The following is a 48,264-nucleotide window of genomic DNA, read 5'->3' as shown; positions in this document are numbered from 1 at the left end:
GTTCTTTTAGTTGTTGATTTCATAACACTCTCCAATTTTGGGGGGTGGAAAGTGTCAACCTTATTTAGGACGGCACAGAGTACAAATAAAAAGGGTTAGCATCAATGCTAACCCTTTTTAATATTTAAGACTTAACGTTTTACTTTAGTTTTTCAAGATCCGCTTCGATCTCTGCGATCTTGCTCGAAACGACTTTTTCTAAATGACGAAGGTCTGAAAGAATTTTCTCTTTTACATCAACCTCAGGTTGTTTCGTTGGCTTAGTGATTTTATTCAGTTCATCAATGACTAATGTGAGGTTACGGTTGATTTCCGTTACTTCTTTATATTTGTGACTGCCACTGTCCACAAGAACATTTTTGATTTGGCGCGGGTATTTGAATTTAACGCTTTTAGCGAACAGTTCGCCTTTTTGCTTGTGGAAATAGATCTTGAGTACGTCTTTGTGTGCTTCTTGGCGTAGGGAATAACGTTCAATCTGCTTAGGGTCGTGAATACCCAAACCAGTGAGGTGGGGATACATAGGCTACCTCTATTACATCGAATTGATATTGATATAACTGTAGCAGCCTATGTATGAGCTAGATAGCTGATATTTAGCCAAAATGCTTAACTTGTGGGCAAGATCGCTCTCGCCCTGAACCGAAAAGGTTGGCAGGTTTGATCTAAGCTGCGACCTCATCAGATAACTTTTCGATCAATCTCTCTCTTAGCTCATCTTGCTGTTCTTCACTTAACCTCCCCCCAGCATCACTGGTTAAAATAAACAAGTCTTCTGCTCGCTCACCAATGGTGGTGATTTTTGCACCGTGAAGGTTGATATTTAAATCAGCAAACGTACGGCCTACTTTGGCCAACAGCCCTGGTGTGTCTAGCGCGACAAACTCCATTAAAGTGTGTTTTTTACCTTTGGTTGGTAAGAAGTCGACTTTGGTTTTCACGTTAAAGTGCTGAAGTTTGTTCGGAGTACGGCGCGTTTTAATCTTGGTTGGTCGGCCCGCCTCCAGTACATGGGTGAGGTGTTTAATCACCGCCGCGTGACGAGACTCATCGATCGCTTCGCCATGTTGATCGAGTACCATAAAGGTATCAATCACGTGCCCATCTTTGCTGGTCATGATTTGCGCGTCGTGTACATTAAAATTACGCCTATCTAACTCCGCCACGACCGTCGCAAATAAAGCAGGCTGGTCTTTCGTATATACAAACACCTCAGTGCCGCCACGAGTGGCTTTTTTACTGATCAATACCAAAGGCTTAGTCGGATCTTCCATGCGAAGTAAGTGTTCACAGTGCCACGCGATTTGCGTATGAGTATGACGAAGGAAGTAGTCAGCTTTAAAGCGTTGCCACAATACTTCAATTTCGCGCGCGGCAAACCCCTCTTTGCGCAGCATTGCGGAGGCCATTTGTTGATTGTGGCGAATTCGCTCACGCACATCGACAGGGTTCTCTAGGCCTCTACGTAAAGCACGTTGTGTGGAGTAATACAGCTCCGCAAGTAAAGTTCGTTTCCAAGCATTCCAAAGTTCTGGGTTGGTTGCACAAATATCTGCAACTGTCAGGCATACAAGATAATCGAGAGATTCTTCGTCTCTGACTTTTTTGGCAAACTCGGTAATGACATCAGGATCATAAATATCTCGGCGCTGTGCGGTGACAGACATTAATAGATGATGTCTTACCAACCAAGCGACAAGTTTCGCTTCGGGCTTCGATAAACCATGCTCAATGCAGAAGTCGTACGCTTCTCCTTCACCGATAATTGAGTGATCGCCGCCACGACCTTTCCCGATATCGTGGAAAATAGCGGCAATAATCAGCAGCTCTTTCTTTTGCATCCGAGGGTAGACGTCACAGCAAATTGGGTGCTTCGCATGATTTTCTGGGTCACTAAAAGTGTTGATGTGTTTAAGTAAGCGAATACTGTGTTCATCAACTGTGTAGGCATGGAATAAGTCAAACTGCATTTGACCAACAATCTGACTCCATTGCGGTAAATAGGCCGCCATAACCCCTAATCGGTGCATGAGACTGAATGCTTTGTGCAGAGCATTAGGGTGACGACATAACGCCATGAACTTTTCACGCGCAGCAGGAATGGTGTGCAAAAACTTGTTGAGCCGACGCCGAGCGGTGCGCAGTTGACGCAGCGTTGGTGGGCTCACCCCTTCAATAGTTGAGTCGTTAGCAATATGTAAGAACATATCCAGAATAGTTTCTGGGCGAGCTTGGAACAATGCGGGTTTCCGCGCTTCAATTAAAGAACCGCGACGTTGAAAGTCCGTATCGAGAATCTCGGCACTTTCTGTCGCCCCACCATTAATGATCGCTTGGTCAAAGAGTTTGAGTAGCATTTTATTGAGCTCTGCCACACGACGAAGCGTGCGGTAGAACTCTTTCATCATCATTTCTACGCCTCGATTGCCTTCTCCGACGTAGCCTAGATTTTCCGCAACTTGTGCTTGATGGGCAAAGGTCAAGCGGTTGTCATAGCGGCGAAGCTCCATGTGCAGAGCGAAACGTACTCGCCAAAGGAAGTCCTGACATTCAACCAATTCTCGGTATTCTGCGTCAGTTAAAAATCCGTATCGGCTCATTTCTAACAATGAAGTCGCACCAAAGTGACGTCGAGCGACCCAGCTTAATGTATGAATATCGCGTAGCCCGCCAGGGGTTGATTTAATGTCCGGTTCTAAGTTGTAGGTCGTGTCGTGGTAACGTGCATGGCGTTCGCGCTGCTCTTGAATTTTAGCGCGGTAAAACGTCTCACTTGGCCAGAAGGAGTCTGATAACACGACTTTCTTCAGTGCCTGAAAGGTGTCCTCGCTTCCACACAGCAGTCGCGCTTCTTGCAGGTTTGTCGCGACCGTTAGATCGGCTTTACCAATTTCAGCACATTCAGTAACGGTGCGAACAGCGTGTCCGACCTCGAGTTTTAAATCCCACAACAGCGTAATGAATTCGCTGATTTTTGCTTCTAACGCGGTTGGCAGTTTATTGTTCGACAGAATCAAAATATCGATATCGGAGAGCGGATGCAGCTCGCCTCGTCCGTAGCCACCAACGGCAACTAGGGAAATGTTGTAAATATCCTTGAAACCAAAATGTTGCCACAAACGATTGAGAAGCAGATCCATATATTCAGCTCTGGCTAAAACCAAGCTTGTTACCGGATGATGATTGAGAAACTCTTGGTTTTGATTAGAGCTAAACTTCTCTAATTCTTGTTTGAGTTCACCGATATTGATTTGTTCATCGGAAAAGGTAAGAGGGGACTGAAGTGTCATATTTGCCATCCGTGCAAGCTAATCTAATAACAATCTAACAAATTTGCGGCAGATAAAAAATATCCCCGCCGAAGCAGGGATATAGTAAACAACGAGTGGTCGTCAGCTTTACGCGTTTTTCATTAGGCGAGGAATCGTATCGTCGCTACGAAGCGTCAGTACTTCACAACCTTCTTTTGTTACAACAATGGTATGTTCCCATTGCGCAGAGTTCTTGCCGTCGCCCGTGTAAACAGTCCAGTCATCTTGTGCATCAACAGAGCAACCAAATTTACCTGCGTTAATCATCGGCTCAATAGTAAAGCACATGCCTTCTTTTAATACGCGGCGGTCTTTGTTCTTGTAATGAACCACTTGTGGTTCTTCATGGAACTCATCGCCGATACCGTGGCCACAGAAGTCTTTCACAATAGAAAACTTGTTGCGAGGATTGTTCTTGTTGTTCTCTTTGATGTACTTCTCGATAGCTGTACCGATGTCACCAACCGTTGAACCTGGCTTAACGGTACGCATACCAACATACAGTGCTTCTTGAGCTACCATGCACAGACGTTTGTTTGCAGGCGAAACATCACCGACTAGGAACATCTTAGAAGTGTCACCATGGTACCCCTGAGGACGCACGCTCAGATCGGCATTCTCATCATTTGGAACGATTACGGTAATATCAACGTTTAAGATGTCACCATCTTTTAGTACCGCCGGCTTCATTTGGCCGTTGCTACCGATTTCGTCTTTTTCCGCTGGAATACCGTGGCATACGATATGGTTGATTGAAGTACAGATCGACTTAGGGAAACCATGGTAATCAAGCGGAGCAGAGTATGCACCTTTTTCTAGAGCGTACTCATGACAGATTTTGTTTAACTCTTCTGTCGTCACACCAACTTTGATGTGTGGTTCGATCATTTCTAGAATCTCTGCGGCTAGCTTGCCCGCAATGCGCATGCGTTCTATTTCTTCAGCAGTTTTAATCTTGATTGACATTGGCTTTCTCTACTTATTCCTAAGCACGTAAACGTGCGAATGGCCGCATTCTATCAGACATCGGGGCGTTAACCCAAGTTAGATAGGAATATGCATCATTCTTAATTCGATCATATGTTTAAAGTTTTGCTTATAAATAGGAGAAAGTGGCTCGGTGAAGAAATAATTTTTACTAGCCACAGTGAGCTAAAATATGGTATAAAGCGCGCCGGAATAGAGGACTGTTCTCTTCGTTTAGCAAAGTTAAGCGGCGAAGCAAGCTTCATCCGAATAACCTTTTATCTTTAAATCACACACATTCCGTCACATATTCCGGGGTGCTGAGCAGAAGCTTGGTCGGAGTTATGGGGAATGTGGAGGCCTAACCCCATAGAGGATTTTAAAATGGCAACTGTATCAATGCGCGATATGCTAAAAGCTGGTGTTCACTTCGGTCACCAGACTCGTTACTGGAACCCAAAAATGAAGCCATTCATCTTTGGCGCTCGTAACAAAGTTCATATCATCAACCTAGAAAAAACTGTACCAATGTTCAACGACGCTCTAGCTGAACTAGCTAAAGTTGGCGAGAAGAAAGGTAAGGTTCTATTCGTAGGTACTAAGCGCGCTGCATCTGAAGCTGTTAAAGAAGCTGCAATCGCAAGCAACCAGTTTTACGTAAACAACCGCTGGTTAGGCGGTATGCTTACAAACTACAAAACAGTTCGTCAGTCTATCAAGCGTCTAAAAGAACTAGAGACTCAATCTCAAGACGGTACTTTTGACAAACTAACTAAGAAAGAAGCTCTAATGCGTACTCGCGAAATGGAGAAGCTAGAGAAATCTCTTGGTGGTATCAAAGACATGGGCGGCCTACCAGACGCTCTATTCGTAATCGACGCTGATCACGAACACATTGCAATTAAAGAAGCTAACAACCTAGGTATTCCAGTATACGCTGTGGTAGATACTAACTCTAACCCAGACGGCGTTGACTACGTAATCCCAGGTAACGACGACGCGATCCGCGCTGTACAGCTATACCTGAACGCTGCTGCTTCAGCAGTATCTGAAGGTCGTAACAAAGACGTAGCTGCAGTTGCTGAAAAAGACGGTTTCGTAGAAGCTGAATAATAGCGGCTCTGTGTCACACTTGGTCTATGTGAAACCTTTGTGTAGCATAAACTAAGTTATAGTTAGCAATGGGGGCCGACAATGTTAGGCCCCTGTTTTTTACCTTATTTCGAATCAAACGAGGAAGACAGAATGGCAACTGTAACTGCTGCTCTAGTTAAAGAACTTCGCGAGCGTACTGGCGCTGGCATGATGGAATGTAAGAAAGCGCTTGTAGAAGCAAACGCTGACATCGAACTAGCAATTGAAAACATGCGTAAATCTGGCGCAGCGAAAGCAGCTAAGAAAGCTGGTAACGTTGCAGCTGAAGGCGCAATCATCATCAAAGAAGAAAACGGCGTTGCTGTTCTTCTTGAAGTTAACTGCCAAACTGACTTCGTTGCTAAAGACGGTAACTTCACTGCATTCGCAGAAGAAGTTGCAGCTGCAGCTCTAGCTTCAAAAGCTTCTGTTGAAGAACTACAAGCACAATTCGAAGACGCACGTGTAGCTCTAGTAGCTAAAATCGGTGAAAACATCACTATCCGTCGCGTAGAATACGTTCAAGGCACTGCAATCGCTTCTTACCGTCACGGTGAGAAAATCGGTGTTGTTGTTGCTGGTGAAGGCGACGCAGAAACTCTTAAGCACGTTGCAATGCACGTTGCTGCTTCTAAGCCAGAGTTCGTTAACCCAGAAGACGTACCAGCTGACGTAGTAGAAAAAGAGAAAGCGGTTCAAGTTGAAATCGCAATGAACGAAGGCAAGCCTGCTGAAATCGCTGAGAAGATGGTTGTTGGCCGCATGAAGAAATTCACTGGCGAGATCTCTCTAACAGGTCAAGCTTTCATCATGGAGCCTAAGAAAACTGTAGGCGAAATGCTGAAAGAAAAAGGCGCTTCAGTTTCTACGTTCGTTCGCCTAGAAGTAGGTGAAGGTATCGAGAAGAAAGAAGAAATGAGCTTCGCTGAAGAAGTTGCAGCAGCTCAAAAAGGTTAATCCTTAGAGACTGTATAAAGATTAGACCGTAGCCAAGGCTGCGGTCTTTTTATGAGCAGTGAACGATTAGCCGTGATGAATAGCCATAACTGAAGTTGTGTCTATTCATGACTGTTAATCAACAACTCTCTTTGGAAGGTAAACTCCATGACTACGAACCCTAAACCAGCGTATCAACGTATTCTATTAAAACTGAGTGGTGAAGCTCTTCAAGGTGAAGACGGTTTTGGTATTGATCCTGCGGTCCTTGATCGTATGGCACAAGAAGTTAAAGAACTGGTTGAACTGGGTGTTCAGGTTGGTGTAGTTATCGGTGGCGGTAACTTGTTCCGTGGTGCAGGCCTAGCTGAAGCTGGTATGAACCGCGTAGTTGGTGACCACATGGGTATGCTTGCTACAGTAATGAATGGCCTAGCGATGCGTGATGCTCTTCACCGTGCATACGTAAATGCGCGCGTTATGTCTGCAATCCCTCTAAAAGGCGTATGTGACGACTATAATTGGGCTGATGCGATCCGTGAGCTTCGCCAAGGCCGAGTTGTCATCTTCTCTGCTGGTACTGGTAACCCGTTCTTTACAACGGATTCTGCTGCTTGTTTACGTGGTATCGAAATTGAAGCGGATGTCGTACTAAAAGCGACGAAAGTTGATGGTGTATTTACTGCTGACCCTGTAGCAAACCCAGACGCAGAGCTGTATGATAAGCTATCTTATGCAGAAGTTCTGGATAAAGAGCTGAAAGTTATGGACTTGGCGGCGTTTACGCTAGCTCGTGACCACAAAATGCCAATCCGCGTATTTAATATGAACAAGCCAGGCGCACTACGTCGCGTGGTAATGGGCGAAGCAGAAGGCACGCTCATCAACGAATAAGCTTGGCTTAAGGTGCCACTCCAAAGCGTTAGGGTGGTGCTTGCTTTGCTCAACCGTTTTAGGCTTTCTTCAGGAAAGATGACATTTTTAAGGTGAAACTGTGATTAACGAAATCAAAAAAGACGCGCAAGAGCGCATGGATAAAAGCGTTGAAGCGCTTAAGAACAACCTTTCTAAAATTCGTACAGGTCGTGCACACCCAAGCCTACTATCTGGTATTTCTGTAGAATACTACGGTGCAGCAACACCTCTAAACCAAGTAGCAAACGTTGTTGCTGAAGATGCACGTACACTTGCAATCACGGTTTTTGATAAAGAGCTGACGCCGAAAGTAGAAAAAGCGATCATGACGTCTGACCTTGGTCTAAACCCTATGTCAGCTGGCACTATCATCCGCGTTCCACTTCCACCGCTAACGGAAGAGCGTCGTAAAGACCTAGTTAAGATCGTCCGTGGTGAAGCTGAAGGTGGTCGTGTTGCTGTTCGTAACATCCGTCGTGACGCAAACAACGATCTTAAAGCGCTTCTAAAAGATAAAGAAATCTCTGAAGATGAAGACCGTAAAGCACAAGACGAAATTCAAAAGCTAACTGACGTTGCAGTTAAGAAGATCGATGAAGTTCTTGCTGCAAAAGAAAAAGAGTTGATGGAAGTTTAATACTCCCACACACATCACTGTTGGAAAACGCTGTGCTCACAGCTCAGCGTTTTTTTATGTTAGTCTATCCAACTGATGGAACTCAATTAACTCCCTATGCAAAATTCTCAAGCCTTCTCTGATTCCCTTCCTAAGCATATTGCCATCATTATGGACGGTAATGGCCGTTGGGCTAAGTCCAAAGGAAAACCTCGCGTATTTGGTCATAAAAAAGGCGTTAGTGCCGTTCGTAAGACCGTGGCTGCTGCTTCAAAACTAGGCATTAGAGCCATGACGCTGTTTGCTTTTAGTAGTGAAAACTGGCGTCGTCCGGAGGAAGAAGTGGGTCTTTTGATGGAACTGTTTATCACGGTCCTGTCTAGTGAAGTAAAAAAACTACACAAAAATAACTTACGGTTGCGCGTGATCGGTGATACCAGTCGATTTAGTGAGCGTCTACAAAAGAAAATTGTAGAAGCAGAAAACCTAACGGCAGATAACACGGGTATGGTGATCAACATTGCAGCCAACTATGGCGGTAAATGGGACATCACAGAAGCTGCTAAAACGTTAGCGCTAAAAGCACGTAACGGTGAAATTCGTGTAGAGGATATCAATGAGCAGCTAATCACTGAGCATTTGACCATGGCAGACCTACCGGAAGTGGATCTTTTAATTCGCACCAGTGGAGAGTGCCGCATCAGCAACTTTATGTTGTGGCAAATGGCTTATGCAGAAATGTACTTTACACCAGAGTACTGGCCAGAATTCGATGAAGACAGTTTGGTAGAAGCTGTAACTTGGTTTATCAACCGAGAACGTCGTTTTGGCTGTACAGGTGAACAAATAAAGGCATTGATGGCAGCTCAATAAGGACTAGTTAGTTTGAAACAGAGAATAATAACAGCACTAATTTTAGCTCCCCTGGTTATTTTAGGCATTTTTAAATTACCGCTAATGGGCTTTATTGCCGCTTTAACTGCAATAACGCTATTAGGTTTTTGGGAGTGGACTCAGTTTACAGGAAGCAACTCTCGCATTGCTGCCCTTGTGCCGGCAATCATTATTACCGGACTTAGTTTTCTATACATCTCGCCTGATGCATATAGCCTCAATCACTTAACGACACCTCATTATGTCGTCTTGGGTATTGGTTTTGTTTGGTGGATTATTGCTAGCTTAATGGCGATTACTTACCCCAAAACGACGAAATCTTGGCAAAGTAATTTTGTTTTACGTCATGTATTTGGTTTTCTGACATTAATCCCATTCCTTTGGAGTGTGATTATTCTCAGAGCGTATGACATCACTGTAGATCCATACCACGGCGCAAAGCTTGTGTTGTACGTTTGTTTCTTGGTATGGGCTGCAGATAGCGGCGCCTACTTTGCAGGCAAAAGCTTAGGCAAACGTAAGATGGCTCCTCATGTAAGCCCCAATAAAACCATTGAAGGGCTAATTGGTGGCATTATCACGGCATTAATCGTAGCGTGGGCATTTGCTGATTGGTTCGATATCCAGTTCACTAGCCCTGTCCATATGGTGCTGATTACGCTGGTTACTGTCGTTATTTCAGTGCTTGGTGATCTGGTTGAAAGTATGTTCAAACGTGTCTCAGGCATTAAAGACAGCAGTAACATTATCCCAGGGCACGGTGGTGTGCTAGATCGTATCGACAGCCTAACCGCAGCATTCCCAGTTTTTGCTCTTCTTTACTACGTATTCTAATTTATCAGGAGCGGCGTCGTCGCTCCTGAGCTTTCTAACGGTCTTACAACATGCAAAAGTTAACGATTCTTGGTGCTACTGGATCAATTGGTGCAAGCACGCTTAAAGTGGTCGAACAAAACCCAGATCTGTTTTCTGTCGTTGCCTTAGCGGCAAGCACTAACGTTGAAAAGATGATCGGTCTATGTCGTCAGTGGCAACCTAAATATGCGGTCATGGCAGATAAAGCTGCGGCGTCTCAACTTCAAGCTGAGCTACACTCGGTTTCGCCAGGTACCGAAGTGCTAGGTGGTACTGATGCGCTATGTCATATAGCTTCGCTGGACCAGGTCGACAGTGTAATGGCTGCTATTGTAGGAGCCGCTGGCTTATTGCCTACCATGGCTGCCGTGAAAGCAGGTAAGCGAGTCTTGTTGGCAAATAAAGAAGCACTTGTAATGTCAGGCCAGCTATTTATTGATGCTGTAGAAGAATTTAGCGCAGAGCTACTTCCCGTCGACAGTGAACACAACGCCATTTTCCAATGTTTACCACAGCAAGTACAAACTAATCTAGGTCGTTGCAATTTACAAGAACATGGCATTTCTCATATTTTGTTGACTGGATCTGGTGGTCCTTTCCGTTACACTGACATCGCAGAACTGGAGCAGGTGACACCCGCTCAGGCGATCGCTCATCCAAACTGGTCGATGGGGCCAAAAATTTCTGTTGATTCTGCCACGATGATGAATAAAGGCCTTGAGTATATCGAAGCTAAGTGGCTATTTAATGCTGCTCGCGAACAACTGAAGGTGGTTATTCATCCTCAATCTGTGATTCATTCTATGGTTCAGTATCGTGATGGTTCGGTCTTGGCACAAATGGGAGAAGCGGATATGGCGACGCCAATTGCGCTCACCATGTCATACCCGTCAAGAGTAGAAGCTGGGGTTAAGCCGCTAGACTTCACGAAAGTTGGTGAGCTGACGTTTTTGCAGCCTGACTTTGCTCGTTACCCATGTTTAAAACTCGCAATTGATGCTTGTTATGAAGGTCAACACGCAACAACGGCATTGAATGCAGCTAATGAAGTCGCTGTTGATGCATTTTTAAATAACAGACTAGGTTTTACCGATATTGCTCGCATCAATGAGTCTGTGTTGAATAAAATCAACGCAAGCTGCAAAGCTGAGAATGCGAATAGCTTGGAAAGCTTGCTCGAGCTAGATAGAATGGCACGAACTATTGCCCTAGAAACCATACGCGAGCGTAGCTGATGACTGGTATATTGTGGAATCTCATTTCTTTTATCGTCGCACTGGGCATTCTTGTTGCCGTGCACGAATTTGGGCACTTTTGGGTTGCTCGCCGTTGCGGCGTTAAAGTTGAAAAGTTTTCAATCGGTTTCGGCAAGTCTATTTGGAGTAAAGTAGGCAAAGACGGAACGGAGTACAGCATCTCAATGATCCCTCTCGGCGGCTATGTGAAAATGGTTGATAGCCGTGTCGATGAGGTGCCAGAACATGAGAAGCACTTAGCGTTTGATAAGAAGCCGTTATGGAAGCGAACCTCTATTGTTGCGGCTGGCCCCATCTTTAATTTTCTTTTCGCAATTTTTGCCTATTGGCTGGTATTTCTAATTGGCATCCCTGCTGTTAAGCCTGTAATTGGTGAAGTTACGCCCAATTCGATTGTTGCGGAAGCTGGAATTGAATCTGGAATGGAACTTAAATCGATATCTGGTATCAAAACTCCGGATTGGGAATCAGTAAATATGGGATTGATTTCTCATATTGGCGATGATTTGATGACGGTAACACTAACGTCAGCGAATGAAGTTGGTTCAGAAGTAACGAAAACGCTCGATTTACGTGAGTGGAAGTTCGACCCAGAAACTCAGTCAGCGATGCAGTCGTTAGGTTTTGCTCCGTATACACCGGAGGTGTATCGAGTTATCGAGCAGGTCTCGCAAGGTGGAGCGGCGGAAAAAGCCGGTGTGCTTCCAGGTGATGAGGTTGTCGCAATTGGTCAACAACGCGTGACCGAATGGAAGCAAGTGGTTGAAGCGGTTCGTTCTAATCCTGATACACCGCTTGAATTGACGGTGTTACGTCAGGGTTATGAGCAAACATTGACGCTGACGCCCGGTAGCCGTGAGCTAGCTAACAAAGAAGTCGTTGGTTTTGCAGGTATTGCACCTAAAGTCGCAGAATGGCCAGAAAGTTATCGCTTCGATCTTCAGTTTGGTGTATTCGAGTCAATAGGTAAAGCAGTAGACAAAACTGGCCAAGTCATTGGTTTGACAATCAGCATGCTTAAGAAGCTTATTGTTGGAGACGTTGGTCTGAATAATCTGAGTGGACCAATATCAATAGCCAAAGGCGCAGGCGCGACAGCAGATTATGGTTTGGTCTACTTTTTAGGTTTTCTCGCTCTAATTAGTGTTAACCTAGGTATTATTAACCTCGTTCCTTTACCAATGTTGGATGGCGGTCATTTGTTGTTTTTTGCAATTGAAGCAGTCATTCGACGTCCTGTTCCTGAGAAAGTGCAGGAAATGGGCTTTAGAATTGGTGGTGCGATTATCTTCTCGCTCATGGCGTTAGCGCTATTTAATGATTTTACTCGTCTGTGATAGTTCAGAGACAAAAGCAGTAGCAAGGAATAATTAGAACAAGTATGGCGATTAAGCGAATTCTATTTGCAAGTTTACTGGCGACCAGTGTATCTGCAAATGGAGCAGAGAACTTCGTAGTTCAAGATATTGAAATCGATGGATTGCAACGTGTAGCACTGGGTGCTGCATTGTTGAAAATGCCTGTACGTGTCGGTGATACCATTGGCCAAGGCGATGTTGCAGAAATTATCCGCGCCCTGTATGCATCTGGTAACTTTGAAGATGTGAAAGTGTTGCGTGACGGTGGTGTTCTGATGGTTCAAGTCAAAGAACGTCCTACCATTGCAAGCATCTCTTTTTCAGGTAACAAAGCAATCAAGGACGAGCAGCTACAAGAAAACCTGAACGCGTCTGGCGTTCGTGAAGGTGAAGCGCTTGACCGCACCACGCTAAGCAACATTGAAAAAGGCTTAGAAGACTTTTACTACAGCGTAGGTAAATACAACGCAACAGTAAAAGCGGTGGTGACTCCACTACCACGTAATCGTTCTGATCTTAAGTTTGTCTTTACTGAAGGTGTGTCGGCAAAAATTCAGCAAATCAACTTTATCGGTAATGAAGTGTTCAGTGATGAAGAACTGCTTTCGCGCTTTAACTTAAATGTTGATGTGCCGTGGTGGAATTTCCTTTCTGATGAAAAGTATCAAAAGCAAGTTCTTGCAGGCGATATTGAAGCACTCAAATCATTCTACCTGGATCGTGGTTACTTAAAATTTAACGTTGATTCGACACAAGTTGCAATCTCTCCTGACAAGAAAGGGGTATACATTACTCTTGGTCTAGAAGAGGGCGAGGTTTACACCGTTAAGGACGTGAAGTTCCGTGGTGATTTGATTGGCGAGGAAGCGACGTTCGAAAGACTTGTGCCATTTGAAGACAATGAGACATACAACGGCTCGTTGGTTACTTCAATGGAAGAAGGGATTAAGCGTGTGCTTGGTGAGTCCGGTTATGCTTATCCTCAAGTGAATACCATTCCAGAGTTTGACGACGAGAATCAAGAAGTTTCTTTGGTCGTTAACGTAGACCCGGGTAACCGAATTTATGTTCGTGATATTCGCTTCACGGGTAATAACTCAACCAAAGATGAAGTCCTTCGTCGTGAAATGCGTCAGATGGAAGGCAGTTGGTTGAACTCGAAATCGATTGAAACGGGTAAAACTCGTCTAAATCGTTTGGGCTACTTTGAAAATGTTGAAGTACAGACGGTTCGAGTTCCTGGTAGTGATGATCAAGTTGACCTAGTTTACTCTGTCAAAGAAGCGAACTCTGGTAGCGTTAACTTCGGTGTTGGCTACGGTACAGAATCGGGTGTGAGCTTCCAGGTTGGCCTGCAACAAGATAACTTTATTGGTAGCGGTAACCGTGTTGGTATCAACGCGATGATGAATGACTACCAGAAAAACATCAGTCTAGATTACCGTGATCCGTACTGGAACTTAGACGGTGTAAGCTTAGGTGGTAAGGTTTTCTATAACGAATTTGAAGCTAAAGAAGCCAATATCGTTGACTATACCAACGAAAGCTATGGCGCGAGCTTAACGTGGGGCTTCCCATTCGATGAGTTGAACCGTTTTGAATTCGGTGTCGGTTATACGCACAACAAGATCGGTAACTTATCGCCTTACTTGCAGGTAGAGCAGTTCTTACGAGCACAAGCAGACAACATTGATTCTAGTGGAGCGTTGAACACAAACGACTTCGACTTCAATATCTCTTGGACACGTAATAACTTAAACCGTGGTTACTTCCCAACGGCAGGTAACCATCAGCGAGCATTCTATAAAATGACCGTACCTGGCTCTGACGTTCAATACTTCAAAATGCAGTACGATGTTCGCCAGTATGTGCCATTGACTAAAAAGCACGAGTTTACCCTCTTGTTCCGTGGCCGCTTAGGTTACGGTAATGGTTACGGTCAAACGGATGGTAACGATAACTTGTTCCCATTCTACGAAAACTACTACGCAGGTGGCTTTACATCGCTTCGTGGCTTTGGCTCAAACTCTGTTGGTCCTAAAGCGGTTTACCGTGATACATCTGGTTCAAACAATGGCGCAGATACAGCAACAGATGACTCTGTTGGTGGTAACGCCGTAGCGCTAGCAAGTGTTGAGTTGATTGTCCCAACACCATTTGCATCAGAAGAAGTACAAAACCAAATTCGTACCAGTATCTTCTTTGATATGGCAAGTGTTTGGGATACGGAGTTTGACTACCGCGATTCAGGTGCGGAATATGGTGACCGTTACTACTACGATTACTCAGATCCAACCAACTACCGCTCTTCTTACGGTGCGGCGTTGCAGTGGATGTCTCCAATGGGGCCACTAGTATTCTCACTAGCGAAACCAATTAAGAAATTTGATGGCGATGATGAAGAGTTCTTCACATTCACTATCGGTAGAACTTTCTAAAGAGGAAAATATTTTGAATAAAATGATCAAAGCGGCTGGGATTGGCCTTCTTGTACTGAGCTCTTCAATGTTTGCAAATGCGGCAGAAGCTGCACAGAAAATTGCTTACGTAAATACAGCTCAAGTTTTTCAAGCTCTTCCTCAACGTGAAGTTGTACTACAAAAAATGCAGAAAGACTTCAAAAGCAAAGCTGATGAACTAAAGTCAATCCAAGCACAAGCTAAAACAAAGATTGAGAAGCTACAACGTGACGGCGAGCTTTTGGGTCAAGACGAAGTTGAAAAGCTACGTATCGATATCGCGAAGCTCGACAGCGAGTACAAAGTGAAAGCACAAGCACTTGAAAAAGCAAGTGCGCGTCGTGAAGCTGAAGAAAAAGCGAAGCTTTTCAAAACGATTCAAGATGCAGTTAAGAAAGTCGCAGACAAAAATGGTTACGATCTTGTGATTGATATCTCTGCTTTGCAGTACGGCAAGCCAGAATACAATATCTCTGAAGACGTAATTAAAGCTCTAAAATAAGAAGTTATGAAGACATTAACATTAGCCGAATTGGCGACAATTACCGGGGGTGAGCTGTTTGGTGACGAGTCTCTCGTTGTAAGCCGTGTTGCTCCAATGGATAAAGCACAAGAAGGTGACGTAACCTTCTTGTCTAACCCAAAATACGCAAAACACCTTTCTGAGTGCCAAGCTACCGTTGTTATGGTAAAGGCTGAGCATAAAGATCAATGCGTTGGAAATGCGCTAGTGGTTTCAGACCCTTATGTCGCATTTGCTCGTGTGGTCCAAGCGATGGATACCACACCAAAACCGGCAGACGATATTGCACCAAGTGCTGTGATTGCCGCTGACGTTAAGATGGGTGAGAACGTTACAATCGGCGCTAACGCTGTGATTGAAACGGGCGTGGAACTCGGCGACAACGTAAGTGTTGGTGCTGGTTGTTTTATCGGTAAGAACGCCAAGCTAGGGAATAACACCAAGCTTTGGGCTAATGTCACTATCTACCATGAAGTGTCATTGGGTGATGACTGTCTCGTTCAATCGGGTACCGTCATTGGCTCTGATGGCTTCGGTTACGCGAATGACAAAGGCGAGTGGATTAAAATTCCTCAGCTTGGTTCAGTGCGTATCGGTAACCGCGTTGAGATTGGTGCTTGTACTACGATTGACCGCGGTGCACTCGAAGATACTATCATTGAAGACAATGTCATTCTGGATAACCAACTTCAAATCGCGCACAACGTGCAGATCGGATATGGTACCGTGATGCCTGGTGGTACTATTGTCGCGGGCAGTACAAAAATTGGTAAGTACTGCCAGATTGGCGGCGCGTCTGTTCTGAATGGCCATATCACTATCGCAGATGGTGTGGCGATTACAGGTATGGGCATGGTAATGCGCAGTATCGAAGAAAAAGGCCTTTACTCATCAGGTATTCCACTACAAACGAACAGAGAGTGGCGTAAAACTGCAACTCGAGTTCACCGTATTGATGAGATGAATAAGCGCCTGAAAGCGGTTGAAAAACAGCTGGAACAGAAAGAAGAAATTTAGAACAAGTTATCTTTCGCTCTGTATTTAACGTGAAAGCTAACAGGCTCTAGTTCCATATTCTGTACGAAGACTCGCGAAATGCGGGTCTTTTTCTTCTATAATGACGCGCTCTAAGTAGATTTAACTCCAAGATGGTGCGTATTTTGCTAGTATATTGCAAAGCGATTCGGCTTTACGACCTGTTGCCACGTTTGCCATCTTGGCGGCAAAAAATTGATATAGGAAGACGACTTTGACTACTGAAAAGAAAACGATGAACATCTCTGAAATTCAAGAGCTACTACCTCATCGCTACCCATTCTTATTGATCGACCGAGTGATAGACTTCCAAGAAGAGAAGTACCTTCACGCGATTAAAAACGTGTCGGTTAACGAACCTCAGTTCACAGGTCACTTTCCTCAACTACCAGTATTCCCAGGTGTTTTGATTTTAGAAGCAATGGCTCAGGCAACAGGCTTACTTGCATTTAAATCATTTGGTGCACCAACAGAAAATGAACTGTACTACTTTGCAAGCGTAGACGGCGCGAAATTCCGTAAACCAGTGGTTCCGGGCGACCAATTGGTTATTGAGGTAGAATTTCTGAAAGAACGTCGCGGCATTGCTGCATTTAGCGGTGTAGCAAAAGTTGACGGCGAAGTGGTATGTTCTGCAGAACTGAAGTGTGCTCGTCGAGAGTTTTAATATGATTCATGAAACCGCTAAAATCCACCCGGCAGCGGTGGTAGAAGAGGGCGCCAAAATTGGTGCTAACGTAACAGTAGGTCCTTTTACGTACATCACCTCTACGGTTGAAATTGGTGAAGGCACAGAAGTGATGTCTCACGTTGTGATCAAAGGTCACACAACTATTGGCAAAGATAACCGTATTTTCCCACATGCTGTCATTGGTGAAGAAAACCAAGACAAAAAATACGGTGGTGAAGACACAACTGTGGTTATCGGTGACCGTAACGTCATTCGTGAAGCGGTCCAAGTTCACCGCGGCACAGTGCAAGACAAAGCAACCACGATCATTGGTGATGACAACTTATTGTGTGTGAATGCACACGTTGCGCATGATGTTGTTATTGGTAACCACACTCATATCGGTAATAACTCGATTCTTGGTGGTCACGTTACTGTTGATGACTATGCCGGTGTGATGGCACTGTCTGCGATTCATCCGTTTTGTACAGTGGGCGCTTACGCATACATTGGCGGCTGTTCAGCTGTGGTGCAAGATGTCCCAGCTTATGTACTCGCGCAAGGTAACCACGCTACTCCATTCGGCTTGAACCTTGTTGGCTTGAAGCGTAATGGCTTTGAGAAACCAGAGATTCGTGCGCTACAAAAAGCGTATAAAGAAATCTACCGTTCAGGTAAGACGCTAGAAGAAGTGAAGCCTATTCTGGCTGAAATGGCTCAAGAGTGGCCGGCTGTGAAGCGTTTCTCAGATATTCTGGAAACGACGGAACGTGGCATTATTCGTTAATTGGCGAATGAACCAATAAATAAAAAGATCGTGACCAAATTTGAGGTTACGATCTTTTTGTGTTTTATGGATAAGGCAAACCGTTATCCATAGCGCACAGGAAAAATAGCGAAGTAGATATGGAAAGACCATTACGTATTGGCATCATTGCCGGAGAATTGTCTGGCGATACGCTAGGTGAAGGCTTTATCAAAGCAGTAAAGCAACAATATCCAGACGCAGAGTTCGTAGGCATTGGTGGTCCGAAAATGATAGCCCAAGGTTGCGAGTCTCTGTTTGATATGGAAGAGCTTGCGGTGATGGGATTAGTCGAGGTTTTAGGCCGCTTACCGAGACTTCTTAAAGTGAAAGCTGAGCTCGTTCAGTATTTTACTCAGAATCCGCCTGATGTTTTCATCGGGATCGATGCTCCTGACTTCAACTTACGCCTGGAGCTTGACCTCAAGCAAGCGGGCATTAAAACCGTTCATTACGTGAGTCCGTCTGTTTGGGCTTGGCGTCAGAAGCGCATCTTTAAAATAGAAGCGGCAACGAACTTGGTGCTAGCATTTCTTCCGTTTGAGAAAGCGTTCTACGACAAATTTAATGTACCTTGCGAGTTCATTGGTCATACCTTGGCTGATGCCATCCCACTAGAATCAGAACAAGCGCCTGCACGTGAGTTGCTTGGTTTAGAACAAGATAAAAAGTGGCTTGCTGTCCTGCCAGGCAGTCGTGGTAGCGAGTTAAAAATGCTCTCAGAGCCATTTATTGAAACCTGCAAGTTACTCCATAAAAAATTTCCAGAACTGGGGTTTGTTGTCGCGCTTGTTAATCAAAAACGCCGTGAGCAGTTTGAACAAGCATGGAAAGAGCTAGCGCCAGAGTTGGACTTCAAGTTAGTTGATGACACCGCACGCAACGTCATCACCGCATCCGATGCCGTGATGTTGGCCTCCGGTACCGTAGCGTTGGAGTGTATGCTTCTCAAGCGTCCAATGGTGGTGGGTTATCGTGTGAATGCATTTACTGCTTTCTTAGCTAAACGTCTATTGAAAACGAAGTATGTGTCATTGCCGAATATCTTGGCGGATGATGAGCTCGTCAAAGAATATCTACAAGATGAGTGCACACCAGACAATTTGTTTACTGAGGTTTCTCGCTTATTGGAAAGCGACAATAAACCGATGTTAGATAAGTTTACGGAAATGCATCATTGGATCCGTAAAGATGCGGATCAACAAGCCGCAAACGCGGTTCTAAAACTGATTGAAAAATAGAGATTTATCATGGCTGTTAAACCAAAAGCGACCAAAACCAAAGTTGAACTCCCTCCGTTTGAATATCCGCAAGGTTACCAGCTTGTGGCCGGAGTCGACGAGGTAGGACGTGGCCCTTTGGTGGGAGACGTCGTCACCGCTGCGGTTATCCTTGATCCTCACAATCCTATTGAAGGGTTGAACGATTCGAAAAAATTGACCGAAAAGAAACGCATGGCGTTGCTTCCTGAAATCAAAGAAAAAGCATTGGCGTGGGCGGTCGGGCGTTGTTCTCCTGAAGAAATCGATCAACTGAATATTTTGCAGGCGACTATGGTTGCGATGCAGCGTGCAGTGGCGGGGTTACAGGTTCAACCTGATTTGGTGTTGATTGATGGTAACCGTTGTCCGGAGCTGCCAATGGATGCTCAAGCTGTAGTAAAAGGCGATCTACGTGTTGCCGAAATCAGTGCGGCGTCAATTATTGCCAAAGTCGTGCGTGACCAAGAGATGGAAGAGTTGGATAAACTTCATCCACAATTTGGCTTCGCGAAGCACAAAGGTTACCCAACTAAAGCGCACTTTGAAGCGATTGAGCAACACGGAGTGATCAGTGAACACCGCAAGAGTTTCAAGCCAGTAAAAAAAGCGTTAGGCATAGAATAATCAAACGATCTAATTGGTGTTATAAACCCAACCTCTTTAGGTTAGAATCCCCAACAAAATAGAGTTACACGGTACCTGTTAATGTCAGATCCCAAATTCATCCACCTGCGTGTTCATAGTGACTTCTCGATGGTGGATGGCCTCAACAAAGTTCCGCCAATCGTAAAGAAAGTTGCTGAGCTCGGTATGCCCGCAATGGCGTTGACCGACTTTACCAACCTATGTGGTTTGGTGAAGTTTTACGGTACGGCGCATGGCAGTGGTGTTAAACCGATCATTGGTGCTGACTTTAAAATGCAGTCGGACGAGTTTGGTGAAGAGCTGACACAAGTGACTTTGCTTGCGGCGGATAATGTAGGTTATAAGAACCTGACGTTATTGATATCAAAAGCGTACTTACGTGGACATGTTCAACACCACCCTGTGATTGATAAAGCCTGGTTGGCTGAAATGTCTGAAGGCTTGATTGTATTATCCGGCGGTAAAAGCGGGGAAATTGGTCGCGGCCTTTTGAAAGGCAACCGTCAAATAGTGCAGGGGTGTGTTGATTTTTATAAACAGCATTTTCCAGATCGCTTTTATCTTGAGCTACTTCGTACCGGTCGTCCAGATGAAGAAACTTATCTTCACTTTGCGGTTGAATTGGCAGAGCAGCAAGACTTGCCAGTAGTGGCGACCAATGAAGTTGTATTCCTGAGTCCAGACCTATTTGATGCTCATGAAATACGCGTAGCGATTCACGATGGTTACACATTAGAAGATCCGCGTAGGCCAAAAAACTACAGTCCGCAGCAATATCTTCGTACAGAAGAAGAAATGTGTGAGCTGTTTGCTGATATTCCTGAAGCGTTAGAAAACAGTGTCGAGATAGCGAAGCGTTGTAACGTGACTGTGCGCTTAGGTGAGTACTTCCTACCAGCTTTCCCAACCGAAGGGATGAAAGAGACTGAGTTCCTAGTCATGAAATCCCGAGAGGGGTTGGAAGAGCGTTTAGAGTTCCTATTTCCAGATGAGGAAGAGAGAAAACGTCGCCGCCCTGAATATGATGAACGTCTTCAGATAGAGCTAGATGTTATCAACCAAATGGGATTTCCTGGTTACTTCTTGATCGTAATGGAGTTCATCCAGTGGTCAAAAGATAATGGAATTCCTGTCGGTCCTGGACGTGGTTCCGGTGCTGGTTCTTTGGTGGCTTACGCACTAAAAATCACCGATCTGGATCCACTAGAATATGACTTGCTGTTCGAACGTTTCTTGAACCCAGAACGTGTTTCGATGCCCGATTTCGACGTCGATTTCTGTATGGATAAACGTGACCAGGTTATTGACCACGTTGCGGAAATGTACGGTCGCGACGCGGTATCTCAGATCATCACGTTTGGTACCATGGCGGCAAAAGCGGTAATCCGTGACGTTGGCCGCGTATTGGGCCACCCATTTGGTTTTGTTGATCGTATTTCAAAGCTGATCCCGCCCGATCCAGGCATGACGCTAGATAAAGCGTTTAAAGCTGAACCTGCACTACCTGAATTGTATGAGGCCGATGAGGAAGTTAAAGAACTCATCGACATGTGTCATATTTTGGAAGGCTGTACGCGAAACGCCGGTAAACACGCTGGTGGTGTTGTAATTTCACCTACAACAATTACCGATTTTGCGCCAATTTATGCAGACGCTGAAGGTCACTTTCCGGTTACTCAATTTGATAAAAACGATGTTGAGACCGCTGGCCTAGTTAAGTTTGACTTCTTGGGTTTACGTACCTTAACCATTATTGACTGGGCGTTAGGACTGATTAACCCACGCCTAGAGCGAGAAGGGAAAGAACCGGTTCAAATTGAATCCATACCGTTAGAAGACCCTGCCTCTTTCCGTTTGTTGCAAAACTCTGAAACGACAGCAGTATTCCAGCTTGAATCTCGAGGCATGAAAGAGCTGATCAAACGACTTCAGCCAGACTGTTTCGAAGACATTATCGCATTGGTAGCACTCTTCCGTCCGGGTCCTTTGCAATCGGGCATGGTAGATAACTTTATCGACCGTAAACATGGTCGAGAAGCGATCTCTTATCCAGATGAAAAGTGGCAACACGAGTCGCTAAAAGAGACGCTTGATCCAACCTACGGCATCATCCTATACCAAGAGCAGGTAATGCAGATTGCGCAGATCTTAGCGGGTTATACGCTAGGTGGTGCGGACATGCTTCGTCGTGCAATGGGTAAGAAAAAGCCAGAAGAGATGGCAAAACAACGTGCTATCTTTGAAGAAGGTGCGATAAAGAACGGTATCGATGGCGAGTTGGCGATGAAAATCTTCGACTTGGTAGAGAAGTTCGCCGGTTATGGTTTTAACAAATCGCACTCTGCTGCTTATGCATTGGTTTCTTATCAAACTCTTTGGCTGAAAACACATTATCCTGCCGAATTTATGGCTGCGGTAATGACAGCCGATATGGATAACACGGAAAAAGTCGTTGGCTTGGTCGATGAGTGTTTCCGTATGAAGCTTACCGTGCTGCCACCAGACATCAACTCTGGCCTATATCGCTTTAATGTTGATGAAAATGGCGCAATTGTTTACGGTATTGGTGCGATAAAAGGGGTTGGTGAGGGCCCTATCGATGCGATTCTTGAGGCGAGAAATAAAGGTGGTCACTTTAAAGACCTATTTGATTTCTGTGCTCGAGTTGATCTAAAACGTGTCAATAAACGAGTGATAGAGAAGCTGATTTACGCGGGCGCGTTGGATCGACTAGGCCCACACCGCGCGGCGATGATGGCGTCACTCAATGATGCGGTAAAAGCAGCAAGTCAACATCACCAAGCTGAGGCGTTTGGTCAAACGGATATGTTTGGTGTGCTAACGGATGCACCTGAAGAAGTAGAGCATAAGTATACGCAGGTTCCGCCTTGGCCAGAAAAAGTGTGGTTAGAGGGCGAGCGTGATACCCTAGGTCTATATTTGACAGGGCACCCAATTAACGCCTACGTAAAGGAACTAAACAAATACACCAGTTGTCGACTAAAAGACGCAACGCCCACTCGCCGCGATCAATCTGTCACGGTAGCCGGCCTGGTTATTGCCGCTCGTGTAATGACGACCAAGCGTGGTACACGAATTGGTATTATGACACTGGATGACCGAAGTGGCCGCATGGAAGTGATGTTGTTCTCAGATGCGCTGGATCGATACGCTGAACTTCTCGAAAAAGACAGAATTTTGGTCGTTTCTGGACAGGTCAGCTTTGATGACTTCAACGGTGGCCTTAAAATGTCGGCGCGTGAAGTTATGGATCTCGGCAGTGCGCGCGAGAAATACGCTCGTGGTTTGTCGGTATCGATAGATGCAAATCAGATCAACGATCAGTTTTTTGAGCAGTTCAGCCGTATTTTAGAACCGCACAAAGCCGGAACCGTACCCGTCAATGTATACTACCAGCGTGCCGACGCCAGAGCGCGGTTAACATTGGGCACCGAGTGGCGAGTTACGCCAAGTGATACATTACTCGACGATTTAAAACAGTTGCTTGGCAAAAGCCAGGTAGAACTCGAATTTAACTAAAAATTCAGCGCAATATGTTAGACGCTGAGTAAACAAGGATTCATAGATGAGCCTAAACTTTCTTGAATTTGAAAAGCCAATTGCAGAACTAGAAGCGAAAATTGAAGCATTACGTGATGTCTCTCGTCACGGTGGTGATTCTGCGATTGACCTGGATAAAGAAATCGAACAGCTTGAGAAGAAAAGCTTAGAGCTGAAGAAAAAAACCTTCAGTGACCTAGGTGCATGGGAAACAGCTCAACTGGCTCGTCACCCACTACGTCCTTACACGCTGGATTACATCCAACACGCTTTTGAGGAGTTTGATGAATTAGCCGGTGACCGCGCGTTTGCAGACGACAAAGCGATTGTGGGTGGCATGGCTCGCCTTGAAGGCCGCCCTGTGATGATCATTGGTCACCAAAAAGGTCGTGAGACCAAAGAAAAGGTGAAACGTAACTTTGGTATGCCGAAACCAGAAGGCTACCGTAAGGCTCTACGCTTGATGGAAATGGCAGAGCGTTTCAACATGCCGATCATCACATTTATTGACACGGCTGGTGCATACCCAGGTGTGGGCGCAGAAGAGCGTGGTCAATCTGAAGCTATCGCGAAAAACCTAAAAGTGATGTCTGGTCTTAAAGTGCCAGTAATCTGTAACGTTGTTGGTGAAGGCGGTTCTGGTGGTGCACTAGCAATCGGTGTAGGCGACTACGTGAACATGCTTCAGTACTCTACGTACTCAGTAATTTCTCCTGAGGGTTGTGCTTCAATCTTATGGCGTGATTCAGACAAAGCGCCACAAGCGGCAGAGGCAATGGGTCTAACTGCTCCGCGTCTTAAAGAGCTTGAACTGATCGACGAAATCATTGAAGAGCCACTAGGCGGCGCTCATCGCGATCATGTTCAAATGGCAGCGAATATGAAAGCGACACTACTTCGTCAGCTAGAAGATCTAGAACAATTGGGTGAAGAGACGCTACGTGAGCGTCGTTACCAGCGTCTAATGAGCTACGGTTACTGTTAATTTCGGTGATTGCTATTAAGCGTTAGCTGATATCTCAAGTGATAACAGTTAAAATAGAAAGGGTTGGATGAGAGTCCAGCCCTTTTTTGTACCTATCGGATCGCTTATGGAATCGCTTTACCTGCATTTTGCTCAAGTTCTCGGCCGCTACTATCAATTAGGCACTAAGGTTGTCTTGGCGTTTAGCGGAGGAGTGGATTCACGTCTTTTACTCGAATTACTCAGTCGCTACCAACAAGCGCACTCTGTAGAGTGTCACGCTGTGTATGTGCACCATGGTTTAAGCTCGAATGCCGATAATTGGGCCGATAAATGCTTACTTTGGGCACAACAAGTGGGGATATCGTGCTCGGTCGAGCGAGTGAGCTTAGACATCAGCAATGGTGAAAGTATTGAACTTCTTGCTCGTGAAGCTCGCTACCAAGCCTTAACTAAGTACATTCAAGAAGGCGATATACTGTTGACTGGTCAACATGCCGACGATCAAATAGAGACTTTTCTCCTTGCTCTTAAGCGCGGTAGCGGGCCAAAAGGGTTATCTTCGATGGCGGAGAGTATGCCGTTTTCTTGCGGATCTCTAGTTCGACCATTGCTTACTATCAAGCGGAAGACCATCGAAGACGCCGCTACTAAATTAGGCTTGGAGTGGGTGGAAGACGAAAGCAATCAAGATACCCGTTATGATCGTAACTTTCTTCGTCATTGTGTTATTCCTGAATTGTCTGGTCGCTGGCCGAGTATCCATCAAGCGGTTCAGCGCAGTGCAAGTTTATGTGCTCAACAAGAAGCACTATTGGATGAACTATTGAGCACGGTGTTTGAACGCGCTTTACAAACGGATCTAAGTTTGAGTATTGAAGAACTGGCTAAGCACAGTGGATTAGCGCGTGCGCGCTTGATTCGTATGTGGCTAGCTAAGCTTAATACTAGTATGCCGACTCAGGTAAAACTCAATCTTATCTGGAATGAAGTGGCATTAGCTCAGCAAGATGCCAACCCCAAACTACAACTTAAACAAGGTGAAGTGCGCCGTTTTCGAAATTGTCTCTATTGGGTAAAGGAAACGGCTGATGTCACTAAGTGGCAAAGTACGATTCAAGTTGATGCGACTTTGTCGCTGCCTGAGGGACTCGGGGAGCTGACCTTAACGACGAGTTCTAGTAACGCAACGATTGCGCTACCGAGTCAGCCAGAATTGCTTCGCGTGACCTTCAATCCGGAAGGCTTATCAGCGCATCCAACCACGCGTAATCATAGTCGAAAACTGAAGAAGTTATTCCAAGAATACAATGTGCCAAGCTGGCTGCGTCGTCAAATTCCGATTTTAATGTACCAAGACCGAGTCGTTGCTGTGGCAGATCTGTTCGTTGATCAGGCGTTTAATGGTCAAGATTGTGAACTTATTTGGCGCAGGTAATGAAAATTCATGCCACAATGTCGATTATAAAATATAAAAATCCTTAAATAATAATTGATTAGGTGAAGCAATGAAGAAAACAATCATGGGTGCAATGGTGGCGTTAACCATGTTCAGTGGGCAGGCTCTAGCTGCGGGAGATGCTGCAGCAGGTCAAGCAAAGTCGGGAGTATGCGCGGCGTGTCATGGCGCTGATGGTATTGCTGTCATTCCGGGTTACCCAAATCTGAAAGGGCAAAATGAGCAATATATTATCAGTTCAATTAAAGCTTATAAAAACAAAGAGCGAACAGGTGGGCTTGCTGCTGTGATGCAAGCTCAAGCTTCATTGTTGTCTGATGAAGATATCGCTAACCTAGCGGCTTACTACGCAAGTTTGAAGTAAACGCGAGTCTGAAAAAGCTTGGACGATTGGGCATTGAGCAGTTCTCATTGGGTTTTATCAACTCACGATATTCGCTATGTTAATTTGCTCAGCCTGGATTTTCGCTGGTGGATCAGAGACAAACATTGAATGTTGCGAAACGCTAAACGATAATAAGCGCAATCGATTGAAGCTTAAGGGATGAACATGAAAAAAATTGAAGCGATTATCAAGCCATTTAAACTGGATGATGTTCGAGAAGCGCTAGCTGAAGTTGGCATTACAGGGATGACTGTCTCTGAAGTGAAAGGTTTTGGTCGCCAAAAAGGTCACACAGAGCTTTACCGTGGTGCAGAGTATATGGTGGACTTTCTACCTAAAGTGAAGCTCGAAATCGTTGTAACGGAAGATGTGGCTGATAAATGCGTAGAGACAATCATTGAAACCGCGCAAACTGGTAAGATTGGTGATGGTAAAATATTCGTCACTGATATTGAGCGTGTGGTTCGTATTCGTACTGGTGAAGAAGACGAAGACGCGATCTAAGGTTTCTTGTCACCTGTTTCGTATTTATTATGCTAAAAGGGAGCCAAGTGGCTCCTTTTTTGTTGTTTGCTTATTAGTGAAATCATTTAACCCGAGATTGGTTGTTCTAGATTTCGGGTGCCTACATTCAGGTTTGTCGTATGTTTAAGCGTTTTTTTCTGGCGTTAGCTTTTCTCGTAATGGCGGTATTGGTTGGCTTCCAGGTTATTTTCACCGTACCAGATCAGCCGCAAATTATTACTCAAACAGGTACCGAGCTGACACAAGATATCAGGTGCATCGAATTTAGCGATTCAAAAGCTCTCGATCATGACGGCAAAATCAATGTGCTTGTCTGGAATATCTACAAACAGAACCGGGCTAATTGGCAACGTGCACTCGATGAGTTTTCTGCTGATAAGCAGTTACTGTTATTGCAAGAAGCCAGCATGACACCATCATTTAAACAGTGGTTGGTGGATGGTCGCTGGGTTAGTAATCAAGTGAGTGCTTTTAAGGCGCTGGGTAGCGGTGCCGGTGTAATTAGTATTGCTCAAGGGCAACCAGAAAAAGCCTGCGCTTACACCTCTAAAGAGCCGTGGCTTCGCTTACCTAAGTCTGCATTATATAGCCAGTATCACTTGAGTAATGGCGAGAAACTCGCAGTGGTGAATGTACATGCGATTAACTTCACCGTGGGTACAAAAGAGTATGTATCTCAGTTAACGGCGCTTGAAATGCTTTTAAAGCATCATGTGGGGCCAATTCTATTTGCTGGAGACTTCAATAGCTGGAGTGAATCTCGCGTTAATGCGATGAGGCAGGCCTTAAAGGCTGCGGACTTACAAGAGGTGACGTTCTTGCCGGATCATCGAGTCCAATTTATAACAGGGTTACCACTGGACCATGTGTTTTACCGAGGTCTGACGCTTAAGTACGCAAAAGCGCCGCAGAGCGACGCTTCCGATCATAACCCATTGTTATTGTCATTTACGTTAAATGACTAGCTTAGGTTACCACAATATAAAGTGCCCAAATAACGTAGAAGAATACCCATGGCAGGCTTGCAATCACCAAAGCTTGGCCACGTTCAAACTCCGTCCACGTCAGTACAACGCCGTAGCCGAGCACAATGTACCAAGGCAGAAGCAAAGGTAACGAGCTAGCGAAATGAGACCATTCGTTAGTAAGAGGCAGCTTTAATAGACCATTGAGGCTATTTAAATCGGCAGCGTAAGTCATTACCTGACCATGCTTGAGTAGCAAGCTCGCGTAGCTTGCTACATCGCCCAATACTGCTGGGAATAAGATAGCACACGATGCGGCAAACCATTTCCAGTAACCGTATTGTTGTTTGCTTGCCTTTGTTGCAAGAAAGAACCAAAGCGCGAGCAATATTAAGGTGGCAAAGCGGTTGAATACATCATTGATGATCGCGCTTGCCATTAGCGTGTTTGGTTCTAATAGTTCTATCTGCTTCGGGTCGATTTGCTGAAATTGCGCAGCAAGTTGATCACTGAGCCACGTGAAATCGACATTCGAAAAGTAAGCACCCCAGAATAAAAACGGACTAAGCATCAGGAAGATGAACGGTTGCCATCCCCATCCGCCGCGTTGATAAAGCGCGAGAAAACAAGATGTTGGAGAACGAAAAATGTCCAACAGCATCACAAGTGGATTGCTTGATGGGTTCATACACTTACCTTCGTTACGTCAACGTACAACTTAAGCTTTTGACCTGGTTGTAAGTATTTTTTCTTGTGTAGCGAGTTCCATTTCACGATGTCGTTCGTTTTTACTTTGAACTTGCTTGCAATGCCGCTAATGGTGTCGCCAGAGCGAACGTTGTAGAAAACGGTACGGATCACAGAACCTTTGTCTGAGTCCTTCCATATCACTAGCTTTTGACCCACACGCAATGGATCTTTAGGGCTCATACCATTCCATTTAGCTAACGATTTATACGACACTTTATTGTTACGTGCGATTGACCACAAACTTTCTCCAGACTGAACGACATGGGTGAGCTTGAGTTGACCACGAGCACGAGATTGAGTCTTGTTTAATCGGTTTTGTGCCGTTAATGCGTATTTTGCATCGTCTTTTGTTGATGTCGGAATCAACAGGTATTGACCAATACGAATATTGTTATTCGATAGGCCGTTGGCACGTCGAATGACTTTCGTGGTTGTGCCGTATTTATTAGCTAGCACGCTTAAAGAGTCACCAGATTTCACCTTGTAGCGAGCGACCTTCATCCCTTTACCGCGATTTTTCTCCACCTTGGTGAGAAAAGTCTCTTTTTTCTCTACGGGAATCAAAAGTTGGTGCGGCCCCTCAGGCGCTGTCGACCACTGGTTGTATGCTGGGTTGTAACTCTGCAACTCTTTTACGCTAATGCCGGCATAATCTGCGGCAATAGCCAGATCTAACTGCTCTTCTGGATCAACAAGCGTTAGAACAGGCTTGTTTGGAATTGCAGGAATATTAAGTCCGTACTTGTCTTGGTTTGCGATAACGTCAGCCAAGGCCAATAGCTTAGGAACGTAACTGCTGGTCTCTTTTGGTAAGTCTAATGAGAAGAAATCGATAGGTTTACCGAGCTTTTTATTCTTACGAATTGCGCTAGAAACTCGGCCTCCACCGCTGTTATAAGCGGCGATTGCATGTTCCCAGTTACCATCAAAACGCTCGTTTAGTTGTACTAGGTAGTCCAGCGCTGCATCCGTTGCTGCTGCCACATCTCTGCGACCGTCATACCAGTAGTTTTGCTCTAATCCCATCATTTTTCCGGTGCCTGGGACAAATTGCCACAACCCAGCCGCGCTACCATGTGAGTAGGCAAAGGCATCGAATGAACTTTCCACTACAGGAAGTAATGCAAGCTCCATTGGGAGTCCGCGCTCTTCGATACGTTTTGTGATCATGTATAGAAAAGGAGTCGCACGCTTAGATACCGTGTAAAGGTGATTTGGGTGCTTTAAATACCACGTACGGTAGTAGTCCACTTTCTTGTGGTTTGGGATATCCATGTCCAGCTGCATGGCGATACGTTGCCACACATCTTCTTGTTCTTGGGGGGAGAGAACTTTAGGCGCGTCGTTAGCGGATTTTTTTGCTAGTGACGATTTATTGCCCGGTTGAGCTTTTACTGCATTTTGCTTTGCAGTCTGCTCAGATTTATTGGTTTCTGGTGTAGAAGACGTTGAATCTGACTGAGTCAATTGACAGCCAGATAATAACAACGCCAACGCCCAAGTATACTTCAAACGCATGGATTCAGCCTATTTAGGGCCTGTTTATCTTCACCTGCCTGTCGCGCAACGTAATGTGCGTGGCAGTCGCAAGATAATAGACATCTTTTAAACACTAACTAATTTATAGAGGCAAAGAGCTTCTAATTATGCAATGGGGAGAAATTCAAATAGATTTATATCAACCCCAAACGTAAGAGAAGCGCCAGTGGCGCTTCTCGAAAAATCAGTCCCTGATAATACTGGGGTCTTGCAAACTTACAAGCAGAAAATGGTTAAAATTCGTTCTTCCACTCGCGTAAAGCAGTAAAAACCGAGCATGGATCGCTATTTTTAATGCGACTAGCAACAGATTGAACCACGTCAGGGTTAGAGGTTCGCAAGAACGGATTAATCCACTTTTCTTTGCGTATTGTTGTTGGAAGTGTCGGAATGTTGAGTGCTCGCAGTCGGTTTACATCGTCGCGATATTGGCGAAGTTGCTCATTGTCAGGTTCAACCGCTAGAGCAAACGCCACGTTACTCGCCGTGTATTCATGTGCGCAGAAGACTTGAGTTTCTTCTGGTAGAGACGTTAGTTTGCTCAGTGATTCAAACATTTGCTCAGGCGTACCTTCAAAAATACGACCGCAGCCAGCAGAAAAGAGCACATCACCGCAAAACAGTTTTCCGTCTCCAACGTAACCGATATGGCCCAAAGTATGACCGGGTAACCCAAGTACTAAGAAAATCTCACCAAACAACTCTAGCTTGTCGCCTTCTTCCATTGGTGTCGTTAGGGTTGGAATTGGCTCTGATTTTGGGCCCACAACGGCGACGTTAGGAAATGCACGCACTAAGTCTGGAACGCCACCAATGTGATCGTTGTGGTGGTGCGTAATTAAAATCGCTTCTAAAGTTAATTCGTTAGCCTGCAGAAATTCTAATACTGGCTTCGCATCGCCCGGATCAACGACTGCGCAGCGCTTATCGCTATTTTGTATCAGCCAGATGTAATTATCATTAAATGCGGGTATGCTTTTGATCTCTAACACGATTCGTTCTCCGTCACCCATTTTAGTCAGGTGGTTAATGAAACCAGCACTCAGCAACAAAACTATACCACACCCGTCGACTTGGTCAGCAATGAACAACGGTCCGTGGGTGCTTGAGTCAATCCAGACCCGACTTGATGAATGGTGCCCGAAACTCTTCGGCTACCATATGCTCAAACTGGGCGGGTTGAGCTGTGAGCTAACCAGCTGTAATTGTAACATTCAACACCAAGTCAACGTAGATATCCAGAACCCGTTGCATAATGTGATTGCGGATGGTTACGAATTACCCTTTTTGGAAAAAAGCTTTGATGTTGTGATACTCGCTCATCAGCTCGACTATGCAAGCGATCCACACCGTTTGTTGCGTGAAGTCGATAGAGTGATGATGGATGATGGCTATGTAATTATTACTGGATTCAACCCATTAAGCTTGACTGGATTAGCGAGTTTGCTTCCATGGCGTAAACATAATTTGCCTTGGAGTGGACGAATGTTTACGTCAAACCGCATCAAAGACTGGTTAGGGTTACTTAATTATCAAGTGATTCATTGTGATCGTTATGCGCTGTTTCCGATGAAACGTTACCGTACGATGTGGACATGGTTGGAAAATAGTCTTGGTGATTGGGCATCACCCGCTGGGAGTTTGTATTACATAGTCGCGCGGAAACGGACATACCCTCTCAAGCCTATCAAACCGCATTGGCGCTTGAAGAAAAAGCTCACACCACTTGGGGTGATGAATCGAGAGGGTAACACTATGAGGAAAGAATCTCGCTAAGAGGGTTGGTAACCTGTATCTTCCTCAGTTGGGTTTTCTGCAGCAGTCCGGGCTAGCTCATCACACATTTCGTTCTCACGATGGCCTGCGTGGCCTTTTACCCAATGCCATTCAACTTGATGGCGTGCGGTTTCTTTGTCTAGAGCTTGCCATAAATCGGCATTCTTCACGGGTTTTTTATCCGCTGTTTTCCAACCACGCTTCTTCCAGTTATGGATCCACTGAGTAATACCTTGGCGCACATATTGGCTGTCAGTCGTTAAAGTGACTTTGCAAGGTTGTTTTAACGTCTGCAGCGCGACGACAGCCGCCAACATTTCCATGCGGTTGTTGGTAGTTAACGTATAGCCTTTGGAAAGTGTCTTTTCTACGTCTTTGTAACGCAATACTATGCCGTAACCACCTGGTCCTGGGTTACCTAAACAAGAACCGTCAGTGAAAATCTCAACGTGTTTGGTCATATTTTTTGGTACTATTAGCCGAAACATTTAATAAAGCATAGTCTGACATACATAACCTTATGAATACCAGCAGCAATTCTGAATATAACCGCATTGTCGTTCTCGATACCGAAACCACAGGTATGAACCGCGAGGGTGGTCCTCACTACATGGGACACCGCATTATTGAAATCGGTGCCGTGGAGATCATCAACCGTAAGCTGACTGGTCGTCACTTCCACGTTTATTTAAAACCCGATCGTGAAATCCAACCAGAAGCGGTTGAAGTTCACGGTATTACGGATGAATTCTTGGTTGATAAACCGGAATACGCGAGCGTGCACCAAGAGTTTCTTGAGTTTATTAAAGGCGCAGAACTTGTTGCCCACAACGCGCCCTTCGATACCGGATTTATGGATTACGAGTTTGGCATGCTCGATCCTAACATCGGCAAAACGGACGACTACTGTAAGGTGACCGATACCCTTGCTATGGCGAAGAAAATCTTCCCTGGTAAGCGAAACAACCTTGATATCTTATGTGAACGTTACGGTATTGATAACTCGCACCGTACTCTCCACGGAGCTTTGCTCGATGCGGAGATTCTAGCCGACGTTTACCTCTTTATGACGGGTGGTCAAACGAGTCTAGAATTTAACGCGAATAAACAAGAGGGTGGAGTAGAAACCATTCGTCGTATTGAAGGAAGAAAAGCGCTAAAGGTTTTGCGCGCAAGTGCCGATGAACTAGAAGCTCACCAAAAAAGATTAGAGTTGGTGAACGACTGTATTTGGCATCAATAGGAGAAGCTATGTTGAGGGCTTTGTTGGTCGCGTTTTTAGCGATATGGAGTAGTCTCTCGAGTGCTGCGAGTGAATCTACAATGTCTTTGTTAGACAATCGCTTTCGAGTTGATCCAACCATCGAGCAGATCACGTTTTTGGTTTATCGTGAGCAAAGTTCTCAGCCAGTTGTTTTAGTCCGTCCTGACGGTAAAAAATACTATGCCTGGGGCTCTTACGACAATGTACGTTGGTATCAAGAAGCCTCACTCGATATTATTTCCGTTGATAGCCCGATGCCAGGTCCATGGCAGGCTGTGGGGAAAGTTACGCCTAAAAATAACATCCGCTTAATTTCTCACCTAAAGCTCAGTACGGAACTGTTCCCAAACCGATTATATAATGGGGAAGCGCTTAAGTTTACAGCTCGCCTGACCTCCGACGGCAAACCTCTTGTATTGCGCGACTTCCTTGATCGCGTGAATCTGCGCGTGACATTTACCAAGTTTGTCGAAAATGAAGATGAGCTGATCAAAGAAGCACGTCCAGTGCCGATGGTTGTGGGTGAGTTTTCTGATGACGGCCGAGGCTTGGATGAAAAAGCAGGGGATGGTGTGTTTACGGTTCAGCTCCCAATAGACGTTGAGCCTGGTAAGTACCGCGCGCGCATCACGTCTGGCAATGGCGTATTCTTACGAGCGCAAGAACAAGTCATCTTGGTTTATCCGAACCCAATCTCTCGTACTTTTATTCAGGCTCGTAATCCCGATAAGCCACACCAATTAGTGGTGAGTGGCGAGCAAGGTATGATTGCACCAGGCTCTATTGCAGTCACAGTGAAAAAGGACGCTCCCGATGGTTTCATTAGTTACAGCCAAGGACAGGTCTCTAAAGATGGAATGAGAGTTACGTTGAACCTCAATAACGATGCTGAGCTTGGTAAGTACGCATGGCGCGGCGAGATCTTTGCCACTGATTTTGCAACCCAGCGCTCGTTGGTGTTTCCTATCCCAGAGCAAACCTTCAGTGTTGTTGATGAAGTTGATCTAGAAGCTGCTCGAATTGCAAAAGAAGCTGAATTAGCCGAACAGCGCCGTATTGAAATGGAAAAGCAAATTATCGCTGAGCGAGAGGCTGAGCGTAAGCGCAGCATGATTATTATCGCGGTGGGTAACGTGATAATGCTGCTGATTGTGATCATTGCATGGATAGTCTGGCGCAAAATTAAAGCGAAGCGCGATGCCATGCCAGAGATGCAGTTAGAAGTGCCAAAGAAATAGTAGTAACACATAAAGCGAGAAACGGAGCCAATCGGCTCCGTTTTTTTCAGTTTAAGTTTGAAACAGAATTTGATATTTCTCATGGTCATTAATCATTTTATTTTAAAGTAACACCATGATTTAACGTTGATTAATCATAATAAAGCTCGCATGATACTCTTTACGTTTCGACTTGATTTTAGTGCGTATAGACGGAGTGAGTTATGACAATTGGAGAGTTAGGACTAGAACATTTACCACGACAAAAGGCCTTGGTTGAGTCAGCTTATGATGCCTTTTATTCTGAAAAAGACGTTGTTGCCGCGGTATTGCTTGGCTCCTTGTCATCAGGACAAGGTGACCGTATTTCGGACGCTGATGTTGTTGTATTTACTCAAAACAACTTCCATAAAGCCTCAGAGCCTTGCTTTACCCAGTTTGAAGCTAATAAAGACATTTTTTATCGCCTTGAGGGAGAGCACAACGAAAATGCGTGTTTCAAAAAATACATTTTTAATGACCTAACCAGTGCAGAGATTCATTGTTTAGATCTCTGTGACCCCTTCAAAATTTCTAAGCCATTTAAGACTTTATTTGATAAAGCTGATGTGATTGCGGGCATGGTTACTGATGAACCTGCGCCAAAGCATGAAGATTTCCCAGTTTATACCAGTGGTGATCAAGGCCTGATCTGGGAACTCTTTGATTGTATTAAGTGGTTGAGCAGAGATAACCATGAGCTTGCTAAGTCCTACTTGAAAAAACTCTCTGAGAAACTCTAATTTGAGAGTCATCTCCGTTCCTCCCACTGAAGTTAGTTAGGCGGTTAGGTTATGAAATACAAAAAGCGTCAGAAGTATAAATACACTCTCCATTCTGAAGAAAAGATTGAGACTCACATTTCAGTGAGTAACGCGTATGACAGCCCTTTTCTTAGTTTGTCCAAACAAGGCGTGTTAACGATTAAAAAGGGCTATGCATGGGATGGAGCGAGTGGGCCAGCGTTAGACACAAAAAACATTATGAAAGCTTCTTTAGTGCATGATGCTCTTTACCAACTCATGAGGGAAGAGGTGTTGCCACAAAGTGCTCGAAAGCATGCGGATACGTTGTTGAGAGAAACATGTTTAGAAAAAGGAATGTCTAGCTTCAGAGCAACTTATATCTATTATGGCGTCAGAGTTGTCGGTGGCTTCTTTTCTAGACCCGATACTTTGTGTGCTTAATGGGAACATCTTTCCAACGTTTAACTGTTTATTTATACAGTTTAGTTATGTAAGCTCCAAGGTGATACAAAGGAGTAGTACATAATGACAATAAGATATGAAGAGCATGTGCCAAGCCCGAAAGAATACTGTGATATGCGTATCAAAGCCGGGCTATCACCCAAATCGTTGAAAGCTGCTGAAATTGGCCTACCCAATTCGTTATATGGCGTATCTGTTCGGGATGAAGGAAAGCTCATTGCAATGGGTCGTGTTGTTGGTGACGGGGCGTGTAACTTCGAAATTGTCGACGTTGCCGTTGACTCTGATTATCAAGGTAACGGTTTAGGTAGAAAAGTCATGGAATACATCGACGGTTATCTTTCTTCTGTTGCACTTGAAGGCTCTTACGTTTCTATGATTGCTGATGAACCGGTCTTTTACGAAAAGCTTGGTTATAGGCTGGTGGCTCCTAAAAGCCAAGGGATGACAAAAAAGTTTAAGCCAAAGGCATAACACGTATTCAGCTGTGAAGATAAGCACTAGAAAACAGGAGTTTAATTTCCTGTCTTCTATATTAAATTTCTATTTAAGCCACTTCTGGAATTGGTTTGGGTGGCTGCTCTAAATCAGGCTCTTTTTGAACAGTAGGAATTTGTCCCTCACCCACAGCACTGATGTAACAGCCACTAAGTTTAATGGCAAGGTACATATCAGCTCGCAGTAAGATGCCTCCTTCACTGATGCTGATACCAGTAAGCTCACACCATTGACGAAGACGTCGTTTCCTTCCTGCGAGGATTAAGCGTACGCCTCTCTTTTTCAAAGTATTGTGAATATCTGCCAGTGTTGCCATCACACTGAGATCCAAGTGAGTAAAGCTCGACACGGCGTCGATGACAACGCAACTTGCGTCTTTGTGATGCTCTGCCTGCTCTAACACTCTACGTTTAAAGTAAGGAGCATTGAAGTAAGTTAGCGGTGAGTTAAAGCGGTAAATCACCATTCCAGGAATAGGCGAAGCTTTTCCTGAGTCGTCGATGGTCCGAATGGTGCCTTTTTCATCCAAGCCAAGTAGCTGATCACTCGGCCGCATGACAATACGTAAAAATTGAAACAGCCCTAGCAATACCGCCAAAGTGATCCCCGGTATTACACCCACGATCAACACAGAAATAAAAGTAATGATGGCCAGATAAAATGCATCTTTGTCACGAGATTTTAATTTCCAAATTGCTTTAAGATCGAGCAGCGATAGGGACGCAATGATCAATACAACACCAAGTGAAGCGATAGGGATGAACTGTAAAGGCTCGTAAATAAATACCGCAATAATGGCAATGGTGATTGCAGCGACAATCGAAACTAATTGAGATTTACCACCATTTGCATCATTGACGGCTGTGCGTGAGTCAGCGCCGCTTATCGCGAAACCTTGCGAAAACGCTGAGGCAATGTTGGCAAAACCCAACGCCTGAAACTCTTTATTAGCATCAATATCATAACCGTTTTTAGCAGCGAAACTGCGGGCGGTGAGCATCATGCTAACAAAACTGACAATCGCAAGGTTGAGCGCCGGGACCACTAGTTCACGGACTTCACCTAGCTCAAACTCCGGTGTTTGAAACTGAGGGAAGCCACCTTGAGTGAGTCCGACAACCGATACGCCCATCTCTTGTAAATGGAAAAACCAAACTGACGCAGTAGTTACGAGGATCGCCAGCATGGCAGCAGGCCAAGTTGGTCGGTAGCGTTTGGTGAGCAAATAAACGACAACCGTCACGATACTCAGAGTTACAGTAGGCCAATGAAGCTCGGTTAGTCGTTGTGGAGCTTCCCATAAACGTTCCAGTAAATAACGTTGCTCGTATTTCAAACCGACTACTTTCGCAAACTGACCAACGATAATTGTGAGAGCAACACCGTTGAGTAGACCCAAAAGAATCGGACGAGAAAGGAAATCTGCAAACACCCCTAGCTTGAAACGACTTGCCAGTACACACCAAATCCCCGTCATCGCTGTCATGGTCATAACCAACTGCCAATGTTTTGTGGGGTCACCTGCGGCAAGTGGTGTCACAACAGCAGCGATCACTGCACAGGTTGCTGCATCGGGTCCGACAATGAGTTGCCGAGATGTGCCCATCATGGCGTAAACCAACATTGGCAGTACACACGAATACAGACCGACAATTGCGGATACACCAGTTAACTGTGCATAAGCTATGGCAACTGGCAGTGCAACCGCGACAACAGAAAAGGCGGCTCTAAAGTCGTTAACAAACCATTCTTTTTGATAATGCTTAAGCTGAACAAGCCCTGGGAACCACTGTGCGAGTAATATTTTAGCCAACGGATTTACCATATATGTGAGTGAGTTACTTAAAGTATACACCGCTTAGTTGGAACGTCTGTGAGTTAGTTATCACTGGAAATCGGGGGAAAGATTGGAGTGCGAGGATTTTATTGCGCAGGGGGGCTTTGTAGTGTGAGGTGTTATGAATCCGATTCTGGAAGCAATAAAAAACGGGAGCTGATACTCCCGTTTGTGGTCTCAGATTCTAGAGTTACGCGACACTATCCATCTGAGGGTATAGCGGCTTTGCGGCAAGCAGTTCCGGCTCAAAATCGTCAACGTTGATTGTATCTAGACGATGCTGTTCCGCTTCTCTGAGTAGATCGGCTTCTTCTTGCGTGATAAAGCCTTGCTCTAGCCCTTCCTGAGCAATCATATCCAAACGTAAGAATGGGCGACGCTTACCTTGCGCTTTACATACTTTGTCAAACACAGGTTCAGCTTGAAGAATGACTGACAGCGCAAGCTCAATCTTACCTGCTGCGTTGTGCTCGGTTGGTTCAAGGTATTGACCGCGACCAATGCGTGAGCGCGTTGCACTTGGCGTTTGTAGAATGCGCGCCACTTTACTGTCTAGTTTATCGCTTGGCGCTTTGCGTACACGACCGAATGGCATGATTAACACGCGCAGTGCACGACCAATCACTTTGTTCGGGAAGTTTGCTAAGAATTCGTCTACCGCCACTTCCGCTTGTTTCAAACTGTCTTGTAGACCCCAGTGTACTAATGGTAAATCTTCGACTGGGCGGCTATCTTGCTCAAAACGTTTCAACGTCGCAGAGCTTAAATATAGCTGGCTTAGAATGTCACCAAGACGCGCTGATAGACGCTCTTTACGCTTCAAAGAGCCACCTAGCACTGCCATTGAGATATCCGATAGCAGAGCAAGGTTTGCACTGTAACGGTTCAATTGTTGGTAGTAACGCTTGGTTGCATCCCTGGTTGGTGATGAAGAGCCCAGACCGTCGCTCAAACCAAACCAGATACTGCGCACTAGGTTACTCATTGTAAAGCTCACGTGACCAGCAAGCGCTTTATCAAATTTCTCGACAGCATTACTTGCTTCAGAATACGCCGCGTTCATTTCTTCAAGAACGTACGGATGGCAACGGATTGCGCCTTGGCCAAAGATGATCATTGAGCGTGTTAGAATGTTAGCACCCTCAACCGTTACTGCGATTGGCGCACCTTGGTAACCACGAGCTAGGAAGTTAGAAGGTCCCATACAGATACCTTTACCGCCTACGATGTCCATTGCATCGATGATGCTTTGCTGGCCGCGGTGCGTACAGTGATACTTCACGATAGCTGAGATAACTGAAGGTTTTTCACCTAAGTCGATACCCGCAACGGTTAAGTTGCTTGCTGCATCCATCACGTAAGCATTACCACCCAAGCGTGCTAATGGTTCTTCAACTCCTTCCATATGGCCGATCGGCTGTTTGAACTGACGGCGAATACGTGAGTAAGCACCGGTTGCCATTGCCGCAGTTTTGATGCCACCTGTTGAGTTTGAAGGTAGCGTGATACCACGTCCAACCGACAGACACTCAACCAGCATACGCCAACCTTGGCCCGCCATTTTTTCACCACCGATAATGAAATCGATAGGAACAAAGATGTCTTTACCGCGCGTTGGACCATTTTGGAATGGTACATTGAGCGGGAAGTGTCGGTTACCAATCTCAACACCTTTGACATCAGTTGGGATAAGCGCACAAGTGATGCCAAGATCTTCTTTGTCGCCTAGCAAACCTTCAGGATCGCGAAGTTTAAATGCTAAGCCTAGTACCGTTGCGACTGGCGCTAGGGTGATGTAGCGCTTGTTCCAAGTCAGGCGCATACCCAGTACTTCTTTTCCTTCCCATTCGCCTTTACAGACCACACCGTAATCTGGAATAGATCCAGCGTCAGAACCCGCTTCTGGACTTGTTAGGGCGAAACAAGGGATTTCCTTACCTTCAGCTAGACGCGGTAAGTAATGATTTTTTTGATCTTCAGTACCGTAGTGTTGCAGTAGCTCACCTGGGCCCAAAGAGTTAGGAACACCAACGGTAGACGATAGAACGCCAGAAACACCCGTTAGTTTTTGTAGCACCAAAGATTGCGCGTATGCTGAGAATTCCAGACCACCGTACTTTTTCTTAATGATCATGGCGAAGAACTTATGATCTTTCAGGTATTGCCAAACTTCTGGCGGTAAGTCCGCGAGTTCATGGGTCACTTGGAAATCACTCACCATGGCGCACACTTCATTCACAGGGCCGTCTAAAAAGGCTTGTTCTTCCGCACTTAACTTAGGTGCTTGAATTGCGTGTAGCTTTTGCCACTCTGGTTTGCCTTTAAATAGTTCGGCTTCCCACCAGACGGTACCTGCGTCTAACGCTTCTTTTTCGGTTTGAGACATAGCTGGCAGCACTTTCTTGAAAAGCACTAACGCTTTGCGGCTAATTAAAGACTGACGTACGCCAGGAACCGCGAGCACAGCTGCGGCGAGAACGTAAATAGCCCAACCAATAACGCCGACAGTACCAGCTACTGTAAGAGCCAGCATGGCTGCGGTGAGTAAGCTAATAGATTTCACGAGAGACATGCGGTGGTAGAGCGTAATGCCTAGCACGATCGCCATCGTGATGATTGAGAGCAAGATGTCCATATGTATTTTCCTTTTCAGACTTTATAAGTTTTGTACGTCTGTATGTTAGGTAAGAGGTCTAACCAGTTGGTTTAAGTGTAATCAAAATATTAAGGAAATGTAAAACATAAGATTGGATAAAAAGTGATCTAAGTAGAGTTAAAATTCTAAAGTTGAGATTTGAGTGATGGTTTCATGAGCAAGTTGACAAGTTTATTACCATCACTAATCTAAATCTGTTGGTTCACTATCGACACTAATTCTCGTTTGTGGGTAAACTCAGAGTAATCAAACCCGAGTTCAGGTTTATGAAATGTCCGATACCAAATTGGTATCAGAACAATTTGCTCAGTGAGTCAAGAGCTGACTGAAGCCGAAATAATAAAGAGAACGTCTTATGTACCATGATCTGATTAGAAGTGAATTAAACGAAGCTGCTGAAGTGCTCAACAAATTTTTAAGCGATGACCATAACATTGCGCAAATCGAAGCAGCGGCGAAAATGATTGCTGACTCATTCAAGCAAGATGGTAAAGTATTGTCATGTGGTAACGGTGGTTCTCACTGTGATTCAATGCACTTTGCCGAAGAGCTAACAGGCCGTTACCGAGAAAATCGTCCTGGCTATGCTGGTATTGCTATTTCAGATCCAAGCCACCTTTCTTGTGTGAGTAATGACTTTGGTTATGACTTCGTGTTTTCACGTTATGTAGAAGCGGTTGGTCGAAAAGGTGACGTACTGTTTGGTCTGTCGACTTCAGGTAACTCAGGTAACATCCTGAAAGCGATAGAAGCAGCACAAGCGAAAGGCATGAAGACGATTGCGCTAACAGGTAAAGATGGCGGCAAAATGGCAGGCCTTGCAGATATTGAAATCCGCGTGCCACACTTTGGTTATGCAGACCGCATTCAGGAAATTCATATTAAGATTATTCATATCATCATTCAGTTGATCGAAAAAGAGATGGAATAATCGTTTACGGCCACCGTTTCGAGCTGTGTTGTTAGGGAGTTTTTTAAACCATGTGTGAATTGCTCGGTATGAGCGCTAATGTTCCAACGGATATTTGTTTCAGTTTTACTGGGCTCATGCAGCGTGGAGGTCGAACCGGCCCACACCGTGACGGATGGGGGATCACCTTCTACGAAGGGAAGGGCTTTCGAACCTTCAAAGATCCCAAGCCAAGTTGTGAGTCTAAAATTGCAGAGTTGGTACAAAATTATCCCATCAAAAGTCGTGCGGTCGTTAGTCATATCCGACAGGCGAATCGTGGTGGTGTTAATTTAGAAAATACTCATCCCTTTACACGTGAGCTGTGGGGTAGGTATTGGACGTTTGCGCATAACGGTCAGCTCTCTGGCTATCAAGACTTGCATACAGGTCGACATCGACCTGTCGGTGAAACAGATAGTGAACTGGCATTTTGCTGGTTATTGAAGCAAATGGAAGATCGATATCCTGAGCCACCAAAGGATATGGAGTCGGTATTCTTATATGTTGCTAAATGTTGTGATGAGCTAAGAGAGAAGGGTGTATTTAACATGCTTCTGAGTGATGGTGAGTATGTAATGACGTATTGCACCAATCATTTGTATTGGATCACAAGACGCGCACCGTTTGGAAAAGCTGCTTTGCTTGATGAAGATGTGGAAATTAACTTCCAAGAAGAAACCACGCCACATGACATCGTTTCTGTGATCGCAACTCAACCTTTGACGGGCAACGAAGCTTGGCAGCGTATGAAACCTGGCGAATACGGCTTGTTTCACCTAGGTGAACTAGTCAAAAATAATGCCTCTGAACTGGTAAATGTGCCGTTTGCGGCGGCTAAGCCGGGCAATCAAGCGCCAACCGAACCGTTAGAGTGATGGTCTCTTACTCTGAATATAAAAATAAAGCTCGCTTAATCGCGAGCTTTATTTTTATGCGTTTTAAACCGAGGGCGGATACGGATGAGCATTCTTACTTTCTAGAGTGCTGGTAGTAGAGTCCTAGTCTCGCTAAGGCTTGCTGTAAAGACGTAACTGATAGAAATTTCTCATAAAACACCTCGTCAGTCTGAACGGTGAAGAACGAACCAGATTCAGAATCTACTTTCCGAGTGTTATGTTACTCAAGTGGTTATGGGATTTTTTAGAATGTTGGGTTTTAGGTTTTTAGTCTCACCATGGTTTTCTTGAATCAAGTTTATAAGTATTGAAAACACAAAAGAGCAGCCCTCAGGCTGCTCTTTTGTGTTTGGAGTTCCGTTTTCAGGGCTACTCATCGGAGGCGTACCCATGTACGCCAAGCTCTTTGCCATCTAAATAGGCTTTACCATCCTTCATGATCAACCGCTCGTCTACCAGCCACTTTGCCACCATAGGGTAGATTCGGTGCTCCTGCGCCTGAACACGTGCCGCAAGTACACTAGCATCATCGTCTTCGAACACAGGAACTTTTGCTTGCAGTATGACAGGGCCACCATCAAGCTCTTCCGTTACAAAGTGCACACTAGTACCATGTTCTTTGTCGCTAGCATCAATTGCTCTCTGGTGTGTGTGTAGCCCAGGATATTTTGGTAGAAGAGAAGGGTGGATATTGATCATCTTACCCATGTAATGAGAAACAAATGCGCTGCTCAGAATGCGCATGTAACCAGCAAGAATAATCACGTCTGGTTGGTATTCATCTATTTGACTCATTAGCTCTGCATCAAAGCTTTCACGCGAGCTGAATGCTTTAGGGTCGACAAAGTGACCGTCCACATCAAACTTTTTTGCACGTTCTAAACCAAAAGCATCTGCTTTGTTAGAGAACACGGCTGCCACTCGTGCGTTTGGCATGCTGTCTTCGCAAGCTTCCAAGATAGCTTGCAGGTTACTTCCGTTACCCGAGATGAGGACCACAATGTTTTTTAGGGTATGGTTTTTCATGATGTCGAGAGCGCCTTGGTATTGTAGGTTGGAGTTATGTAGCTTCTAAACTACCTACTAATAGAATGGTTTTTAGTGTTCTAGATAGCAAAATGAGGACCTAGTCATCTAGTGTCCTCATTCTTCTTATCTTTTGAGCTCGATTTGCAAATTATTGGATTTCAACTTGCTCTTCGTTCGCGTCTGCTTGTGCGATTTGACCAATCACCCACGCGTTTTCGCCTTCTTCTTTAAGAAGAGCAACTGCTGCATCTGCCTGGTCTTTCGGTAGTGCGACGATTAGACCTACACCACAGTTGAATGTGCGGTACATTTCGTGTGTATCGACGTTGCCTTTCTCTTGTAGCCACTTGAAGATAACTGGCCATTCCCAACTGTTACCATCGATAACTGCTTTCGTGCCTTCAGGCAGTACGCGTGGGATGTTTTCCCAGAAACCACCACCAGTGATATGAGAAATCGCATGGATGTCGTGTTTCTCAATCATCTTAAGTGCTGACTTGATGTAAATTTTTGTTGGTTCTAGTAGGTGCTCACCAATAGTGCGGCCTGCTAGCTCTTCGCTCTTATCTGCACCAGATACTTCTAGGATCTTACGGATAAGGGAGTAACCGTTTGAGTGTGGGCCGCTTGAGCCAACAGCGATAAGTGCATCACCAGCAGCGACTTTCGTGCCGTCAATCACGTCTTCTTTTTCTACTACGCCAACACAGAAACCAGCTACGTCGTAGTCTTCGCCTTCATACATGCCCGGCATCTCCGCAGTTTCGCCACCAATTAGGGCACAACCTGCTTGAACACACCCTTCTGCGATACCTGAAACAACATCCGCTGCGGTATCAACGTCTAGTTTGCCTGTTGCGTAGTAATCTAGGAAAAACAGTGGCTCTGCGCCTTGCACGATAAGATCATTTACACACATTGCCACTAGGTCGATGCCAATCGTGTCGTGCTTGTTCATATCCAGTGCTAGGCGAAGTTTTGTGCCAACGCCATCAGTACCAGAAACCAGTACAGGTTGTTTGTATTTAGTTGGCAATTCGCATAGCGCGCCAAAACCACCGATACCACCCATAACTTCAGGGCGACGAGTGCGTTTTACCGCACCCTTAATACGATCCACAAGCGCGTTGCCTGCATCAATATCTACACCAGCGTCTTTATAGCTAAGAGAAGAGTTGTTACCACTCACAGGGAAGTCCTCGGTATTAAGTTGGATATGAAAACGGCGCTATTCTAACAGTGCTTAAACATAGATAGCAAACGTTTGCGTCTGTTTTTTTCTTTAGTGATTTATCCTGATATCCCTGTGAAAATCATGTATAATCTGAAGGTTTGTTTAAATATTGCCAACTATAGCCGGAGATGGACATGAAAGTTGTTGAAGTAAAGCACCCTCTAGTAAAACATAAAATTGGTCTAATGAGAGAAGGTGACATCAGCACAAAACGTTTTCGTGAGTTAGCGACTGAGGTCGGTAGCCTACTTACTTACGAAGCAACGTCAGACTTTGAAACAGAAAAAGTGACCATTGATGGTTGGAACGGTCCGGTAGAAGTAGACCAGATTAAAGGTAAAAAAGTAACCGTAGTGCCAATCCTACGTGCAGGTCTAGGCATGATGGATGGAGTTCTTGAGCACATGCCAAGCGCACGTATCAGTGTTGTGGGTATTTACCGTGATGAAGAAACGCTTGAGCCAGTTCCTTACTTCAACAAGCTTGCTTCAAACATCGAGGAGCGTATTGCGCTTGTTGTTGACCCAATGCTTGCAACAGGTGGTTCTATGATTGCTACTATCGATCTCCTAAAAGAGAAAGGTTGTAACCAAATCAAAGTGCTGGTACTTGTTGCTGCACCAGAAGGTATTGAAGCGCTAGAAAAAGCACACCCAGATGTTGAGCTATACACTGCGGCAATCGATGAGAAGCTTAATGACAAAGGCTACATCGTTCCGGGTCTAGGCGATGCAGGTGATAAGATCTTCGGTACTAAGTAATTCTTTGATGTATTACTATGACTGAACAGAAAAAGGCTTGGTGAAAACCAAGCCTTTTTTGTATCTACAAGAGGAGAAGAGTAAGACACGCCACCTAATAAAGCGGCGCAAACGAACTATTTCGCGCTTTCTTCTTCCATTTGTGCGTTATCCACAACGTGGTTTTCACCTAAATCGTTTGGTAGCACAAGGTTAAGAATAATTGCCACGATACCGCATAGGCTCACACCCTGTAGACTGAACTCACCAATACCGAAAGCCATACCACCAATACCAAACACAAGTGTTACGGCAACAATCACTAGGTTACGAGACTTATGCAAATCAACGTTATTCTTGATCAGTGTGTTGAGGCCTACCGTTGCGATGGAGCCGAACAGCAGAATCATGATGCCGCCCATGACAGGAACTGGAATCGTTTGAAGAACCGCACCTAGCTTACCTACCAATGCAAGTACGATTGCGGTGATTGCTGCCCAAGTCATGATCACAGGGTTAAATGCTTTGGTTAGCATTACCGCTCCTGTTACTTCACTGTAAGTGGTGTTTGGTGGAGCACCCACCATCGAAGCTGCGATAGTTGCCACCCCGTCACCTGCGATTGTGCGATGAAGGCCTGGTTTTTTCAGGTAGTTTTTACCTGTAACGTTTGAGATGGCAAGCATGTCACCTACGTGCTCAACCGCAGGTGCGATAGCGACAGGAATCATGAACAAAATTGCGTTGATATTGAACTCTGGCGCGGTGAAGTTTGGCATGGCTAGCCAAGCCGCTTGTTCTACGGGAGTGAAATCAACCACCCCGTAGAATAGAGAAACAGAGTAACCAGCAAGAATACCACCAACAATAGGAACGAGCTTCAAAAAGCCTTTTGCAAAAACGCTGAGTACAATGGTTGTGAGCAGTGAGACCGCCGAGATAATGATCGCAGCATCACCATTAACTAGCTGTGCAGCTCCATCACCAGTTTTACCTACCGCCATGTTCACTGCTGTTGGGGCAAGGCCAAGGCCGATAACCATGATCACAGGGCCAACGACAACGGGCGGGAGAATTTTATGGATAAATCCAACACCACGCACTTTGATCATCGCCCCTAGAGCCACATAAACTAAGCCAGCTGCCATCAAGCCGCCCATCGTTGCACCGATACCCCAAGTTTGGATACCGAACATAATAGGAGCAATAAACGCAAAAGAAGAGGCAAGGAAGATGGGAACAGAACGTTTAGTCATTAATTGGAAGAGGAGGGTACCGACACCGGCACCAAAGAGGGCTACGTTTGGATCAAGGCCAGTTAGGAGCGGCACAAGCACCAAAGCACCAAAAGCGACAAAGAGCATTTGAGCGCCTTGTAACGCGTTTTTCATAATAATTCCCTATTTTCAAGATACGCAGACAAATCCGGCGAATACTATCATCCTGCAATCGTTTGCAATGTTGCATAGATCAAACTTTCGATTGAATTTTTCCCATAAATAGCACTTTTGAGAGTTGCTTGCTTGCAAATTGTCCTCTTTTACGTGCCTTGCGTGAAGATGAAAAATGGACAGCCTAACTTGTTGAGATAGCTTAATAAGCAATGAGTTTATTATAAAAAATAGCACTGAAGTGCTGGTTGAGGCCCGAGTTAACAAAGCTGGTCATAATACAGACAATTTACTCAGTACTTGCCTTGCTCAAGATTTGATAGTTGCTTATTATTCGGGTTCTTGTTCAGAGGATTATAAAAACTATGCGCTATTTAGCTCTCTTACTGATAGGTTGGTTGTCCCTACCAGTATATGCATTAACTCAGGTGGATATCTATCGTGCCGAAGTGGTTATCGACAGTGAGCAGAACGACGGTGAGTCTTTGGCTCGTCAACAAGGTATGCAGGATGTGATTGTTCGAGCGACCGGTTCTCAATCCTCTTTAAGCAATCCAGTGATTAAAAAGGCACTTAGCTCAAGTGCGCGTTACATTTCTCAACTAAGCTATGGGCAGGTTGATGGAAAAGCGAGCTTAAAAATGTTGTTTAACAACGACCAAATCAGCTCTCTTTTAACACAAGCACAATTGCCATCTTGGTCGCCAAATCGTGCCAATATTTTAGTTTGGATGGTTGAAGAACAGGGTTACGATCGTAACATTGCGTGGGAGCATTCTGAATCTTCAAATGTTGCAGCACTTCGTAGCGCAGCGAAATTAAGAGGCCTACCAATCACTATCCCGGTTGGGGATTTTGATGATGTAACCGGTGTTAATGTCTCTGATCTTTGGGGCGGCTTTATTGAGCCAATTGGTCAAGCCAGCCAGCGCTACCCAGCTGACGCCGTTTTGGTTGTACGGGCTCAAGGTGAACAAATTCGTTGGACACTCTACGACCAGTCGCCAACGAGAATTGTAGAGGCGCAACGTTCTCCGCGTAGCGGGTCTGCATCAGGTGCTAATGCTATTGCAGAAATGGTGGATGGCATCGCAGACTACTATGCAAGTAAGAGTGCAGTTGTGGTTTCAGGAAAGTCTTCAAAAGCGCTAGCAGTGAAAGTCCTTAATGTAACCTCTGCCACGGACTTCTTCCGTTTAGAGAATGCGCTAAAACAACTTAATTCGGTTGCGGGTACAGAGATTAAGCGTGTTCAAGGGGACGAGTTAACGCTCAACATCCACCTTTTGGCATCACAACAAGCTTTTGAGAAAGAAGCTTCTTCTATTTCTCAATTAATGGTTTTTGAAGATCCTTTAGGTGAAGTTGATGCCCCAGCTTCAACTCAAGAAGAAGAGCCATTGGTTCAGAGTAATGAAGCAAAAGACGCCGCGACGCCAAAAGAAGCGCAGCCTGAAGTACCAGTAAATGTTGTGGCAGAAGCAAGTGACGAAACACAACCAACTCAGCCGATGATTGTGGAGCCTGTCCGAGAACAGTATGACTTGATCTACGAGTGGCGCTCGGCATCGTAATCTCCTTGGTAGCGTTCCAGGCGTGAAACGCAAGGATCAAACACCAATGTGGTAAGCATAAAAAAGAGTCGCAATAGCGACTCTTTTTGTTTTCAGCCCTAAACCACCTACTTCAGTAGGTGGTTATCATCCGTTTCGGCTTTGCCTGTAAAACTACTCATGCTA

The 48,264-nt window shown here is 45.1% G+C and carries 43 protein-coding genes; 31 read left to right on the top strand and 12 right to left on the bottom strand.

Features of this window, described 5'->3' with window-relative positions; genetic code table 11:
- Positions 1 to 139 precede the first annotated feature (139 nt).
- The 3 genes from R8O70_RS23160 to map all read right to left on the bottom strand — a co-directional run bounded on the left by R8O70_RS23160 (position 140) and on the right by map (position 4,277).
- On the bottom strand, positions 140 to 523 hold the full coding sequence (locus R8O70_RS23160; RefSeq protein WP_005380322.1) for a DUF3461 family protein: 384 nt from the start codon (positions 521 to 523) through the stop codon (positions 140 to 142).
- A 142-nt stretch (positions 524 to 665) separates the two neighbouring features.
- On the bottom strand, positions 666 to 3,290 hold the full coding sequence (gene glnD / locus R8O70_RS23155) for a bifunctional uridylyltransferase/uridylyl-removing protein GlnD (RefSeq protein WP_017636037.1): 2,625 nt from the start codon (positions 3,288 to 3,290) through the stop codon (positions 666 to 668).
- 108 nt (positions 3,291 to 3,398) lie between these two features.
- Positions 3,399 to 4,277 (bottom strand): type I methionyl aminopeptidase, encoded by an 879-nt coding sequence (gene map / locus R8O70_RS23150; RefSeq protein ID WP_005380326.1) that lies wholly within the window; start codon positions 4,275 to 4,277, stop codon positions 3,399 to 3,401.
- A 384-nt stretch (positions 4,278 to 4,661) separates the two neighbouring features.
- Between map and rpsB the strand changes: the two genes are divergently transcribed.
- From rpsB to R8O70_RS23045, 21 genes are all read left to right on the top strand, one after another.
- Complete coding sequence (rpsB, locus tag R8O70_RS23145) at positions 4,662 to 5,390, top strand: 30S ribosomal protein S2 (RefSeq protein WP_005380327.1); 729 nt, start codon at positions 4,662 to 4,664, stop codon at positions 5,388 to 5,390.
- A gap of 132 nt (positions 5,391 to 5,522) precedes the next feature.
- Positions 5,523 to 6,368 (top strand): translation elongation factor Ts, encoded by an 846-nt coding sequence (tsf, locus tag R8O70_RS23140; RefSeq protein WP_005380328.1) that lies wholly within the window; start codon positions 5,523 to 5,525, stop codon positions 6,366 to 6,368.
- 147 nt (positions 6,369 to 6,515) lie between these two features.
- On the top strand, positions 6,516 to 7,241 hold the full coding sequence (gene pyrH, locus R8O70_RS23135) for a UMP kinase (protein ID WP_005380329.1): 726 nt from the start codon (positions 6,516 to 6,518) through the stop codon (positions 7,239 to 7,241).
- 100 nt (positions 7,242 to 7,341) lie between these two features.
- Positions 7,342 to 7,899 carry a ribosome recycling factor gene (gene frr / locus R8O70_RS23130; RefSeq protein WP_005385348.1) on the top strand — a complete coding sequence of 186 codons (558 nt, stop codon included), beginning with the start codon at positions 7,342 to 7,344 and terminating at the stop codon, positions 7,897 to 7,899.
- A 96-nt stretch (positions 7,900 to 7,995) separates the two neighbouring features.
- A complete protein-coding gene (locus tag R8O70_RS23125; RefSeq protein ID WP_005380331.1) occupies positions 7,996 to 8,751 on the top strand; it encodes an isoprenyl transferase in 756 nt (251 codons plus the stop codon).
- Positions 8,752 to 8,763: 12 nt separating this feature from the next.
- Positions 8,764 to 9,606 carry a phosphatidate cytidylyltransferase gene (locus tag R8O70_RS23120; protein WP_005385351.1) on the top strand — a complete coding sequence of 281 codons (843 nt, stop codon included), beginning with the start codon at positions 8,764 to 8,766 and terminating at the stop codon, positions 9,604 to 9,606.
- A 50-nt stretch (positions 9,607 to 9,656) separates the two neighbouring features.
- On the top strand, positions 9,657 to 10,862 hold the full coding sequence (gene ispC, locus R8O70_RS23115) for a 1-deoxy-D-xylulose-5-phosphate reductoisomerase (RefSeq protein ID WP_318184384.1): 1,206 nt from the start codon (positions 9,657 to 9,659) through the stop codon (positions 10,860 to 10,862).
- Entirely contained in the window at positions 10,862 to 12,220 is a 1,359-nt protein-coding gene (gene rseP / locus R8O70_RS23110; RefSeq protein WP_005380334.1) for a sigma E protease regulator RseP, read from the top strand. The genes ispC and rseP overlap by 1 nt, the downstream gene beginning before the upstream one ends.
- Positions 12,221 to 12,264: 44 nt before the next feature.
- Positions 12,265 to 14,679 carry an outer membrane protein assembly factor BamA gene (gene bamA / locus R8O70_RS23105; RefSeq protein WP_005391802.1) on the top strand — a complete coding sequence of 805 codons (2,415 nt, stop codon included), beginning with the start codon at positions 12,265 to 12,267 and terminating at the stop codon, positions 14,677 to 14,679.
- Between the two features lie 13 nt (positions 14,680 to 14,692).
- Positions 14,693 to 15,202 (top strand): OmpH family outer membrane protein, encoded by a 510-nt coding sequence (locus R8O70_RS23100; protein ID WP_005391804.1) that lies wholly within the window; start codon positions 14,693 to 14,695, stop codon positions 15,200 to 15,202.
- A 6-nt stretch (positions 15,203 to 15,208) separates the two neighbouring features.
- Positions 15,209 to 16,240 (top strand): UDP-3-O-(3-hydroxymyristoyl)glucosamine N-acyltransferase, encoded by a 1,032-nt coding sequence (gene lpxD / locus R8O70_RS23095; RefSeq protein ID WP_005380347.1) that lies wholly within the window; start codon positions 15,209 to 15,211, stop codon positions 16,238 to 16,240.
- 232 nt (positions 16,241 to 16,472) lie between these two features.
- Entirely contained in the window at positions 16,473 to 16,925 is a 453-nt protein-coding gene (fabZ, locus tag R8O70_RS23090) for a 3-hydroxyacyl-ACP dehydratase FabZ (RefSeq protein ID WP_005380349.1), read from the top strand.
- 1 nt (position 16,926) lies between these two features.
- Positions 16,927 to 17,715, top strand: coding sequence for an acyl-ACP--UDP-N-acetylglucosamine O-acyltransferase (gene lpxA, locus R8O70_RS23085; protein WP_005380357.1), 789 nt, complete (start codon positions 16,927 to 16,929; stop codon positions 17,713 to 17,715).
- Between the two features lie 119 nt (positions 17,716 to 17,834).
- On the top strand, positions 17,835 to 18,974 hold the full coding sequence (lpxB, locus tag R8O70_RS23080) for a lipid-A-disaccharide synthase (protein WP_017636041.1): 1,140 nt from the start codon (positions 17,835 to 17,837) through the stop codon (positions 18,972 to 18,974).
- Positions 18,975 to 18,983: 9 nt separating this feature from the next.
- Entirely contained in the window at positions 18,984 to 19,619 is a 636-nt protein-coding gene (gene rnhB / locus R8O70_RS23075; protein ID WP_085570097.1) for a ribonuclease HII, read from the top strand.
- An 81-nt stretch (positions 19,620 to 19,700) separates the two neighbouring features.
- Positions 19,701 to 23,180, top strand: coding sequence for a DNA polymerase III subunit alpha (gene dnaE, locus R8O70_RS23070; RefSeq protein WP_005385364.1), 3,480 nt, complete (start codon positions 19,701 to 19,703; stop codon positions 23,178 to 23,180).
- A gap of 46 nt (positions 23,181 to 23,226) precedes the next feature.
- The gene (gene accA, locus R8O70_RS23065; protein WP_318184383.1) at positions 23,227 to 24,186 is read left to right on the top strand and encodes an acetyl-CoA carboxylase carboxyl transferase subunit alpha; all 960 of its coding nucleotides are present in this window, start codon (positions 23,227 to 23,229) and stop codon (positions 24,184 to 24,186) included.
- Positions 24,187 to 24,292: 106 nt separating this feature from the next.
- Entirely contained in the window at positions 24,293 to 25,603 is a 1,311-nt protein-coding gene (gene tilS / locus R8O70_RS23060) for a tRNA lysidine(34) synthetase TilS (protein WP_318184382.1), read from the top strand.
- A 70-nt stretch (positions 25,604 to 25,673) separates the two neighbouring features.
- Positions 25,674 to 25,988, top strand: coding sequence for a c-type cytochrome (locus R8O70_RS23055; protein ID WP_017636043.1), 315 nt, complete (start codon positions 25,674 to 25,676; stop codon positions 25,986 to 25,988).
- Positions 25,989 to 26,174: 186 nt separating this feature from the next.
- Complete coding sequence (gene glnB, locus R8O70_RS23050) at positions 26,175 to 26,513, top strand: nitrogen regulatory protein P-II (protein WP_005380372.1); 339 nt, start codon at positions 26,175 to 26,177, stop codon at positions 26,511 to 26,513.
- A gap of 140 nt (positions 26,514 to 26,653) precedes the next feature.
- Complete coding sequence (locus R8O70_RS23045; protein WP_033905505.1) at positions 26,654 to 27,499, top strand: endonuclease/exonuclease/phosphatase family protein; 846 nt, start codon at positions 26,654 to 26,656, stop codon at positions 27,497 to 27,499.
- Between the two features lies 1 nt (position 27,500).
- Here R8O70_RS23045 and R8O70_RS23040 read toward each other — a convergent pair whose 3' ends face one another.
- The 3 genes from R8O70_RS23040 to gloB all read right to left on the bottom strand — a co-directional run bounded on the left by R8O70_RS23040 (position 27,501) and on the right by gloB (position 30,780).
- On the bottom strand, positions 27,501 to 28,187 hold the full coding sequence (locus R8O70_RS23040) for a YIP1 family protein (protein WP_033905504.1): 687 nt from the start codon (positions 28,185 to 28,187) through the stop codon (positions 27,501 to 27,503).
- On the bottom strand, positions 28,184 to 29,767 hold the full coding sequence (locus R8O70_RS23035; protein ID WP_005391819.1) for a LysM peptidoglycan-binding domain-containing protein: 1,584 nt from the start codon (positions 29,765 to 29,767) through the stop codon (positions 28,184 to 28,186). Before R8O70_RS23035 ends, R8O70_RS23040 begins: the two co-directional genes overlap by 4 nt.
- Before the next feature lie 254 nt (positions 29,768 to 30,021).
- Entirely contained in the window at positions 30,022 to 30,780 is a 759-nt protein-coding gene (gene gloB, locus R8O70_RS23030; RefSeq protein ID WP_005380380.1) for a hydroxyacylglutathione hydrolase, read from the bottom strand.
- A 37-nt stretch (positions 30,781 to 30,817) separates the two neighbouring features.
- Here gloB and R8O70_RS23025 point away from each other — a divergent pair, with 37 nt between their 5' ends.
- Positions 30,818 to 31,564 carry a class I SAM-dependent methyltransferase gene (locus tag R8O70_RS23025; RefSeq protein WP_017636046.1) on the top strand — a complete coding sequence of 249 codons (747 nt, stop codon included), beginning with the start codon at positions 30,818 to 30,820 and terminating at the stop codon, positions 31,562 to 31,564.
- Here the strand turns inward: R8O70_RS23025 and rnhA are convergent.
- Positions 31,561 to 32,025 carry a ribonuclease HI gene (gene rnhA, locus R8O70_RS23020; RefSeq protein WP_005380384.1) on the bottom strand — a complete coding sequence of 155 codons (465 nt, stop codon included), beginning with the start codon at positions 32,023 to 32,025 and terminating at the stop codon, positions 31,561 to 31,563. The genes R8O70_RS23025 and rnhA overlap by 4 nt on opposite strands.
- Before the next feature lie 59 nt (positions 32,026 to 32,084).
- Here rnhA and dnaQ point away from each other — a divergent pair, with 59 nt between their 5' ends.
- From dnaQ to R8O70_RS22995, 5 genes are all read left to right on the top strand, one after another.
- Positions 32,085 to 32,807: a DNA polymerase III subunit epsilon gene (gene dnaQ / locus R8O70_RS23015; RefSeq protein ID WP_005380385.1), complete on the top strand. Its 723-nt coding sequence runs from the start codon at positions 32,085 to 32,087 to the stop codon at positions 32,805 to 32,807.
- Positions 32,808 to 32,815: 8 nt separating this feature from the next.
- Positions 32,816 to 34,066 (top strand): TIGR03503 family protein, encoded by a 1,251-nt coding sequence (locus tag R8O70_RS23010; protein WP_258623497.1) that lies wholly within the window; start codon positions 32,816 to 32,818, stop codon positions 34,064 to 34,066.
- A gap of 203 nt (positions 34,067 to 34,269) precedes the next feature.
- Entirely contained in the window at positions 34,270 to 34,827 is a 558-nt protein-coding gene (locus R8O70_RS23005; protein WP_258623495.1) for a hypothetical protein, read from the top strand.
- Positions 34,828 to 34,878: 51 nt separating this feature from the next.
- Positions 34,879 to 35,271, top strand: a complete 393-nt coding sequence (locus R8O70_RS23000) for a DUF1353 domain-containing protein (RefSeq protein ID WP_017633769.1) — start codon at positions 34,879 to 34,881, stop codon at positions 35,269 to 35,271.
- 84 nt (positions 35,272 to 35,355) lie between these two features.
- Positions 35,356 to 35,766 carry a GNAT family N-acetyltransferase gene (locus R8O70_RS22995; RefSeq protein ID WP_005391824.1) on the top strand — a complete coding sequence of 137 codons (411 nt, stop codon included), beginning with the start codon at positions 35,356 to 35,358 and terminating at the stop codon, positions 35,764 to 35,766.
- Positions 35,767 to 35,839: 73 nt separating this feature from the next.
- Here R8O70_RS22995 and R8O70_RS22990 read toward each other — a convergent pair whose 3' ends face one another.
- Positions 35,840 to 37,615 (bottom strand): SulP family inorganic anion transporter, encoded by a 1,776-nt coding sequence (locus R8O70_RS22990; protein WP_258623493.1) that lies wholly within the window; start codon positions 37,613 to 37,615, stop codon positions 35,840 to 35,842.
- A gap of 202 nt (positions 37,616 to 37,817) precedes the next feature.
- Positions 37,818 to 40,262 carry an acyl-CoA dehydrogenase FadE gene (gene fadE, locus R8O70_RS22985; protein WP_238970038.1) on the bottom strand — a complete coding sequence of 815 codons (2,445 nt, stop codon included), beginning with the start codon at positions 40,260 to 40,262 and terminating at the stop codon, positions 37,818 to 37,820.
- A 376-nt stretch (positions 40,263 to 40,638) separates the two neighbouring features.
- On the opposite strand from fadE, the gene lpcA reads away from it, so the two are divergent.
- The gene (gene lpcA, locus R8O70_RS22980; RefSeq protein ID WP_005380392.1) at positions 40,639 to 41,214 is read left to right on the top strand and encodes a D-sedoheptulose 7-phosphate isomerase; all 576 of its coding nucleotides are present in this window, start codon (positions 40,639 to 40,641) and stop codon (positions 41,212 to 41,214) included.
- 50 nt (positions 41,215 to 41,264) lie between these two features.
- Positions 41,265 to 42,110, top strand: a complete 846-nt coding sequence (locus R8O70_RS22975; protein WP_005380394.1) for a class II glutamine amidotransferase — start codon at positions 41,265 to 41,267, stop codon at positions 42,108 to 42,110.
- 390 nt (positions 42,111 to 42,500) lie between these two features.
- Here the strand turns inward: R8O70_RS22975 and purN are convergent, their stop codons facing one another.
- Together purN and purM are read right to left on the bottom strand one after the other, a co-directional pair.
- Positions 42,501 to 43,157, bottom strand: coding sequence for a phosphoribosylglycinamide formyltransferase (purN, locus tag R8O70_RS22970; RefSeq protein WP_213964439.1), 657 nt, complete (start codon positions 43,155 to 43,157; stop codon positions 42,501 to 42,503).
- A gap of 151 nt (positions 43,158 to 43,308) precedes the next feature.
- Positions 43,309 to 44,349, bottom strand: coding sequence for a phosphoribosylformylglycinamidine cyclo-ligase (gene purM / locus R8O70_RS22965; RefSeq protein WP_005389861.1), 1,041 nt, complete (start codon positions 44,347 to 44,349; stop codon positions 43,309 to 43,311).
- Positions 44,350 to 44,528: 179 nt separating this feature from the next.
- Here purM and upp point away from each other — a divergent pair, with 179 nt between their 5' ends.
- Complete coding sequence (upp, locus tag R8O70_RS22960) at positions 44,529 to 45,155, top strand: uracil phosphoribosyltransferase (protein ID WP_005380401.1); 627 nt, start codon at positions 44,529 to 44,531, stop codon at positions 45,153 to 45,155.
- Positions 45,156 to 45,271: 116 nt separating this feature from the next.
- On the opposite strand, the gene R8O70_RS22955 is transcribed toward upp, so the two are convergent.
- A complete protein-coding gene (locus R8O70_RS22955) occupies positions 45,272 to 46,525 on the bottom strand; it encodes a uracil-xanthine permease family protein (RefSeq protein WP_005389855.1) in 1,254 nt (417 codons plus the stop codon).
- 365 nt (positions 46,526 to 46,890) lie between these two features.
- Here R8O70_RS22955 and R8O70_RS22950 point away from each other — a divergent pair, with 365 nt between their 5' ends.
- A complete protein-coding gene (locus R8O70_RS22950; protein WP_033907510.1) occupies positions 46,891 to 48,099 on the top strand; it encodes a DUF2066 domain-containing protein in 1,209 nt (402 codons plus the stop codon).
- Positions 48,100 to 48,264 lie beyond the last annotated feature (165 nt).

It is taken from the genome of Vibrio sp. 779(2023) (genome assembly GCF_033344285.1).
Classification (GTDB): Bacteria; Pseudomonadota; Gammaproteobacteria; order Enterobacterales; family Vibrionaceae; genus Vibrio; species Vibrio alginolyticus.
This window is presented reverse-complemented; position numbering and strand designations above follow the sequence as displayed.

Excerpts from the sequence above, each read along its gene's own strand:
- upp (WP_005380401.1), top strand. The coding sequence starts at position 44,529 with ATGAAAGTTGTTGAAGTAAAGCACCCTCTAGTAAAACATAAAATTGGT.
- lpcA (WP_005380392.1), top strand. The coding sequence starts at position 40,639 with ATGTACCATGATCTGATTAGAAGTGAATTAAACGAAGCTGCTGAAGTG.
- bamA (WP_005391802.1), top strand. The coding sequence starts at position 12,265 with ATGGCGATTAAGCGAATTCTATTTGCAAGTTTACTGGCGACCAGTGTA.
- accA (WP_318184383.1), top strand. The coding sequence starts at position 23,227 with ATGAGCCTAAACTTTCTTGAATTTGAAAAGCCAATTGCAGAACTAGAA.
- lpxB (WP_017636041.1), top strand. The coding sequence starts at position 17,835 with ATGGAAAGACCATTACGTATTGGCATCATTGCCGGAGAATTGTCTGGC.
- tilS (WP_318184382.1), top strand. The coding sequence starts at position 24,293 with ATGGAATCGCTTTACCTGCATTTTGCTCAAGTTCTCGGCCGCTACTAT.
- R8O70_RS23040 (WP_033905504.1), bottom strand. The coding sequence starts at position 28,187 with ATGAACCCATCAAGCAATCCACTTGTGATGCTGTTGGACATTTTTCGT.
- R8O70_RS23000 (WP_017633769.1), top strand. The coding sequence starts at position 34,879 with ATGAAATACAAAAAGCGTCAGAAGTATAAATACACTCTCCATTCTGAA.
- R8O70_RS22990 (WP_258623493.1), bottom strand. The coding sequence starts at position 37,615 with ATGGTAAATCCGTTGGCTAAAATATTACTCGCACAGTGGTTCCCAGGG.
- purN (WP_213964439.1), bottom strand. The coding sequence starts at position 43,157 with ATGAAAAACCATACCCTAAAAAACATTGTGGTCCTCATCTCGGGTAAC.
- R8O70_RS23125 (WP_005380331.1), top strand. The coding sequence starts at position 7,996 with ATGCAAAATTCTCAAGCCTTCTCTGATTCCCTTCCTAAGCATATTGCC.
- dnaQ (WP_005380385.1), top strand. The coding sequence starts at position 32,085 with ATGAATACCAGCAGCAATTCTGAATATAACCGCATTGTCGTTCTCGAT.
- tsf (WP_005380328.1), top strand. The coding sequence starts at position 5,523 with ATGGCAACTGTAACTGCTGCTCTAGTTAAAGAACTTCGCGAGCGTACT.
- dnaE (WP_005385364.1), top strand. The coding sequence starts at position 19,701 with ATGTCAGATCCCAAATTCATCCACCTGCGTGTTCATAGTGACTTCTCG.
- R8O70_RS23005 (WP_258623495.1), top strand. The coding sequence starts at position 34,270 with ATGACAATTGGAGAGTTAGGACTAGAACATTTACCACGACAAAAGGCC.
- R8O70_RS22995 (WP_005391824.1), top strand. The coding sequence starts at position 35,356 with ATGACAATAAGATATGAAGAGCATGTGCCAAGCCCGAAAGAATACTGT.
- fadE (WP_238970038.1), bottom strand. The coding sequence starts at position 40,262 with ATGGACATCTTGCTCTCAATCATCACGATGGCGATCGTGCTAGGCATT.
- ispC (WP_318184384.1), top strand. The coding sequence starts at position 9,657 with ATGCAAAAGTTAACGATTCTTGGTGCTACTGGATCAATTGGTGCAAGC.
- map (WP_005380326.1), bottom strand. The coding sequence starts at position 4,277 with ATGTCAATCAAGATTAAAACTGCTGAAGAAATAGAACGCATGCGCATT.
- rnhA (WP_005380384.1), bottom strand. The coding sequence starts at position 32,025 with ATGACCAAACACGTTGAGATTTTCACTGACGGTTCTTGTTTAGGTAAC.
- glnD (WP_017636037.1), bottom strand. The coding sequence starts at position 3,290 with ATGACACTTCAGTCCCCTCTTACCTTTTCCGATGAACAAATCAATATC.
- rpsB (WP_005380327.1), top strand. The coding sequence starts at position 4,662 with ATGGCAACTGTATCAATGCGCGATATGCTAAAAGCTGGTGTTCACTTC.
- R8O70_RS23010 (WP_258623497.1), top strand. The coding sequence starts at position 32,816 with ATGTTGAGGGCTTTGTTGGTCGCGTTTTTAGCGATATGGAGTAGTCTC.
- R8O70_RS23160 (WP_005380322.1), bottom strand. The coding sequence starts at position 523 with ATGTATCCCCACCTCACTGGTTTGGGTATTCACGACCCTAAGCAGATT.
- rnhB (WP_085570097.1), top strand. The coding sequence starts at position 18,984 with ATGGCTGTTAAACCAAAAGCGACCAAAACCAAAGTTGAACTCCCTCCG.
- rseP (WP_005380334.1), top strand. The coding sequence starts at position 10,862 with ATGACTGGTATATTGTGGAATCTCATTTCTTTTATCGTCGCACTGGGC.
- pyrH (WP_005380329.1), top strand. The coding sequence starts at position 6,516 with ATGACTACGAACCCTAAACCAGCGTATCAACGTATTCTATTAAAACTG.
- R8O70_RS22955 (WP_005389855.1), bottom strand. The coding sequence starts at position 46,525 with ATGAAAAACGCGTTACAAGGCGCTCAAATGCTCTTTGTCGCTTTTGGT.
- R8O70_RS22950 (WP_033907510.1), top strand. The coding sequence starts at position 46,891 with ATGCGCTATTTAGCTCTCTTACTGATAGGTTGGTTGTCCCTACCAGTA.
- R8O70_RS22975 (WP_005380394.1), top strand. The coding sequence starts at position 41,265 with ATGTGTGAATTGCTCGGTATGAGCGCTAATGTTCCAACGGATATTTGT.
- lpxD (WP_005380347.1), top strand. The coding sequence starts at position 15,209 with ATGAAGACATTAACATTAGCCGAATTGGCGACAATTACCGGGGGTGAG.
- R8O70_RS23045 (WP_033905505.1), top strand. The coding sequence starts at position 26,654 with ATGTTTAAGCGTTTTTTTCTGGCGTTAGCTTTTCTCGTAATGGCGGTA.
- glnB (WP_005380372.1), top strand. The coding sequence starts at position 26,175 with ATGAAAAAAATTGAAGCGATTATCAAGCCATTTAAACTGGATGATGTT.
- R8O70_RS23055 (WP_017636043.1), top strand. The coding sequence starts at position 25,674 with ATGAAGAAAACAATCATGGGTGCAATGGTGGCGTTAACCATGTTCAGT.
- R8O70_RS23035 (WP_005391819.1), bottom strand. The coding sequence starts at position 29,767 with ATGCGTTTGAAGTATACTTGGGCGTTGGCGTTGTTATTATCTGGCTGT.
- lpxA (WP_005380357.1), top strand. The coding sequence starts at position 16,927 with ATGATTCATGAAACCGCTAAAATCCACCCGGCAGCGGTGGTAGAAGAG.
- R8O70_RS23025 (WP_017636046.1), top strand. The coding sequence starts at position 30,818 with ATGAAACCAGCACTCAGCAACAAAACTATACCACACCCGTCGACTTGG.